Origin of the sequence: Paenibacillus sp. JGP012, assembly GCF_014203995.1 — a bacterium.
Classification (GTDB): Bacteria; Bacillota; Bacilli; order Paenibacillales; family Paenibacillaceae; genus Paenibacillus; species Paenibacillus silvae.
In genome coordinates this window covers 1-57,671 of the sequence record NZ_JACHKG010000023.1, presented here as the reverse complement: position 1 = coordinate 57,671, position 57,671 = coordinate 1, and the positions used below count along the sequence as shown (strand labels likewise).

At 48.1% G+C, this 57,671-nt stretch carries 51 protein-coding genes and 1 tRNA gene; 30 read left to right on the top strand and 22 right to left on the bottom strand.

The annotated features are described in order from the left end of the window. Positions 1-218: 218 nt before the first annotated feature. Positions 219-1,367, bottom strand: a complete 1,149-nt coding sequence (locus HNR77_RS22555) for a DUF418 domain-containing protein (protein ID WP_184189445.1) — start codon at positions 1,365-1,367, stop codon at positions 219-221. 200 nt (positions 1,368-1,567) lie between these two features. Here HNR77_RS22555 and HNR77_RS22550 point away from each other — a divergent pair, with 200 nt between their 5' ends. The 5 genes from HNR77_RS22550 (at position 1,568) to HNR77_RS22530 (ending at position 6,178) form a co-directional block, all read left to right on the top strand. Further along, on the top strand, positions 1,568-2,575 hold the full coding sequence (locus tag HNR77_RS22550; protein WP_184189443.1) for a helveticin J family class III bacteriocin: 1,008 nt from the start codon (positions 1,568-1,570) through the stop codon (positions 2,573-2,575). Between the two features lie 314 nt (positions 2,576-2,889). Further along, positions 2,890-3,885 carry an NUDIX hydrolase gene (locus tag HNR77_RS22545; RefSeq protein ID WP_184189442.1) on the top strand — a complete coding sequence of 332 codons (996 nt, stop codon included), beginning with the start codon at positions 2,890-2,892 and terminating at the stop codon, positions 3,883-3,885. 2 nt (positions 3,886-3,887) lie between these two features. After that, complete coding sequence (locus tag HNR77_RS22540) at positions 3,888-4,364, top strand: riboflavin biosynthesis intermediates N-glycosidase (RefSeq protein ID WP_184189440.1); 477 nt, start codon at positions 3,888-3,890, stop codon at positions 4,362-4,364. Between the two features lies 1 nt (position 4,365). Then, positions 4,366-5,385 carry a TIGR02452 family protein gene (locus tag HNR77_RS22535; RefSeq protein ID WP_184189438.1) on the top strand — a complete coding sequence of 340 codons (1,020 nt, stop codon included), beginning with the start codon at positions 4,366-4,368 and terminating at the stop codon, positions 5,383-5,385. A 370-nt stretch (positions 5,386-5,755) separates the two neighbouring features. Next, positions 5,756-6,178 carry a macro domain-containing protein gene (locus HNR77_RS22530; protein ID WP_184189436.1) on the top strand — a complete coding sequence of 141 codons (423 nt, stop codon included), beginning with the start codon at positions 5,756-5,758 and terminating at the stop codon, positions 6,176-6,178. A gap of 214 nt (positions 6,179-6,392) precedes the next feature. On the opposite strand, the gene HNR77_RS22525 is transcribed toward HNR77_RS22530, so the two are convergent. From HNR77_RS22525 to HNR77_RS22510, 4 genes are all read right to left on the bottom strand, one after another. Next, positions 6,393-7,349: an iron-hydroxamate ABC transporter substrate-binding protein gene (locus HNR77_RS22525; protein WP_184189487.1), complete on the bottom strand. Its 957-nt coding sequence runs from the start codon at positions 7,347-7,349 to the stop codon at positions 6,393-6,395. A 94-nt stretch (positions 7,350-7,443) separates the two neighbouring features. Next, a complete protein-coding gene (locus HNR77_RS22520; protein ID WP_311768664.1) occupies positions 7,444-8,445 on the bottom strand; it encodes a FecCD family ABC transporter permease in 1,002 nt (333 codons plus the stop codon). 65 nt (positions 8,446-8,510) lie between these two features. Continuing rightward, entirely contained in the window at positions 8,511-9,482 is a 972-nt protein-coding gene (locus HNR77_RS22515; protein ID WP_184189483.1) for a FecCD family ABC transporter permease, read from the bottom strand. 201 nt (positions 9,483-9,683) lie between these two features. Further along, positions 9,684-11,435, bottom strand: coding sequence for a helix-turn-helix domain-containing protein (locus HNR77_RS22510; RefSeq protein WP_184189434.1), 1,752 nt, complete (start codon positions 11,433-11,435; stop codon positions 9,684-9,686). A gap of 243 nt (positions 11,436-11,678) precedes the next feature. Here HNR77_RS22510 and HNR77_RS22505 point away from each other — a divergent pair, with 243 nt between their 5' ends. Together HNR77_RS22505 and HNR77_RS22500 are read left to right on the top strand one after the other, a co-directional pair. Further along, entirely contained in the window at positions 11,679-12,671 is a 993-nt protein-coding gene (locus HNR77_RS22505; protein ID WP_184189432.1) for a Gfo/Idh/MocA family protein, read from the top strand. A 353-nt stretch (positions 12,672-13,024) separates the two neighbouring features. Next, complete coding sequence (locus tag HNR77_RS22500) at positions 13,025-13,651, top strand: pyroglutamyl-peptidase I (RefSeq protein WP_184189429.1); 627 nt, start codon at positions 13,025-13,027, stop codon at positions 13,649-13,651. A gap of 1,090 nt (positions 13,652-14,741) precedes the next feature. Here the strand turns inward: HNR77_RS22500 and HNR77_RS22490 are convergent. Further along, positions 14,742-15,584, bottom strand: coding sequence for a 1,4-dihydroxy-6-naphtoate synthase (locus HNR77_RS22490; protein WP_184189426.1), 843 nt, complete (start codon positions 15,582-15,584; stop codon positions 14,742-14,744). Then, positions 15,581-16,399, bottom strand: coding sequence for a futalosine hydrolase (locus tag HNR77_RS22485; RefSeq protein ID WP_184189481.1), 819 nt, complete (start codon positions 16,397-16,399; stop codon positions 15,581-15,583). The genes HNR77_RS22490 and HNR77_RS22485 overlap by 4 nt, the downstream gene beginning before the upstream one ends. 1,355 nt (positions 16,400-17,754) lie before the next feature. On the opposite strand from HNR77_RS22485, the gene HNR77_RS22480 reads away from it, so the two are divergent. From HNR77_RS22480 to HNR77_RS22465, 4 genes are all read left to right on the top strand, one after another. Continuing rightward, on the top strand, positions 17,755-18,144 hold the full coding sequence (locus HNR77_RS22480) for a GntR family transcriptional regulator (RefSeq protein WP_184189424.1): 390 nt from the start codon (positions 17,755-17,757) through the stop codon (positions 18,142-18,144). Next, positions 18,137-19,039 carry an ABC transporter ATP-binding protein gene (locus tag HNR77_RS22475; protein ID WP_184189422.1) on the top strand — a complete coding sequence of 301 codons (903 nt, stop codon included), beginning with the start codon at positions 18,137-18,139 and terminating at the stop codon, positions 19,037-19,039. Before HNR77_RS22480 ends, HNR77_RS22475 begins: the two co-directional genes overlap by 8 nt. Beyond that, complete coding sequence (locus HNR77_RS22470; RefSeq protein ID WP_184189420.1) at positions 19,014-21,053, top strand: hypothetical protein; 2,040 nt, start codon at positions 19,014-19,016, stop codon at positions 21,051-21,053. Before HNR77_RS22475 ends, HNR77_RS22470 begins: the two co-directional genes overlap by 26 nt. A gap of 246 nt (positions 21,054-21,299) precedes the next feature. Then, on the top strand, positions 21,300-22,193 hold the full coding sequence (locus tag HNR77_RS22465; RefSeq protein ID WP_184189418.1) for a hypothetical protein: 894 nt from the start codon (positions 21,300-21,302) through the stop codon (positions 22,191-22,193). Positions 22,194-22,254: 61 nt separating this feature from the next. Here HNR77_RS22465 and HNR77_RS22460 read toward each other — a convergent pair whose 3' ends face one another. Next, complete coding sequence (locus HNR77_RS22460) at positions 22,255-23,433, bottom strand: MalY/PatB family protein (protein WP_184189416.1); 1,179 nt, start codon at positions 23,431-23,433, stop codon at positions 22,255-22,257. Positions 23,434-23,758: 325 nt separating this feature from the next. On the opposite strand from HNR77_RS22460, the gene HNR77_RS22455 reads away from it, so the two are divergent. After that, on the top strand, positions 23,759-24,448 hold the full coding sequence (locus HNR77_RS22455) for a stalk domain-containing protein (protein WP_184189414.1): 690 nt from the start codon (positions 23,759-23,761) through the stop codon (positions 24,446-24,448). A 130-nt stretch (positions 24,449-24,578) separates the two neighbouring features. On the opposite strand, the gene HNR77_RS22450 is transcribed toward HNR77_RS22455, so the two are convergent. Further along, positions 24,579-26,597, bottom strand: coding sequence for a S9 family peptidase (locus HNR77_RS22450; RefSeq protein WP_184189412.1), 2,019 nt, complete (start codon positions 26,595-26,597; stop codon positions 24,579-24,581). 240 nt (positions 26,598-26,837) lie between these two features. On the opposite strand from HNR77_RS22450, the gene HNR77_RS22445 reads away from it, so the two are divergent. The 5 genes from HNR77_RS22445 to HNR77_RS22425 all read left to right on the top strand — a co-directional run bounded on the left by HNR77_RS22445 (position 26,838) and on the right by HNR77_RS22425 (position 29,923). Continuing rightward, entirely contained in the window at positions 26,838-27,374 is a 537-nt protein-coding gene (locus HNR77_RS22445) for an STM3941 family protein (protein ID WP_184189410.1), read from the top strand. Positions 27,375-27,518: 144 nt separating this feature from the next. Further along, a complete protein-coding gene (locus HNR77_RS22440; RefSeq protein WP_184189407.1) occupies positions 27,519-27,914 on the top strand; it encodes a GntR family transcriptional regulator in 396 nt (131 codons plus the stop codon). Next, positions 27,907-28,605, top strand: coding sequence for an ABC transporter ATP-binding protein (locus HNR77_RS22435; RefSeq protein WP_184189404.1), 699 nt, complete (start codon positions 27,907-27,909; stop codon positions 28,603-28,605). Before HNR77_RS22440 ends, HNR77_RS22435 begins: the two co-directional genes overlap by 8 nt. Continuing rightward, positions 28,602-29,339 (top strand): hypothetical protein, encoded by a 738-nt coding sequence (locus HNR77_RS22430; protein WP_184189401.1) that lies wholly within the window; start codon positions 28,602-28,604, stop codon positions 29,337-29,339. Before HNR77_RS22435 ends, HNR77_RS22430 begins: the two co-directional genes overlap by 4 nt. 83 nt (positions 29,340-29,422) lie before the next feature. Next, a complete protein-coding gene (locus HNR77_RS22425; RefSeq protein WP_184189398.1) occupies positions 29,423-29,923 on the top strand; it encodes an LURP-one-related/scramblase family protein in 501 nt (166 codons plus the stop codon). Between the two features lie 34 nt (positions 29,924-29,957). Here HNR77_RS22425 and HNR77_RS22420 read toward each other — a convergent pair whose 3' ends face one another. Further along, positions 29,958-30,800: a WYL domain-containing protein gene (locus tag HNR77_RS22420; protein WP_260410777.1), complete on the bottom strand. Its 843-nt coding sequence runs from the start codon at positions 30,798-30,800 to the stop codon at positions 29,958-29,960. After that, positions 30,766-32,121 carry a helix-turn-helix transcriptional regulator gene (locus HNR77_RS22415; RefSeq protein WP_184189394.1) on the bottom strand — a complete coding sequence of 452 codons (1,356 nt, stop codon included), beginning with the start codon at positions 32,119-32,121 and terminating at the stop codon, positions 30,766-30,768. The genes HNR77_RS22420 and HNR77_RS22415 overlap by 35 nt, the downstream gene beginning before the upstream one ends. A 150-nt stretch (positions 32,122-32,271) precedes the next feature. Here HNR77_RS22415 and HNR77_RS22410 point away from each other — a divergent pair. The 7 genes from HNR77_RS22410 (at position 32,272) to HNR77_RS22380 (ending at position 40,497) form a co-directional block, all read left to right on the top strand. Then, positions 32,272-32,371: transfer RNA gene (locus tag HNR77_RS22410), tRNA-OTHER, on the top strand. A gap of 168 nt (positions 32,372-32,539) precedes the next feature. Then, the gene (locus HNR77_RS22405; protein WP_184189392.1) at positions 32,540-34,033 is read left to right on the top strand and encodes a TROVE domain-containing protein; all 1,494 of its coding nucleotides are present in this window, start codon (positions 32,540-32,542) and stop codon (positions 34,031-34,033) included. A 44-nt stretch (positions 34,034-34,077) separates the two neighbouring features. Next, complete coding sequence (locus tag HNR77_RS22400) at positions 34,078-34,869, top strand: nucleotidyltransferase domain-containing protein (protein ID WP_184189390.1); 792 nt, start codon at positions 34,078-34,080, stop codon at positions 34,867-34,869. Positions 34,870-34,871: 2 nt separating this feature from the next. Beyond that, positions 34,872-36,416, top strand: coding sequence for a methyltransferase domain-containing protein (locus tag HNR77_RS22395; protein WP_184189388.1), 1,545 nt, complete (start codon positions 34,872-34,874; stop codon positions 36,414-36,416). Beyond that, complete coding sequence (locus HNR77_RS22390) at positions 36,413-39,133, top strand: polynucleotide kinase-phosphatase (RefSeq protein WP_184189386.1); 2,721 nt, start codon at positions 36,413-36,415, stop codon at positions 39,131-39,133. The genes HNR77_RS22395 and HNR77_RS22390 overlap by 4 nt, the downstream gene beginning before the upstream one ends. 307 nt (positions 39,134-39,440) lie before the next feature. Further along, positions 39,441-39,995 (top strand): GNAT family N-acetyltransferase, encoded by a 555-nt coding sequence (locus HNR77_RS22385; RefSeq protein ID WP_184189383.1) that lies wholly within the window; start codon positions 39,441-39,443, stop codon positions 39,993-39,995. Between the two features lie 250 nt (positions 39,996-40,245). Continuing rightward, positions 40,246-40,497, top strand: a complete 252-nt coding sequence (locus tag HNR77_RS22380) for an RNA-binding protein (protein WP_184189380.1) — start codon at positions 40,246-40,248, stop codon at positions 40,495-40,497. Positions 40,498-40,573: 76 nt separating this feature from the next. On the opposite strand, the gene HNR77_RS22375 is transcribed toward HNR77_RS22380, so the two are convergent. From HNR77_RS22375 to HNR77_RS22355, 5 genes are all read right to left on the bottom strand, one after another. Further along, complete coding sequence (locus HNR77_RS22375) at positions 40,574-40,918, bottom strand: S-layer homology domain-containing protein (RefSeq protein ID WP_184189377.1); 345 nt, start codon at positions 40,916-40,918, stop codon at positions 40,574-40,576. Between the two features lie 40 nt (positions 40,919-40,958). Further along, positions 40,959-41,798 (bottom strand): hypothetical protein, encoded by an 840-nt coding sequence (locus HNR77_RS22370; RefSeq protein WP_184189374.1) that lies wholly within the window; start codon positions 41,796-41,798, stop codon positions 40,959-40,961. A 78-nt stretch (positions 41,799-41,876) separates the two neighbouring features. Further along, positions 41,877-42,353 carry a DUF5381 family protein gene (locus HNR77_RS22365; protein WP_184189372.1) on the bottom strand — a complete coding sequence of 159 codons (477 nt, stop codon included), beginning with the start codon at positions 42,351-42,353 and terminating at the stop codon, positions 41,877-41,879. 17 nt (positions 42,354-42,370) lie between these two features. Next, a complete protein-coding gene (locus HNR77_RS22360) occupies positions 42,371-43,438 on the bottom strand; it encodes a WXG100 family type VII secretion target (protein ID WP_184189370.1) in 1,068 nt (355 codons plus the stop codon). Between the two features lie 321 nt (positions 43,439-43,759). Beyond that, the gene (locus HNR77_RS22355) at positions 43,760-44,680 is read right to left on the bottom strand and encodes an AEC family transporter (RefSeq protein WP_111271606.1); all 921 of its coding nucleotides are present in this window, start codon (positions 44,678-44,680) and stop codon (positions 43,760-43,762) included. A gap of 120 nt (positions 44,681-44,800) precedes the next feature. On the opposite strand from HNR77_RS22355, the gene HNR77_RS22350 reads away from it, so the two are divergent. From HNR77_RS22350 to HNR77_RS22340, 3 genes are all read left to right on the top strand, one after another. After that, positions 44,801-45,316, top strand: a complete 516-nt coding sequence (locus HNR77_RS22350) for a mismatch-specific DNA-glycosylase (protein WP_184189368.1) — start codon at positions 44,801-44,803, stop codon at positions 45,314-45,316. A 166-nt stretch (positions 45,317-45,482) separates the two neighbouring features. Then, on the top strand, positions 45,483-46,079 hold the full coding sequence (locus HNR77_RS22345) for an RNA polymerase sigma factor (protein ID WP_260410773.1): 597 nt from the start codon (positions 45,483-45,485) through the stop codon (positions 46,077-46,079). Next, positions 46,060-47,694 (top strand): hypothetical protein, encoded by a 1,635-nt coding sequence (locus HNR77_RS22340; protein WP_184189366.1) that lies wholly within the window; start codon positions 46,060-46,062, stop codon positions 47,692-47,694. Before HNR77_RS22345 ends, HNR77_RS22340 begins: the two co-directional genes overlap by 20 nt. A gap of 254 nt (positions 47,695-47,948) precedes the next feature. Here the strand turns inward: HNR77_RS22340 and HNR77_RS22335 are convergent, their stop codons facing one another. Further along, positions 47,949-49,010 (bottom strand): LacI family DNA-binding transcriptional regulator, encoded by a 1,062-nt coding sequence (locus tag HNR77_RS22335; RefSeq protein ID WP_184189364.1) that lies wholly within the window; start codon positions 49,008-49,010, stop codon positions 47,949-47,951. A 203-nt stretch (positions 49,011-49,213) separates the two neighbouring features. On the opposite strand from HNR77_RS22335, the gene HNR77_RS22330 reads away from it, so the two are divergent. Further along, complete coding sequence (locus HNR77_RS22330; protein ID WP_184189362.1) at positions 49,214-50,557, top strand: glycoside hydrolase family 125 protein; 1,344 nt, start codon at positions 49,214-49,216, stop codon at positions 50,555-50,557. A 16-nt stretch (positions 50,558-50,573) separates the two neighbouring features. Here the strand turns inward: HNR77_RS22330 and HNR77_RS22325 are convergent, their stop codons facing one another. Together HNR77_RS22325 and HNR77_RS22320 are read right to left on the bottom strand one after the other, a co-directional pair. Then, the gene (locus HNR77_RS22325) at positions 50,574-51,530 is read right to left on the bottom strand and encodes an IS30 family transposase (RefSeq protein ID WP_184189360.1); all 957 of its coding nucleotides are present in this window, start codon (positions 51,528-51,530) and stop codon (positions 50,574-50,576) included. Positions 51,531-51,735: 205 nt separating this feature from the next. Then, positions 51,736-52,086 carry a MerR family transcriptional regulator gene (locus HNR77_RS22320; protein ID WP_184189357.1) on the bottom strand — a complete coding sequence of 117 codons (351 nt, stop codon included), beginning with the start codon at positions 52,084-52,086 and terminating at the stop codon, positions 51,736-51,738. Positions 52,087-52,219: 133 nt separating this feature from the next. Between HNR77_RS22320 and HNR77_RS22315 the strand changes: the two genes are divergently transcribed. Then, positions 52,220-52,972, top strand: coding sequence for a hypothetical protein (locus tag HNR77_RS22315; RefSeq protein WP_184189354.1), 753 nt, complete (start codon positions 52,220-52,222; stop codon positions 52,970-52,972). 103 nt (positions 52,973-53,075) lie between these two features. Here HNR77_RS22315 and HNR77_RS22310 read toward each other — a convergent pair whose 3' ends face one another. Then, entirely contained in the window at positions 53,076-54,128 is a 1,053-nt protein-coding gene (locus HNR77_RS22310) for a Gfo/Idh/MocA family protein (protein ID WP_184189351.1), read from the bottom strand. 54 nt (positions 54,129-54,182) lie between these two features. Beyond that, a complete protein-coding gene (locus tag HNR77_RS22305) occupies positions 54,183-55,070 on the bottom strand; it encodes a sugar phosphate isomerase/epimerase family protein (protein ID WP_184189348.1) in 888 nt (295 codons plus the stop codon). 129 nt (positions 55,071-55,199) lie between these two features. On the opposite strand from HNR77_RS22305, the gene HNR77_RS22300 reads away from it, so the two are divergent. After that, positions 55,200-56,096, top strand: a complete 897-nt coding sequence (locus HNR77_RS22300) for a helix-turn-helix transcriptional regulator (protein ID WP_184189345.1) — start codon at positions 55,200-55,202, stop codon at positions 56,094-56,096. A gap of 316 nt (positions 56,097-56,412) precedes the next feature. On the opposite strand, the gene HNR77_RS22295 is transcribed toward HNR77_RS22300, so the two are convergent. Then, positions 56,413-57,096: a serine/threonine protein kinase gene (locus tag HNR77_RS22295; RefSeq protein WP_184189343.1), complete on the bottom strand. Its 684-nt coding sequence runs from the start codon at positions 57,094-57,096 to the stop codon at positions 56,413-56,415. Between the last annotated feature and the right edge of the window lie 575 nt (positions 57,097-57,671).

Here is a 57,671-nt window from a genome sequence, read left to right as displayed (position 1 = left end):
CGGGAGAGAGGAAACAAACTCGTGCTTCGGGCTGTACCAGCAGACAGAAAGAGCAAAACGTATATAGTAAATAGTAAAGCCAGCGCACAAAGGAGGGAGTATAGCTTGCTGGGTTCGTTATTCAATTTCAATCAAGCAGGGCTGTCTCACATCCATCGGTCGTTGATCAAGATCAATCATTGATGGTGTGGGACAGCCCTTTTTGGCATGAAGGTTATTTATATTGAGGTTTCCTGTGACTTGCTTCCGGGTGCGGGCGAGATGGACAGCTTGCGCCATAGCCATTCTACCGGCCCTAGCTTATATTTTCGCAGCCAGAAGTGCGAGAACAGCATTAACATCAGACAGATCCCAAGCCACATCAACAAAATGAAGATAGATGACGGCCGTCCGCCAAGTCCGAAGCCCCATCCATAGAAGAGTACAGAGGCAATGATGTTCTGTAAAATGTAACAGCTCAGTGCCATTCTGCCAATCTCCCCGAATCGACGCAGCAGTCCGGGAATTTTCCCCTTTTCCATGATCATAGCAATGATTCCGACATAACCGAGCGTGAGTACGGGGGCACTGATGTAACGTACCCAGATATCCATCATGCCGCCTGGCACAAGCAGCAGAAGATTCAGAGGAATACCCGCTCCAAGCCCGATGATCATCAGTTTATGGCGTTTGAGACGCCCAGGCCCATCGCTGGAGAATACACCTGTCCGCATAAGCAGTGATCCGAGCAGGAATAGAAAGACATTGAGCGGAATGATCGCGATGGACTCGGCACGGAAAAATCCGAAATTGTTCAGCCGGAACATCACTTGCTCCCACCATGTCCCGGTGGCATACAGCCGGGTAATCATATCCATCCCGTTAAAGGTTGAACCGGGCTCAAGTGCCAGCAGGGCTGTGATTCCTATAACGCCGATCACATGGATGCTACCCGCGATTCCCATCATTATCAGCATAAAACGGCGGGAACGATGAATGATCAGAGAAACAATCATACCTGTGACAGCGTAGCTCATCAGCACATCATACTCCATCACGAACAGGTAATGAAGCAGACCATCCAGCAGCAGCAGTGCGCATGACCAGATATAAACTCCAGGCCATTGATATCCGTCACGAGCCGCTTTTTGACGTTTCAATTCCATGCCAGCACCAAATAACAGCGTGAGCATGCCTAGAAATTTTCCGTTCACCAGTATAAGCATGATGGTCTGCAGCAAGCGATCCCCTGAACTCCACCACGGCTCAAGTGCATTGCCAAATACCAGATTCAGATCACCCAGATAAGCAAAAATCCAGATGTTTGTTCCTAATGTTCCAACAATGGCGAAACCTCGAAGAATATCCAGTAAGACAATACGTTTCATGAAGCCCTCCTTAATTAATACAAATGAATTAAAAACAATATAGCACAGTTGTACTATAAAATACAGTGTAAACGATTTGAGAGTTTGGTGTTTATAAATATGGAAAATATGGTATTATCTATTAGGTGTAGTTTGAATTCAGAGGCCGTCGATCAGAGCATATATGTTCAAAAAACATAGGTAACAAAGGAGGCAATGGTATGTCTAATCATCAATCTCGGCGTTTTACGGCCATGCAATGGAAAACATTAATATCTTCTTTTCTTGCATTCATCCTGTTGTTGGTGTCTGTTGCGCCGGCTTTTGCCGCTTCTCCGGGAAAAACGGTCAACGCTTCGGCCAAGCTGGCGTACAATCTTAAAGGACTCAAGTATGATAAAGCTGTGCAAAAGGCATATATCGCCAGTAAATATGTATACGTTACGCAGCGTGTAAATGGGACATGTCATCTCTCTAGGCTGCTGATCAAAGGCAGCAATGCAGAATATGTGGATCATATGACGATTACAAACAGTGGTCATTGCCAGACACTGGATATGTATACGTACAATGGATCGAACTATTTCTATTTTAGCTCCAAAGCAGATCCATCAACGTCTTATTACTGGTCGCTTCAGGTAGCAAGACTTCAATATCAGGCGGGTAAGACGGTTAATTATACCGATCTGCATCGCTTCACTTATATGAACTACGCGAACAAAAAGGGTTCCAAACAAGGAACGACATATCGGGTGGATGGCGGTGGCAACAGCAATTATACCGTATTCCGGATTCAAACGAGGGAGGGTAAAGACTCCAAAACAGATAAGGTGGTATGGTCTGTGTATGATACGGCTGCATTGAACAGGCTGCTTGACCAGAACAAGCAGGTTCGGATGGACAGCTCAGCAGCGATCAAAGCGGCAGTTTCCAGCTTCACGCAGTCGGGCAGTGGCATTATTAGACCGAATGGTTCTTTTCAGGGCGCGGACTTGCTAGGTAAAACACAAATATTTACTTCCGGCGGGGCCGAAGGACAAACACCTCAGATTGCTAAAATCTCAAGCTCAGGCACATATCAGACTCTTGTGAAAATAACGAATGTCGGAAAGCATGAAATTGAGGGTGTGCAGAACAAGAATGGCAATGTCTACTTTACAATTGTCACAGACCCTGGAAACAAAAAGAACGGGCAGAAAATATACTATGTCCCGGACAGCATATTTTAAGGTGAGTCAACCTCTGGCTGGACTCTGAACACTACACTATGAAGTTCTAGGAACTCACTGGGAAGAAAAAAATGCCGTCGTGCTTGCTCTGTATGTTATAGAGCCAGGCGACGGCTTTTTGATGTTTGCGTGGTGCAAGGGCTCTGATGATCATGACCTTGGTTATCAGGCAGGGCGCCGCGTGTCGGAGCTGCGTTTGGTGGTGTGGTGTAAAACGAGCTGCACATGATTTGACCTGCATATATCGAATATGCTACAGTGTTATTAACTTATTGTTAATAACAAAATGATAATAACAGATTGGGGGCATAATCATGTCTCGTGGAGATAGAGAGAATGGAGCCGCAAGTGATACAGGGGCTGAGGCTGAATTACATGCAGAACAGCTTGATCGGAGTAAACCTGTGCTGGGCTCTGTGCAGCAGGAGCTGTCGGCTGTAAGCGAAGAGGAATTTCTCAGAACATATGATGCAGGAGATTATGAACGTCCTTCAGTCACTGTCGATATGCTGGTATTTACGATTCGCAGTGAAGAACAAGAGAATTATCGTAAGCTTGCGGAGCCGGAGCTTGGGTTACTGCTGATTCGCCGGGGAGGTCACCCTTATCTGGGCCAGTGGGCATTGCCCGGGGGATTCGTATCCATGCAGGAATCACTGGAGGATGCTGCGCGGCGAGAATTACAGACAGAGACGGGGCTGGATGACATCTATCTGGAGCAGCTCTACACATGGGGAGATGTGGGCCGTGACCCGCGTACACGCGTAATTAGCTGCTCTTACATGGCATTGGTGGACAGCAGTGAGCTGGAGCTTGAAGCCGGCGATGATGCCAGTGAAGCAAGCTGGTTTCGAGTGGAGCAGAGGCTGATCGAGGAGAAGCGGCATATCCACGAGCATGGGCTTGTGACAGAGCGCAGACTTCAGCTCATGTTGAGCAACGAAACAGAGCAGCTATCGGCCATAGTAGAGACGAAGGAGCAGGTGCAGGGGCGTGTACGCAGCAGCAGTCTGAGTCTACTGCAGGCTCACGGAATTGCTTTTGACCATGCCAAAATCATTCATTATGCGCTGGAGCGGCTGCGCGCCAAGATTGAATATACCGATATTGCGTTTAATCTGATGCCTGAGAAATTCACGCTGACCGCGCTGCAGAAGGTGTATGAGATCATTAGCGGCAAAAAACTGCTGGCTGCTGCCTTTCGGCGCAAAATGGCAGATTGGGTGATCGAGACGGGGGAGTATGCAAGCAGTGCGGGTCATCGGCCATCCCGCTTGTATCGGTTGAATCCCGAGAGGGAGGTGATATGAGGATGGAGAAGTTTACGTTTTTCTGGCACACAGCATCACCATTCTCCCAGTGGCACCCGGCTAATTTTATCGTGAACGGGCTTCAATACACCAGTGCGGAGCAATATATGATGCATCAGAAAGCGCTGCTCTTTGGCGATCTGAAGATCGCAGAGCAAATCATGAGCACGAATTCGGCATCGGTGCAAAAAAAGCTGGGCCGACAGGTCAAAGGTTTTGACCAGACCGTATGGGAAGCCGAATGCCAGCGCATTGTTTATGAAGGCAATCAGGCAAAATTTACACAGAACGAGAAACTGCTGGCGGCTTTGCTGGCTACTCGTGGTACAACACTTGTGGAAGCAAGCCCGGATGACCGGATATGGGGCGTGGGACTTGCCGAGGAAAATCCGCGTATTCGTAATCGCTCGACTTGGCGAGGAACGAACTGGCTCGGAGAGATTCTGACACGTCTGAGAGAAGAGATAGGAGATGCTTGAAATGAGTTATTACGAAAAAAACAATAAACACAACCAGTACAATAGTAAGGCTAATGGAGCTAATGGAGCTAATGGAGCTAATGGAGCTAATAGATCTAATACATCAGCAGACCGTACAGCCGTCAACTCGCGTTCCGGGCGCTCGCGTATTGCCCATCAGACGTTGGAGATTCTGGAAGAAGGTACGTACGTGAATGGATATGACCGTGCCGTTCATATCAAGGAAGATATGCAGCAGGCCATTCAGAACTCCGTGCTCTATCGTCCTTCGGAGCTTTCTCTTTTGAAGGAAAAGCTGCACAAAGGAGAGCAAGCTGACTCATCAGGGAACCAGCAGGAGTCCAAGTCTATTGTCTCTCAAGGAAAAGCGGAGAGAATCGAAGTAACCGGAGAAACGACACTGGCGGCGGCTGCTCGCCTGACGCTGGAGGAAGGAAGAACGGATGTTGTGTGTCTGAATTTTGCATCGGCCAAAAATCCGGGCGGCGGATTCCTCGGCGGAAGTCAGGCTCAGGAGGAAAGCTTGGCACGTGCAACCGGGCTGTATCCGTGTATTGCCCAGATGCACGAGATGTATGAGTATAATCGCAAGCAGCGCTCTTGTCTCTATTCCGATTATATGATCTATTCACCACATGTGCCTGTGATTCGGGATGACGATGATCGATTGCTCGATCAGTACTATACCAGTTCATTCATTACGGCACCAGCAGTCAATGCAGGTGTGGTCAAGGAGCGGAACGAAGCAACGGATGAGCAGATTCATGCGGTGATGAAGCAACGTATTCGATATATTCTGGAGGTTGCGGCTGCCCACGGTCATCGAACGATTGTGCTGGGGGCTTTTGGCTGCGGAGTGTTTCGAAATGAGCCTGCGCAGGTGGCAGCTTATTTTGAAGATATACTGGTTCAGGAGCGGTACCGTGATTATTTTGATCGTATCGTTTTTGCCGTATTTGACCGAAGCGCAGGACAACGAACGCTGGAGACGTTCCGCCGAATGCTATATAAGTTGAACTAAATTTTTTTACACACACCACTCCGATGACAGAATAACCTTCCAATCGCTGTTATCCCCAGATTTTTTCGATACCCTTTTCCAAAGGGGAAAATCCGGTGATAAAGGCGACCGCTCCGCTTTTTCAGGTTTTTTCTGTCCCCTCCGTTAACGTGTAAATGAATAGTTCAACTTATAAAGCAAAGGAAATTTGAGATGGTAATACGAACTTCCATGTACGCGACAGTACGTGCATCAAAGGATGCAACAGAAAGTACATGATTATTACAGTGTCATACATGAAGCGTAGTTCGCTTGGTGTCAGGACGACCAATAGCTTTAGGAAACGGAGTGGTGGAGTATAATCCACATCGCAGGAAAGGATTGATATTACATGCAGTTTGATGAACGGCAGCAGGATTTGTTTGAACTGGAGGAGGAATATTCCCTGGCACACTGTATATCGGCTGACGCACGGATGGGCAAGGGGATCGCTGTGCAGTTTCGGGAGAGGTTTGATCTGAAATCCCTTCAGGAGCAGGCCCGGCAGGAGCCGCTGGAGATTGGCAGATGTTATCCGGTTGGACGGACGCTGAATCTGGTTACCAAAGCTAAATTCTCCAATAAACCGACGTATTTGTCATTAACCCAGGCAGTGGAGTCCATGCGGACAGTCTGTGAAGAGCAGGGAATTACCCGGCTGGCTATGCCTCGAATTGGATGTGGGCTGGACAGGCTGAAGTGGGAAAAGGTTATCCTTATTATTCAGAATACGTTTGCAGATATGGATATAGAGATCGTCGTGTGTACGGTGTGATAGAAATCGTTGTGTGTACGGTGTAATGGGTTATGATAAAAATAAAAAAACCTCAGCCTGATAAGGGAAACGCAAGGCATAGAGAGCTATAACACTAGTTAGTGTTCATCCCTATGCCCATTGAACAGGAGCATCATGCTCACTGTCTTGTTAACGCGGTTCCCTTGCCAAAGCGAGGTTTTTTTGTTGGTTGCAGCGTCAGGCGAAGCTTGATTTACTTTTTAGAAAACATTTCTTTCGCTTCGTCCATTGCCATCTTGTTGCCGATCGAGGAATAATCAAGCCAAGGCTGCGCCCCGATTGGATATACATGCCCGGCTTTGACAGCCTTCAGCCCTTGCCAGATCGGATTGTTTTGCAGCTCCTTGAACATCGTTTGTGCTTCATCATCCGAGTTCACCACAACAAAAATGGCATCAGCATCATAGTCGGGCAGCACTTCACGTGATACGACCTGATACGGCTTGGCGGTATCCATATCCTTGATGCCTTTGGCTGGAGTCAACCCGAGGTCGTCGTACAAAATAGGGCCCATTGGACGGCGTGTGCTGAATACACGCAGCTCCTTGGCCGTGACACGAATCGCCATCACGGTACCATCCCCGATCTGATTATGAATCAGAGATTTCACTTCCTTCGTTTCCGCTTCATAATCCTGAATATACTTCTCGGCCTGCTGCTCGCGGTTCACCAGCTTGCCAATCTCCTTCAGATGATCACGCCAAGTGCCATTGTCGAGGTTGAATACATGCACAGGTGCAATTTTCTCGAATTTGGCGATATCGTCACCGGAAAATTCCTCATCCAGATAGATTACATCAGGTTTAAGGGCAAGCAGTGCCTCCATGTCCGGGTCTTTTACAGAGCCGAGCGGTGTTGTATCCTTCAGGCGGTCAGCGACATGGGACAGGAAACCCTTTGCTTCGCCGCCAATAACGGAGCCGACCGGGGTGATGCCCAGGGAAAGCAAATCATTGGTCAGGTGGATGGACATGGATGCAATTCGAGGTTCACCTGAAGTTGCAGCATTGGTGGCATTGTCCGCCGAACTGCTCGTATTTGTGTTTTTGTCAGTCTTGTCAGAGGCAGATGTGGACGTTTTGGCTGCCCCGCAGGCCGCAAGGACAAGCACCAGACTTATCGTAAGCAAAAGCATTAGTTTTTTCTTCAACATAGTTGTCATTCTCCTTGAACTTCTTTTGGATTCATCTTGTGTGATGTAATTGAATTTGAATAAGGTGTATTGAATGGTTCATCTTCATCTATCATTTGGTTCGTACCAGCAGGTATAAAAAATAAGGTGCGCCAATCGCGGCTACAACTACACCTGCCGGAATGGCGTTTGGTGCAAAAATCGTTCGGCCGATTGTATCGGCAGTCACCAGAATGACCATGCCGATCAGTCCGGCAGCGGGAATCAAATGCCGATGTATCGGCCCGACCAGTCTGCGGGCCAGATGAGGGGCAGCAAGCCCGATAAAGCCGATCCCTCCAGCCATGGATACACTCACTGCGGACAAGGCTACAGCACAGAGCAGCAGCAGAATACGCCTTGAGCGGACAGGTGTTCCAATGCTGGTTGCAGCCGCATCACCCAGATGGAAAGCGTCCAGCGTTTTGGAGCGACTCCAGATATAGGCGATACACAGCACTACCCAGGGAAGCAAAGCCTGCACATGAATCCAGTCGCGGCCCCACACACTGCCTGCAAGCCAGCGCGCAGCAAAGGAATACGTGTCCTCATCCAGACGCAGCGACAGATACAAGGTGAGCGCATGGAATCCGGCGGCCACAGCAATTCCGACCAGAATAAGCTTGATCGGTGACACTCCGCTATGTCTGTCGTAGGACAGCAGCATGATGATGAGGGCGGCAGCGACACTTCCGGCAAAAGCAAAGATCGGAATCAACAGAGCTACAGAGGTATCCATGCTGAACGAAAGGCTGACAAACACGATAAGCCCGAATGCAGCTCCAGCATGCAAACCCAGAATCCCCGGATCAGCAAGGGCGTTGCGTGTAATACCTTGCAGAGCAGCACCTGCGATGCCCAATCCAGCCCCGGCAAGCACCGTTACGAGTATTCGCGGCAGGCGGTAATCAAACAGGATGATCTGATCCTGTTCACTTCCCTGTCCCAGAAAAGTCTGCAGAACAGCTACAGGTGACATTCGCACGGTGCCTGTATTCAGGCTGATGATGATGACCAGTATTGCAAGAAAGAGCAGCACAGCGCTGATGATCACTGCTCTCTTGCCCCGGGAGATTTGATTGAAGGTTTGATTGAACCTGCCGAAAACGCTCGCTGCGGATGCAATTTTCCGTTTCATCACTACAAAGCCCTCCTTTCGTTCCGGGCCAGATAGAGGAAGAACGGTACGCCGACAAAAGCAACCATGATCCCTACAGCCAGCTCTTGAGGCGGATTCACAATACGTGCCCCGAGATCAGCCAGCACCAGCAGGATCGCGCCCAGAAGGGAGGACATCGGTATAATCAGCCGGTAATCTACACCCACCAGTTTGCGGGACATGTGTGGAATAACCAGACCTACAAAGCCAATGGAGCCTACTGCTGATACAGAAACCCCTGCGAGCACAACGACAGCAGCGAGGGCGAGCAGGCGGGTCCAGCGCAGATTGATCCCCAGATTAATGGCGACTTCTTCACCAAGTGACATCAGCGAGACACGCCTCGCGAGCGGCATGGTGAACAGCAGCGTAAGCAGCAGCACCGGAAGAATCAGCCGCAGATGGCGCCATTCGATGCCTCCAAAACCCCCTGCGTACCAGAAGGCCAGATCCTGGCTCAGGTCAAAATAAATGGCGACGCCCGTGCTTAATGAACTGAGCATGGCGGCAATAACGGCTCCGGCAACGGTCAGCCTGATGGAGCTGAGCCCTCCGGGTGCAGCCATCCCGAGCAGGAAGATGAGCAGGGTGCCAAGCACAGCCCCAATGAAGGACAGCAGCATAATCCAGCCATAGGGTAATCCCGGCCAGAATGCAAAGCTTAGCGCTACGACAAAGGTTGCCCCTGCATTAATCCCGAGTATGCCAGTATCGGCCAGAGGATTGCGAGTGATCCCCTGCATTAGCGCTCCTGCGACAGCAAAGGCTGCTCCGATTACAGCAGCAGCCAGTACACGCGGCAGTCGAAGCTCATGAATGATCTGATGAGATGTCATGGAAGGGTTGTAGTTGAATACGGCGGTCCACACCGTTTCAAGCGTTAACCCTTTGGCTCCCAACGAGACGGCAACAAACATACTGATCAGCAGCACGGCGGCGGCGGACAGAAACATCAGGCCAACGGTGATTGCGGATCGTTTAACATTAGTCGGACGCTGGGGCAGTCCCGGATGTTGGATACGGGTCACTCCTTTATAACAAATAACATCTTTCGTTGTTATTGATTATCATTATCAATTAGTGAATATTATAAAATCTTAATCCAGGCCCGTACATGGCATAAATTAAGATTTGGGAAATGGACATTTTTTAGATTACAAAAGTACAGGCCTGCTCGTCAACATCGAGAGCGCTTCCTCGAGCTGGATGTTAATGGAATATGGCGCGTAGACAACCCAGGCGCTCCAATCGACCAGATGCACCCGCCCGCTGCGCACGGCAGGATGGCTGCTCCATAACGGATCATTCTTTAATTTTTGCAGCAATGTTGCTCGATTATGCATGTTGTCTATCGCAAGCACCAGCACATCGGCTTCGAGACCATGCCACTCCCCGGGTGTAAACGGCATCCAGTTATAGCCGACTCCAGGAGCTTTTCCGTGCAGTTCAGCCTGAATACGCGGGGGGGCAGCGAGCTGCAGCGTACGATAGAACACATGCCCGAAGTTGCGATGACTGTACATCCGTGGACCTTTGGCGGTCAACGTGCCTACAGCAACCGTAAGGCTGCCTGCAAGCTCCTTGATTTTTTTGCGTGCACGCTCTGCTTTGCGCTCATGCCCGTCCAGCCAGTCTCTAGCCGCTCGCGTACGATCCACAATGGTAGCAATGCGTTCCAGATGGCCGAAGACGTCCGTTTCGTTCCATGGAATCGTAATGATGGGAGCGATATCACCAATATGCTCCATCGCTTTTGCTGCGGCATTATCCTTGGTCAGAATCAATTCGGGATGCATATCCAGAAAAGCCTGACGCCCCTGCTCCCAAGGCTCATAGGCATGAAAAGGCAGTTGGAGCGAACGGGGCATGTGCGGCAAATGGCCTTGAATCTGAGCTGCACATGGGGTGATGCCAAGGGTCATCAAGTGATCCGTGTACGGGTAGGAAAGGGACACAATGTTGCGATGAACCTGCTTGGCATAGGCAGACGGCGCATATCCGGCATAGTTGCGGAACCGTCTGCTGAAATAAAACTCATCGCGGTAACCGACCTCGCGTGCGATATCCCGAATGCGAAGATCGGAGGTGAGCAGCATCTCCTTGGCCCGGTTCATCCGCAGATGGGTGATGTACTCGATCGGATTTTTCTGCATTCGGCTCTTGAACAGCTGTGAATAGTAGGACGGATGCATTCCGGCCAGTTCAGCAAGTGTATCCAGCTTGATCTCATGCATGTAATGCTGCTGCATGTATTGAAGGGTTGTTTTTAGCCACGCTTCGGGATTGTTTCGATTCTCTTCGACGGCAGCGGACTTGTTATCTACAGGCCAGAGCATATAGAGCAGGTCGGTTAGCAGCAGTTGGGCTTTGATATCACGAGATCCGGCTTCATGATCCGATTGTGCGAGTTCGGTAATCTGTGCCGCAATACGCTGAATGCCGTAAAAAGGCCCTTGAATCGATCCGGTCACAGGTGAATGCAGTTCACGTTCATAGATGCGTCTCGCTTCTGTTTTCTCAATTGCTCGGAACAGATCGTATTCAATAATGTACAGCTCAGCCTCGTGATCGGCTTCAGATACAAGTTCAAGGCTTGTCCCGGGTGTGAACAGGCAGGCCGATTTACGCATGATACGAGACGGCTCACCGTTGACATTCAAGGTGCCAGTGAAGCGGTGCATATATATAAAAGTGTGATGTTTGAGTGCAGCTTGATGCCACTGAAATGGCTGGTGTGTGTTGATATGCTTCGCTTGACGCAGTTCAAGCAAGGCATGCTTCAGAAAATGCTCAAGCTCTTTATGTAAGCTAGGGGTGGAGCGTTTATTATTATCGCCGCATGGGCGTTCAGGCAGCTCGTTGTCTGAAGGTATGCGGATATGGTCGATATTCCTTTTGCTGATCATGGCGTACCTTCCTTTCAGAGTATGAATTCGTTTTGTATTTTCGCGCTCCTATACGGTTCTCAGCTTGTTTCTAACTCATCTTAGCAAATCTGCTGCGCAAAATGAAATATAACGCACATGAGCATCATTTTCTGACGAGAGTGCTTCTTTTTGGTAAAATAAGAGAGATACGATGTTGGACTGGATGAAATGTTCTGAAGTGATGGATCGGCAGCAGCAAATTTCTTTGAGGAGGGTGTATTTATGGAGAAACGGGACAAGGTGCGGTGGGGCATTATGGGGACGGGGTGGATTGCATCCCAGTTTGCCAAAGATCTGGAGCATGCCGGAAATGCGATAAAGGCAGCGGTCGGTTCACGGACGGCAGGCAGCGCGGAGAAGTTTGCAGCCGAGTACGGTTTTGAACACGCTTACGCTTCATATGATGAATTGCTGCGAGATCCTGAGATCGATATCATCTACGTGGCAACCCCGCACCCGGTACATAAGGAAAATGTGATGGCTTGTCTGGAAGCAGGCAAAGCCGTGCTCTGTGAGAAACCGTTTACGATGAATTCTCGTCAGCTGGAGCAGCTGGTGGAAACGGCGAGGGAGCGAAAGCTTTTTCTGATGGAGGGGATGTGGACCCGCTTCCTGCCCCCGATTGCTCAAGCACGTGCATGGATTGCGGAAGGACGAATCGGACAAGTGCGGATGGTACAGGCAGACTTTGGCTTTCGTATCGGCTGGGAGCCGGAAGGACGTCTGCTTAACCCTGATCTGGGCGGTGGCGCGCTGCTGGATGCGGGGGTGTACCCGATTTCCTTTGCATCGATGATCTTTGGCGAACAGCCGCAGCATGTATGGAGCACTGCGCATATCGGGGAGACCGGTGTAGATGAACAGTTCTCTGTATTATTGTCCTACTCCGAAGGGCGTTCCGCCTCGTTGAACGGTGCCATTCGCTTGAATCTGAACAATGAGGCTGTTATTTATGGAACGGAAGGCCGAATTCGTCTACCATTTTTCTTGGCGGGAAAGGAAGCATATCTACATCTGAACAGTCAGGATGAGCCTGAGAAATACGTGGATGATCGGACTTGCATCGGATATGCATTTGAGGCAGAAGAGGCTGGACGCTGCATTCTGCAAGGTCGCACGGAGAGCAATACCATGAAGCTTGATGAATCACTCGAAATTATGAAGCTGATGGACACCGTCCGCCGCCAATGGGGATTACGTTACAAATCAGAGTAAGAAGCGAAGAATCCCCAGCATGGTCAGGGCGTGTCTTGAAACCTGCTAAAGTTCATCTTTAGCTGAAACCCGCTGAAGTGCAATCTTTAGCCGTTTTTTGCTCCTTGCTGCGTGCTTTCCTATGGCGTGTCCTCGGTACGCCTGTGAGAAACTTCCTGGCTTGAAACGAAGATTCGGTAAAAATCTGCTTCCTTCAGCGTTTTCAGACAAACCCTGGATGAATTTCAGGAATGATGGGGAGGACGTGCAGCTCCCAGCACGCGGTGCCCTGCCTCATGACAAGGTGGTGCTATAAGGGGCACTGGGCATTGAGTTTTGTTGTTGTTATTTTACATCAGGAGGGAGTAGGGTGAATGTTAAAGTTTCTGATCTCCGGGTTTGAGCCCTTTGGCGGGGATATCGTGAATCCAACGGAAGCGTTGATGCAGGCATTGGAACATGAAGCAGTGGAGGGGGCTGTATTCAAAACCTTGCTGCTGCCTGTGCATTTTGATGAATGTGCAGATTTGCTGATTGCAGAGATGAAGGCTTTTCAGCCAGACGTCGTTATTGCATGTGGGCTGGCGAAAGGCAGAACAGCGATAACACCAGAACGCATTGCAATTAATGTAAAAGATATTCCGTCCGGCTCTTATGCGGATAATCAGGGTCAGCATCCTGTGGACGAGCCGATTGCGGCGGGAAGTCCGGATGGATTATTTTCCACTCTGCCGATCCGGGCAATGGTCAATGATATGGTGGCTGCAGGTATCCCCGCTACTGTTTCTAATACGGCAGGTACGTATATATGTAATAACACAATGTATCGGGTGCTGGACTACATTCGCATAGAGCAGCTGCCTGTGCAGGCAGGCTTTGTGCACTTCCCGGCTTCAACAGAAATTGCTGCTATGGCGCCGTCTGTCCCGTCATTGCCGCTTTCCATGATGCTTGACGCACTACACTCTATGATTCGAACCTTAATATCTGAGTCGAAGTAAATTGAAGGATGAGTAAAGTAAAGTAAAGGAATGGAGGGGAAGGGAATAGAATGTAAGTTAATTGAATGGAAGAGGAGAGAAGAGAAGGGTATAGAAAGGAAGAGAAGAGACTGGAAAAGAGGTAAGTGAGTGTAAAGTAATACAAAGAGTACTGCAAAGAGCAGTACAAGGAGCAATACAAAGAGCAACACAAGGAACAGTACAACGAGTAAGAGGGAGAGTAAGGAAAATGAGGCAGAAGAGAATGAACAAAGAATAGCTTACTCGTAGAAGTATTGACCTCATAACCATAAAAAAGTGGCAGCCCTGTTGACGTAAAGCCGACGAAAAGGACTGCCCTTTGATATGCAACGGATGAATACATAGTGATGCACAATAAGCGGTGATGCAACTACATAGTGGTGACAATATACAGCACACAGTGGTGCAATATGAAGTGCTAATCAATATAGAGTACACAATGGTGCAATGGGCAGTGCCAATCAGTATACAGAAATCAGTGGTGCAATATGCAGTGCCAATCAATATACAGAAATCAGTGGTGCAATATGCAGTGCCAATCAATATACAGAAATCAGTGGTGCAATATGCAGTGCCGATCAATATACAGAAAACAGTAGTGCAATATGCAGTGCAGATCAATATACAGCACACAAGTGCAATATGCAGCATATGCAGTAAACTAACAAAGCACTGAATAGCTGAAAAGCGTCTCGAGTTCAGGCTGAGAAATTCTAACGATCTCCAGCGACGCTATTTAGCCTGATTTAGCGGTTTTAAAATTCTAACGAATCGTAGGAACGCTATTTCAGTAATTTAGACCAGATCGAGGTCTAAAAGAGTGATTCTCAGGCAAATAAGGTTTCTGGGAATCGTTAGATTTGGCAGACCACAAAAAATGGACAAATAAGCTCTCTCAGAATCGTTAGCGGTAAACAGACACCAAATTGACGTTGGCCCAGACGATGAACCTCGAAAAACTCCACGCAATATGCTTAAGTGATTGAACACATTAGCTCTGCGAAGGATGCAGCTCTTTACTTTTTACCAGCACTTTACATAGTAACTCTCTCCCCGCTCAGTTCAGCAATTAAATCCGTAACAGGTTCAGATCGAACTCGGGAACAAGCTTTTCTTTCATGGCTCGTCCGAGTAGAGCGGTGATTGCAGCGTACCCATCCTCGCCCAGATTTGCGCTGAATTCATTGACATACAGGTCGATATGCTGAGCAGCTACAGCCGGGTCCATTTCTTGTGCATGTTGCATGACATAGGGTCTTGATTCTTCAGGATGTGCCCAAGCGTACTCGACCGAAGCACGTGCCCAGCCAGCCAGGGCTTGAGCATCCAGATCACGGCGAGCAATAATGGCACCAAGTGGAATTGGCAGACCTGTATCACTTTCCCACCAGTTGCCGAGGTCGGTCATTAGTTTGAGATCGTAATTTTGATACGTAAAACGCGCTTCGTGGATAACCAGTCCGGCATCAATCTGATCGTCGCGGACGGCAGGCATGATTTTATCAAAAGGCATAACCACAATTTCGCCTACACCGCCGGGTACATTTTGTGCGGCCCATAGACGGAATAAGAGATAGGCTGTAGAGCGCTCGCTTGGTACAGCAACCCGGCGTCCAGACAGGTATGCAGGATCGGTAGTTCCATTAGCTGTTAGAACGAGAGGGCCACATCCTCTGCCGAGTGCACCCCCAGCGGGCAATAAAGCGTAATTCTCCAGAACATAGGGGAGTGCCGCATAGGAAATTTTCATAACTTCTGGAATATCCGGTCCGAGTGGGCTGGCGGCAAGGCCATTTGTTATATCGATATCCGCGTAGCGAACCTCAAGCTCAGGTGCACCTGGAATCAATCCATGCACCCAGGCGTGAAAGATAAAAGTATCGTTAGGACAAGGGGAAAAAGCAATATTCATGATGTGATAACCTCCCGTAAAATAGAACTTGCTGCCTGGAGCGCATCGAGGGCATCCTTGATGCGCCAAGCGTCGCGGTCGCGTGGACCGACCGCGTTAGATATGCCGCGCAGTTCGAGCACCGGCAGGCCGAACTGCTGCGCGGCTGTTGCTACGCCGAAGCCCTCCATGCCTTCGGCGGCAGCATCCGGCACGCGGCGCAGCAGCTCCGCGGCCGTCTCCGCAGTTCCGGTCGCCGTGGACACGGTGACCGAAGTGCCTCCGCTGACAGCGAGCCCTGCCCGCTGCAGCTCATGGCGAAGGCGCGCGGCAAGCTCCGCGTCCGCCGCCACACGGGACGAGCCAAATCCGAGCTCGTCCACAGAGAGGAAGCCGTCTGGCGTCTGCGAGCCCAGATCGGCTGCAACCATAGCGTCGGCTACCACAAGGGAGCCGACGGGCGCACGGCCGGGGAACCCGCCGCCGATGCCGGCACTGATCACCAGCCTGTAGGCTGGTGACCCGTTGCCAGTCCCGCCTGCGGGCCCCGGCCAGGATGCGGCAGATGCCTGTGCCGCATCCGATTCCTCTGGCGCAGCCGAGCCCTGCGCCAGTTTATGTGCACTTGCCGCTGCTGAAGCAAAAGCCAGGGCAGCGGCAGTTCCGGCAGCGGCCGAGGCAGGGCCAACGCCCGCCGCAATCACATCAAAGTGATCTGCGGCATGGCCGCCCAGACCCCGAAGAATCGCATCCTTTTCAGCATCAACTGCAGTCACAATCAGTACACGAGAAGAACTGTCTGATACGTTCGCAGAAACTCCCTTGCTTGTTTCCATCCCCGCATATGTCTCCAAGCTGATATCTGTACCACCCTCGGCATTTGTGCCTGAAACCGAATCTGTGATTATCAACAATTCAGCATGTGTATCTTTAGCCGTACCTATGTCTGTACCTATGTCTGTATCAATGTCAGTATCAGTAGTAGCAATTGTGCCCTTAACAATATTTGTTGAGACATCCATGTTAACGTTACTCTCTAGGGATTTGCTGCCCTCAACGTGGGGAGTAACGCGGTTGTTGTTACGTTCATCAGGCTGCTGCTCAGTCATATTCGGAATGCTCCTTACCAAGACGTTATTATTTATCAGCTGTAAGCTGTATGATTCGTACATTCTGAAGATTATAAGAGGCTGTGTCCATTGGAAAAGAACAAATGTAGTCTTTTTGTCTTTCAAAGGGTGGACAATGTTTTCAAAAAGGTACTATATCCCTGCCAGTCATCCGATTTCTATATATAGATATAAAATTAATATAATTAATCTATATGTAGATTAGAGGTTGTGGTGTGTTGTTTATACAATAGTGTCCACCTTTTGATAAACAAAATGCTGAAATGTGCGCGAATGGTGGACAGGTTCGGAACGTTGTGAGGCGCGGTTCGAATCTAATTTGAAATCTACTCTCAGAACAACTCTCGGACTGGGCATTCCAATAATCGCTCAAAATTAATTTTGGATCAAACTTAGCGAAGCGTAGCTCAACTCAACCGACCCCACCCCAACACATTCCACCTCAACTTAACCAAACTAGCTCCTTTTATCATAACGAAGGGGTAAGAGAAGGACAAGTGACAGACCACTCACAACATAAGATTACATTAGTTGCCAAACCATACCTTCGCTGAAAAAGTTAACCTCAGCCACATGAACTAGCCTAAATGTATTGCAACTTCTTTAGTTGTCCATACTTCCACACTATTTAAGCCAATCATTCCTTGCTTCCACGATTCTCTCTCTTCCATCGGTTACTTTTACAGCGTACAGCATACTACTTATAAAGCCTGTCCCATAATTACAGAGTACACTCGTCAAGCACCAGGCGTTTGTACGTAACTTTATGTCAATTATATCATATTGATTACCTATGCATATTGTTCCTCAACTTGAAACTAAATCCATCTAACATATTGACAATCTGTATTAACTGTATTATTAATAGTAGTACGGTTGGTACGGTGGTTCAATGCAGACCGAAGTAGTATTCGTGATGGATAACACGCAGGCAGCAGGTGAACCTCACCGAAGGTAATATTCGTGATGGATAATACACAGGCAGCAGGTAAACTTCACTCAAGGTGATTTTCCTGATAACAGCACAGTAATTATCAACATGTTATGAGAGGAGGTGCCGGATGTTCGAATTGGATGTACGCAGCCGTAAGGCGATCTATGAGCAGCTGGTGGATAAAGTCAAGGAAATGATCGTATACGGTGTCCTGAAACCCGATGAGCAGCTTCCATCCGTCCGAGCTTTGTCAACGCAGCTCACCGTGAATCCGAATACGATTCAGAAGGCATACCGTGAATTGGAACGTGAAGGTTATATTTATTCCATACCGGGTAAAGGGAGCTTCGTATCATCATCTGTGGAACATCCGAATGAAGCGATGAAAGATGAGATCAGAGAGTCTATGGTGAAACTTATCGCTGAAGCTTCATATTCCGGTTTAACCAAAGCGGAACTGACTCTTTTATTTGAAGAAGCGATGGCCCGTATAGAGAGGGAGGTGTCTCATGATTGAGCTCAATCAAGTCATCAAAGCTTTTGAACAGGAAAAGGCAGTCGATGGTGTAAGTATGCACATACATAAAGGTTCGATCTACGGCTTGCTTGGTTCCAACGGGGCAGGCAAAACATCGCTGCTCAAAATCATCGCCGGCATATACCGTCAGGACCGCGGCACGGTACACATTGACGGGGCTGAAATTTACGAAAATCTGGACCTGAAGGGTCGTACGATTTTCATGGCAGATGCACCTACCTTTTTCCCGCAATCGTCGATTACCCATATGGCTGCATTCTACCGTTCTGTCTATCCGCGCTGGAGCGATGAGCGTTTCGAGCAGCTGGCTGCTGTCTTCAAACTGGATGTAAAACGCAAGCTTCATCGCATGTCGAAGGGCATGCGCCGTCAGGCTGCGGTATGGCTGGGACTCAGCTGTATGCCTGAGGTACTGCTCATGGATGAACCGATTGATGGTCTCGACCCTGTCATGCGCCAGCAGATCAAAAACCTGCTCTTTCAGGAAGCGGCCGAGCGCCAGGTGACAATCATCATCTCCTCTCACAATTTGCGAGAGATTGAAGACCTCTGTGATCATGTAGCCATCATGCACAAAGGCCAGATTATCGTCCAGAAGGATCTCGATGACCTCAAGGCCGATACGCACAAAATTCAGGTTGCTTTTCGTCACCCGGATCATGCCGGGTTGCTGAAAGAACACATTCACATTTTGCATGAAGAAAAAAGAGGAAGTGTTTCCTTGTACATTGTTAAAGGTCATCGTGAAGATGTTACCTCCCAATTCCGATTGCATGATCCGTATCTGCTGGATGTGCTGCCGCTGACGCTGGAGGAAATCTTTATCTATGAAATGGAGGGTGCAGGGTATGATATTCAACCGATTGTACTTTAACCGCGGCATCCTGTACCAAAATTTCAGGCAGCACGGATGGCTTGGTCTTGTTTATCTGCTTCTCTTATTGTTATCTCTTCCGTTGAACATTGGTACAGCATATAGGGAAAATACACAAGAAATCGCCAGCTTGTTCATGGTAAGAGGGGAATTACTTTGGTTCTTTGCGATAAGCATACCGGTAGTTATGGGGTTATTTCTGTTTCGCTATATCCAGGCTGGTGGACCTTCCGATCTGTATCACAGTCTGCCGCTCAAGCGTAAACATCTGCTTACGATGAACCTGTTAACCGGAGTTGTGATGATTCTGGTCCCAATCTGGATTACGGCTGGAGTTACTGGTTGGGTGTCTGCTGTCGTGAAGGAGCCTGCCTATATTTTTGCTGGTACAGCGGTCTGGACGTGGGGCGTGACGATGAGTATAATCTCGTTGTTCATGTTTACACTGACGGTTGCGGTAGGCATGTGCATTGGTCAGTCCATTTTGCAGGGACTTACGGTGTATGCCATTTGTTTGATTCCGTTGGTCTTCTGGGAAGTTTTTGTAATGCACTTGCAGCGTTATTTGTTAGGATTTCCAGATAGCGCGCTTCGATTCAGCAGTGGAAACATATCTCCGATCGCTCGCATCAGCAGTCTGAGTTATCCGCCAGACTGGGTCGAGCTTGGAATCTATGCTGCGATGACCGTAATTCTGGTTGTTCTGACGTTCTTATTCTACCGTAAGCGTCATGTGGAATCGGCAACACAGGCGATAACGTTCCGCATCGTGAAGCCGATCTTCCGTTTTGGATTTATGTTTACAGTGGTATTGCTCAGCGGAGCCTATTTTACGATGATCGAACCCCGCGGTTCCGAGTTTTGGGGTGTCGCCGGATACGTGGTCGGGGGCGTTGCGGGATACCTGGGAGCCGAGATGATTATTCGCAAAACCTGGCTCATCTGGAGTAACCGCTTGCTCCCCAAATTTGCTGTATACGGGGGAGTTATTGCACTGATTCTATACGTGCCTGTCGCGGACTGGAACGGTTATGCATCGAACGTTCCGACGAGTGAGCGTGTGGAGAAGGTACGAATTGGTGGTGATCATTACATCTATGTGGATAACCAAAATATTAAGATGGATGACGAACAATTTTATTCCACAAATGCAGGATATATTGACGCTGTAGTTACACTTCATCAGAAAATTGTTAATTCCGATCTGCACTTGCGCGAAATGGGGATGAATCGGACTGTACGTGACGAAGAAAATGTCGTGATAGACTATAAGTTGAAAAATGGCAAAACATTATCGCGACAATATTACATTCCAACGTCCGAGTTCCAACAGGAGCTGATGGGCATGAAAAACTGGGAGGATTACAAAACGTCCAGGTACGAGACATACATACTGGACGGTGATGTTCGAAACATCGGCATCCGGTCAGGTTACATCGGAGATCGGACAGTGTTTATTACAAATCCGGAGCTGATTCGTGAATTCAAGGCTTTGTTGAAAACAGAAATTCTGGATCAATCATACGAAGATCAGATGTCATCATGGGAGACATTTGCGACCGCAGAAATTTATATGGATTACCCGGATGCTTCTTCGTCCAAAATGATGTTGGATCGTGCCAATCGTAGCGCAATGTATGCCATTAAACCGAGCTATAGTCGGTTGATCGAGTGGCTGAAAGAAAACAAGCTGTACGATCAGCTGCGGGTATCCGCAGACGAGGTCGCCTCCGCCCTGTTCATCAGACAGGAGATCAACAGTCCGGGCAACGTCAAGATGGTCTATGCTGATCCGCAGTTTATCGACTCCAATCTCCAAGGTAACCAAAAAATCGTGACCAAAAACAAAAAAATTATTAGCGAGCTGCTCCAGCGTCAAAGATCCGGTTATTACACAGACAACGACACGATCTATCAGATCAAACTCAATTTTATCAGAGGTCAGAATTCGTATATGATGTTAAGAGAGGACGACCTGACTGAGGACATGAGAGCCATTTTGCTGGACAAATAGTGATGTATTAGTAATATACAAATTTAGCTTGACCAGAACCATTGCATGGAATATATTAGAAAAAGTAAAGATTCAATTGAGTAGTTATTTCGCTGAATCTCATATGGTATGTTTTGATGGGGAAGCACCCGTAAGAGCAGGCACAAGCCTGACTTACGGGTGCTTTTTGTCGTGACCAGAATGGTTCAGTGTGTGTAGCGACGCTGGTGTATTCACTATTTTTGATGTGATGAAGGGGGAACCAAGATGAATAAACAACTACGGGTATCTGAAACAGACAAACGATTACATGCATTCGGAACACCGAATCAACGGGGCCTGTTTAAGTGCGTTATCTTATTCATGTTTATGTTCGGGGTGGGAATGACCTGGGATGCAGCAACCGCGTATGGGGAGGGTCTGGAACTAAATGTAAATGCACAGAAAGCCTGGGATACCGTATTAAACAAGGCCGATGCATCGGCCAAGCGTTCCCTGCTGCAGGCATATGAAAGTGCGGGGAAATGGAAGACGCAGGAAGGGGTGTGGCAGCAAAAAATCAAGCAGCTTCACAAAGCCAATGCGGATGAACTTGTGCAGCTCCGGAAGGCAATTCGGGAGACGGATGCAGTCAAGCTGACGGCTCTCCAAAAGTCGCTTGAGGACACACAAGTACGTTATGAGCCTTTATTTAACCTCTATCGTTCCCTGAACCAACAAATGTCTGCCGCCAAGGCTGTTCAGAATAAGGAATGGAGAGCAGCCCTTCACGCTCAGGCCGAGACGCTGAAGCCGTTGGTGAAGCTGGCAAGGGAGGATATTCGAACGAGGAAGGCAAGCCTTGCTGAAGCTCGAAAGCAGAAGAATGCTGAAATCAAGCGGCTGAGAACCATGTTAATTGAAACAACTGCTGTAAAAAAGCAGATACAAACAGCCCAGAAGCAAGTCAGCTTGGCCAGAGAACGATACGCCAGTGTATTGCGGAGCTTCAAGCAAATATTAAAAAAGGTGGAGCCCGCACGGACATTAACTGCTCTGAATTCACTTGCAGCTGCGGCTGAGAAATGGGCGAGTGCGAGGCAAAATATCTATACACTGGAGCAGAAGGTATCTGAAATCTACGTTAAGGTAGGTAAGGAGGTCAGGAGCCGTCCTAAGTAACCTACAATAAAGAAGGTGCCCTGTAGTCCGCCATGGCGAGACTCCTGGAGCACCCTTATGTTTACTTGTTAAACAGTACAGATAATCTGCGCATTGCTTCTTCAACCGTAGCACGTGAACAAGCGACGTTAATACGCATAAACCCGGCACTTTCTGCTCCGAACACAGCGCCATCGTTGAAGGCGAGCTTGCCCTCATGCAGCAGTTTGCGGGTTAGTTCGGCATGAGTCATGCCTAATCCACGGAAATCCACCCATAACAAGTAGGTTGCTTCTGGCAGAAGCACGTTGATGCCAGGTATATGCTCTGTAATATACTGCTGCACATACTCCATATTACCGCGAATGTAAGTGAGACACTGGTCAAGCCATTCCTCGCCTCCATCGTATGCAGCCACGGTAGCAGTAGCCCCGAATGTGCTGATGCTGGACAGGCCCATCGTCCGTACACCCAGAGCGAAGCGTTCTCGCAAATCAGCGTTTGCAATAATAATGTTGGATGTACACAAACCAGGAATGTTAAACGTTTTGCTCGGTGCTGTGCAGATGATGCTGTAGTTTGCAATCTCCTCCGAGATCAGACTAAGCGGTGTATGAGCACCGCGCTCATATATAAGATCGGCATGAATCTCATCTGATACGATGAGTACATTGTATTTCAGACACAGCGAGGCGAGTCCTTCCAGTTCCTCCCGGGTCCATCCCCGTCCAACCGGGTTGTGAGGGCTGCAGAGAATCAGCATTTTGACCTTGCCGGTCTGGAAGCTTGCTTCCAGCTGTTCCAGGTCCATCGTATACTTCCCTTGCTTTTCAAACAATGGATTGGTGATCAGTTCCCGGCCTTGACCTCTCACTACATCATAAAAAGGAGGATACACCGGAGTCTGAATAACTACGGCATCACCTGGCGAAGTGAATTGCTGTACGGCTATGCTGAGTGCGGGTACGATGCCTGGTGTAAATACAATCCAGTCTGATTGAATTGTCCAGTTGTGGCGGCGCTCCATCCAGTTGATAACGGCCGCTTGATAAGCATCTGTCTGCAGAGTGTAACCAAAAATACCGTGTCCCACCCGTGTCTGCAAAGCTTCGATAACAGAAGGGGGAGCGGCAAAATCCATATCGGCAACCCACATCGGGAGTGCGTCTGTCACACCAAAGAAGTGCTCCAGCCCGTCCCACTTTTCGGAAGCGGTGGATAAGCGGGGAATAGGTGTATTGAATGTGCTCTGATTTATCATAACTAGAAGTCCTCCTTGAGTTGTGGTTGCATTGTGTTTCTAGAAAATATCTAAAACATCATCCTATATATCATCGGATACATCTTCTATTTTCGCAACTTCCAAACCATTTTTATGTGCCCCAGGTCCTGATTTGGCGAGATAACGTTTACACTGTTTAATCCAGTGCTTATGATAGGGCTAATGTGAAATGCAAGCTAGTTATGCATTCAGCATTTATGGATAAAGTACACTGTTAAATGAATTATTTGAATGCTAAATATGGATTCATGCAATTACAGGGATGAATAGTATCCTTGAATTAAGACTTGGAGGCGATTTGAATATGAAGAACAAAAAGTGGTTGATTGGAGCCAGTGTATTTGGCATGGTGCTGACAGGATCAGCGGGTGTGTATGCAGGAAGCAAACTGGAAACAATCAAGGCTTACCTGAACCATGGGCTTGCAATTGAAGTCAATGGACAAGCCTTCACACCGACAGGTGATCAGGGCAAGAAGCTTGCGCCGATTACATACCAAGGCAGTACCTATCTTCCGGTTCGTTCTATTGCCGAGGCGTTGAAGACCGAAGTGAAATATGATGCCAAAGCGAATAAGGTGAGCATCGGTTCTTCGAGTTCTTCAGGTGGCTCGTCCTCAACGGGTGGTGGTGAATCAACCACTCCTTCGACAGGCACAAACACACAAGCGTCAGGAGTGAAGTCCAAATATTTGCCAGCGGATTTCCCACTGCCAAAGGATGCCAAAGCGACCAGTCTGATCGAGAACATCATGGACGGCAACAAGAAGGTGTCTCTCACCTACACGACCAAAGAAAGTCTGACAACGATCGGCACAGACTACAAAAACTATTATCAGACCAAAAATCTGACCCAGAAGAGTGAGGATATTCAGGCTGACGAATTCAGTTTTATCGGCCGTGAGGAAGGTAAATATGCTATTTCCATTACAGGCAATGTGTCTTCGGAAAATAAGGATTTGAATGAAATTACGGTGATCTGGGGAGAGGAGTAGTCTCGATACTGACAGTCCTTAACCAGTAACCAGTTGATGAAATAGAAAAAGCCGTTTGCCTGTGAGCATGAGCGATTACAGGTAAACGGCTTTTCGTATGATCAGGTTAACCCGTCATTATTGGCTAACCCTACAGGTATTCATTAAACCAGCCCACGATATGCTCTAACCGTCGAACTCTCAGATACGGATGGCCGCCGCGAGATAGCTCATGGTTAGCCCCCGGGAAACGAACGAGCCGTGTCGTCTGCTTGCGTCGTTTCAAGGCAACATATAACTGCTCGGCCTGCTCGATCGGGCAGCGAAGATCCTGTTCTCCATGGAGAATGAGCAGTGGTGTCTGCATGTTGCCAACATATGCGAGCGGCGAATGTTTCCAGAGCTTTTCAGTATCGTCCCATGCATTACCGCCAATCTGATCCTCCGTGAAGAAATACCCGATATCACTGACACCATAGAACGACAGCCAGTTGCAGATGGAACGCTGAGTGACAGCCGCTTTGAAGCGATGGGTATGTCCCACGATCCAGTTGGTCATAAAGCCGCCGTAGCTGCCACCGGTGACACCAAGTCTGGCTGGATCGATAAACGAATATCGGGATACAGCGTAATCTACACTTTCCATCAGGTCGCGGTAATCGCCGCCCCCATAATCTCCGCGACATGCATTCACAAATTGCTGTCCGTACCCCAACCCTCCGCGTGGATTGATATATACAACAGCATAACCTTGTGCGACCAGCAGCTGGAACTCATGCATAAATGTGAAGCCGTACATCATATGTGGTCCGCCATGAATCTCAAGAATGGTCGGGATCTTGACCCCGTCCACCACACCATCAGGTTTCATAATCCATCCTTGCACACGCAGCCCATCCGTGGTATCAAACCAGAAGGTTTCCGGTGTACACAGCCAGATGTCCTGCTCAAGCTGCGGATTACTCAAGGTAAGACGGACCGCCTTGCTTTCAGGATCATTTGGGCTTTCATACAAATACAGATCACCAGGATGCTGCGTGTCGGCTGCAGCGGCTACAATCTGTCCCTGTTCCAGTTCGGCAAACTGGTAGACCTCACACTCATCAGGCGACAGATACTCGGCATGGCCTCCATCTAATGGAAATCTGGCAATGCGTACACTGCCGTGGATACTGGCCAGACAGAGAATAGATGAGCCGTCTCGTGAATACACCGGGCCAGTCGGCACGAGATGGGAGCGCATGTCACCCACAAGGCTGTGGTTCAACTGCACGTCCCAATGTGAACTTAAACATGCAGGCTCTCCACCTGAGATAGGCAGTATGTACAGCTTCGCAAGGGTAGCGTTACCATAAGTGCGATCGCTGGCAAGAAGGGCCAGTGATTGTGCATCAGGTGCAAAACATAGCCGATAGAATGTATACCCTTCAGGGGTTAATTGTTGTATGTCTGATCCGTCGGGTTTGGAGGTATACACATGGTTGGTCAAAGAAAAATCAGTGTGATGTTCGTCTTCCGCGGGTATATGAGTAATCCATGCAATGCGTGTACCATCCGGTGACCAGGCATAATCTCCAATATCATAGTGACCGGATGTTACAGGAATAGCCTCTGCCCTTACGGGGGCAATCACAAAAAGATGAGCCCGTTTGCCATTCCATAACCCGCTCTCATCCGATTTCATGCGAATACGGTCAACGATTAATTCTTGAGGAAGCAGCTTCTCCGCACTGTCGTCCTCTCGGGAATCTGCTGCGCTGATCTGCTGCTTGAGGGAGATGTCCACGGCAGACTTAACAAGCAGACTGCTTCCATCTGGCGACCATAGAAAAGAATTCACCCCATGCTGCAGCTCACTGATCTGTTGAGCCTCTCCGCCATCCGAAGCGATTAGCCATACTTGAGCTTGTCCTTCAGACTTGCGTATAAAAGCAAGCTGTGATCCATCCGGTGACCAGGCCGGGGAATGATCATATTCTCCGAATGTGAAGGGCTTGTCTTTCCGACTGCTGAGGTCAAGCATCCGCAAGTGAGAACGATAACCGTCATGTTTGTCGTTAGTTTGCCGACTAACATAGACCAGCTTCCCACCCTGTGGAGACGGAACCGGATCGTTGACCCATGTAATCTGATACAGATCTTCGGATGTTATGCCGCGTTTTCCGTTCATCATATGTCCTCCTGCTCTTCTTGAGAGATTGGATAATTTCCTAAGCTTTCCATTTATATTAACGGAAAGAAAGGTAGAGGACAACAACGATGCCTGGCTAAACGGAGGAAGGATAATATTTTTCTTCACGCACAAAAAAAGAAAGGAAATGTTTAAGAGCAGCTCGAATGGTTTAATGTACAATGCAATTCCTGTTTTGATCTGCGTATTTATTCAGTCGCAAGAGGGAGGATGTTACGCTTGAATACACCTTATGAACAGCATGTGGAATATCCGAGCAGGAAACGGATGGCTTGGCTTACAGCAGGGGCAGCACTTTTTGTATGCGCAGGTTTTTTTCTGATATTTGACCAATCTTTTAAGCCGGGTGCTTCGATCATTTCTAGTGTGATTGGCTTCGCAGCCATTCTTTTTTTTGGAATATGCTTCTGTTACAGTCTGATCAAGATGATCCGGAAGGAACCCTCCTTTGTCATTCATGAGCAGGGGTTTATTGATTCTTCCTCCTATACTTCGGGCGGAGAAGTTGCCTGGAAGGATATTGAACATATATTTATGTATGAGTTGATGGGGCAAGAGATGATCGGTGTGAAGCTGCGAGACGAAAAAGCATTTCTGGAGCGCCAGAACGGAATGAAGCGCAAGCTGATGACGGCTAACAGCAATATGGTCGATGCAACGATCAGCATAGCTCAGAGCAGTATTAGTCTTCCGCTGGATCAGCTTTATCTTATGATGATGAGTCATTGGCGGCATGCCAGGGACAGCAGGGGATAATTTTAAACGATCGAAACGAAGCAGGTCTTGTGGATCTGCTTTTTTTTGCGTTGTATTGGAATCATATTGAAATGGGCTTTACAGTATTGTATAACTAGTGTACTATGTAACTAACACACCAATACAGAAAGGAGAGAGAACATCATGCCTATCGAATTCGATAACAATTTACCGATCTATCTGCAGATCATGCAGTACATTAAACGTCAGATTGTAACCGGTACGCTCAAGGCGGGAGATAAAATTCCTTCGGTACGTGAGCTGGCTGCCGAATTGCAGATTAATCCGAATACCATACAACGTACATTTCAGGAGCTTGAGCGGGAAGAAGTGGTAGAAACGAAGCGTGGATTGGGCAGATATGTAACAAGTGAGGAGTGGAAGATCATGCAGATCAAGAAAGAAATGGCTGGCGAGCTGCTGGAACGTTTCCTGACCGGAATGCAGGAGCTCGGAATCAAGGAGCAGGATATTGTGTCGATTGTGACAGACGCTTTGGCAGAAGGAAGTCAGGGGAAGGGAGAGCATATACATGAGTAACATACTTGAACTTGATCAGGTGAGCAAGACATATGGACGAAAACAGGCGTTGCACAACGTTTCGCTGACAGTTGCTCCGGGACGAATTGTAGGTTTGCTTGGCAGCAATGGCAGCGGGAAAAGCACATTGATGAAGCTGGTTGCAGGTTTGCTGCATCCTGCGAGCGGAAGCATTCAGGTTACAGGCAAGCCAATCGGTCTGGCGACGAAGTCACTTGTTTCCTTCATGCCAGATCGTCCTTTAACCGAGAAATGGATGAAGGTACGGGATGCGATTGCGTACTATCGCGATTTCTATGATGATTTTGATGAGAGTAAGGCGCAGGAGATGCTGGCTTTTATGAGTCTGGCAGAGAATGATCGTGTGAGTCATCTATCAAAAGGCATGAACGAACGGCTGCAGTTAACACTGGCTATGTCTCGCAAGGCGAAGCTGTATTTGCTGGATGAACCGATCGGCGGAGTAGACCCGGTAGCCAGAGGCAAAATTCTGGATGCCATCGTGAAATTTTACGATGAAGACAGCAGCTTGATCATATCCACACATCTGGTCAAAGATATTGAACGTATTTTTGATGAAGTGATTTTTATTCGCGAGGGTAAGCTGGTCATGCACGAAGAAGTTGAGACGATCCGGCTGCAGCATGGAAAAAGTGTAGACGAGATGTTTAAGGAGGTTTATGCTGAATGATGACAATGTTGAAGTATGATTTTAGGAGAAGCTGGAATACATTGCTGGCAGGGCTGGTTATTTTGATTCTTGTTCAGGTGGGGCAGACCCTATTTCTGTCTAATGTTACCGGCAATGTACTGGGCATCATGGCATATGTTGGCGCAGGGGTAGCCATTTATGTGAGAATGATTAAAACCTATACCGCTAACATCCGCTCGTACAATCGCCGTCTTATTCCTGTAACAGGGCTGTCGCATGTGTTGTCACCTTTAATTTTCGGGGCGCTAAACTTCTTGGGTCTGCTGCTGATTGGATTCATACACTTCTACCTGTATACCAAGCTGAAGCTCGGACTGAGTTTATCGGATATTAATATGACGTATATGAGTGTCGCGGAGGTCATAAGTACATTGTTGTTTGCAGGCTGGATTGTGTTGTTTATGACCGTCATCATCTTTTTCTCCATCAGTGTAGCAGGTACTTTCCGCTGGAAAACAGGCCCATGGATCGGGATTGTTACGTTCCTGATTATGGTTAACCTGCTTAGCTGGCTGGAAAATGCGATTTTTTCCGGGAAGTTCAGTCCGAATGATCTGTTTCAGTTCACCGAAGAAAGCACAGGAATTTCCTTTACCGCGAATGGTGTAATCTGGGCAGAAGGTCGTTGGGGAAGCACGGTGTTTGAAATCGGACTTGCTGCGCTGCTGGTGTGGGGAATCATCTATATGAACAATAAAAAGGTGGAAGTCTGATCACTACGCCAAGTAAAAGAATACGGAACTCATGTAACGGGCAGTCAAGCTGCTCGTATCTTTTTTTGGAAGGAGCAGGAGCTATGCAATTGTACTTCAGAGATAACTTTTTTAATGCCGGATATACCGAAATTATGAATGCGGATCAGGAACGCGCAGGGTACCTGGATTTGAAAAGTATATTTGGGTCATCACTCGATGTCTCGAATGAAACCGGGCTGGTCTGCAGCGGCAAATTCCGCATGTTAACCAATCGGTGGGATGTAACCGCATCGGATGGCACGCATTGGGGTGTACTGAGAGCGAGATTCAGCTTTTTTAGCAAAAAATATGAATACGATGCAGGCTCGCGCGGCATTTATGATGTATCTGCTCCCGCCTTCTCACAGGAATATGATGTGACGGACGGAGCCGGACGTATTGTTGCAAGCTTTCGCCGAACAAGCGGCTGGTTCAGCTCCGGGGCATTTGTACTGGATAACCAGTCGGAAAATCTGGACACCTACGAATTGGTTGCTGTGGTCATGGGAGTACATGCGATTAACAAAAGACGGAATGCTGCGAACAGCAGCAGTTCTACATAACGGCTGGCACCGTCAGCATTCCGCTTTTTTTGGCTTATATCGGTTTGGAATGGTTATCCGCTTGTGCAGCCGCAGTTTCCTCCACAAAGGTAGACTCGGAGCTTGCGTATTGAGCCAGCACTTTGGCGGCTGTTTCGGACATTCGTTCCCGCAGGGCAACGCTGTCTGCGATGCGAACCCGTTTGCCGAGAAAGCGCATTTTGGACAAAACATAATCCACTTCATTTCTCGTCACCGTCAGCACAATTCGGTACATATGATTTTCCTCGTTATATTCGACCTGTCTCTCAAAGCAGGAGAAGGCATACAGAATACGGGATAACTCCGCATTAAACGCTGGCAGCACCTCAACGGTGATGGTCGTCTTGCGTTTCTCTGTTAACAGGGCGATGCTTGCTTTATATCGAGCTGCTGCTTCGGGTTTGATGGACCTGGGCTCCAGCTTTGTGATGCTGTGCAGCTTGGTGGACATTAATCTGGCAAAGTGCGGGGCATACCAGAGTACATACCACTCCTTTTTGACCATGGAATATTCAAGCTTATACGGAAAACCGAATTGCTCCTGGCTGGTACGCCCATGGCGAATACGGCCTGTCATCTGAAAGCCTTGACCTTGCAGTATCATCTGCCGCAGCGGTCTAAGCAGCGGGTGAAATACACTGCGTTCTTCACTTTTGGCCTTCTCGGTCAGCTCCTCCTGTACGTCCAAGTGCTGCTCGTTTTGCAGCATATTGTTCAGCTTTGCCCACGTATTTGGATGCAGCGCCTCCTGTGCAGCCTCATGTTTCATCATCAGGCGCAGCCAGGCCCGTTCCTGTGAAGTCCAGGTGAACAGCCCGGTTTCATTCAGCCTCGTCATCATCTGGTAATTGAACATCTTCTCGAACAGGTTCATAATATGCCGCAATCTCCTTCCATTCCTCAATCATCTCCTCACGCAGCTTGAGCGGAGCCAGAATCTCACAGCTGGAGCCGAAGCTGCGCAGCCAAGGCTTGATTTCCGTAATGCCGTTCACCCGGATTTCATAGAGAAAGGTATAATCCGTCTCCGGCGTAATCGTTCCCCACTGCCCTTGCAGCCGGACTCGATCCAGAATAAAGTTGCGCTCACCCTCCTGTGGGTGGAAAAAACGTGCTCGCACTGTGACCGGGCGGCCTGTATCGACAAGCCAGCTGTAGCGGCTGATCTCGGCCCATTCCTTTTTCAACGCTTGCATATGCTCTTCTTCGATCGGGTGAAGCTCCTCCAGCTGGGTGATGCCCTCCATTCTGAACTTTACAAATCTCCGGCGGTTCTGATAGCCAATCACATACCAGCGTCCATACTGGTGATCATACACCACCTCAATCGGGATGATCCGGTTGGAGCTTCCGCCCGCTTCGCGTTCAAACTTTGGATTCGTGTTTTGCGAGCTGTAGCTGGACGGTTTCTTCGGTGAAAAATATTGAAACTGCACACGTCTGCGCTGACGAATGGCCCCTAGCAGCGGATAGAGATGAGCTTCGTCCAGAATGCGCGAATAATAATGATATTTATAAATATATGGCTCGGTTGCTTCTTCTTGCGGGAAATGAGGTGTAATGATTTTTTTCAGACTATCCCGCAGTAAATATCCCTGTACGGACGGAACCTGTGTGTTCGCCATGATATCAACAAAATCGTACAACTCCAGCTGCTCCTCCGGAGTTAGCTGTGTCAGCACATCCTGCTGCAAGGCATAGCGATAGGGGCGCCCGCCGGGCTCTTTGCGAATGACACCGACATCCTCCAGGTATTTCAGATCAGCGCGTATGGTCTTCTCATCTGGCAGGGCCAATTCCTCGGGCAGGTCTGCGCAGCAGGCATCCAGCAATTCCATCGCGGTCAGCGCAGCGTCCTGAAGGGTATGTAAAATGACGGACAAGCGTTCGATCTCGGTTTCCTTCATCGATTTGGCGCGAAAAAGAAAGAGCAGCAGCGGCTCGGCAGACTCGCCATACTGAAAGCGTACAAGGTCGGACAGTTCCGACCCGACATTCGGGGCTGCTGGCTGATCCGTCAGGCTCTGATGAATATCTCTGAGCTTGCGCTGGGTTTTATCAAAGGTATGTACGGATATGCCAAGCCGCTTGGCATACTGCTTGCGATTATATGCGCCGCTGGTCAGAGACAGCATACGCAGGAACTGAATTTCTTTATCAAAGCTTTCTTTAGCCATGGATTTCACTCCCGGTTGGACTGTGATTCTTTAATTGTATCAGGATAAACGCAAGCTTTCATAGCAAAGTTGCACCAATGCATCGCAAGTCGCCATACTTTCACCATGTTCGTGTATGACGGTGTGAAGCATAATAAGGATGTGAAGCGGGGCGGTCAAGAAGCCCGGCTGATCCGAATTCCGAGGCGCCCGGGAGGGTTACTTCGACTGTTAATCGGCCAGGTCATTGGTTCGAATCCAATCGCCGCCGTTCATGGCGGTGTAGCTCAGCGGTAGAGCAGGTATAACCTTCCCCCCTTTTTCCTCGGAATCTTTGCATTAAATCTAACCCATTGACGATAGCGCTTGAAGCATATCGAACTGAAATATTGAAAGAGATAAGACTGGAGAGAAGTCTCATACAGGGAGGTGTTGTGTGGTGAGCAGAGCAAAATCATTATTTGATTCTAAAAAGCGAGCCGTATCCAATCATGACGGATATGATGCCTATGCGCGGCTGATCGAGGAACAATACATTCAGATGCTGATGACAAACACGATGAATAATACTTTTTATGCCGATGAACAGCTGCTGATGCAGGAAGCGGCAAGCAGTCATCAGGAGATGGCAGAGCTGGATACAGATTTTATGGCGCGGGCGCTGGTGTATGCCCGGAACGAAGGATTCATGCGTTTGCAGCCGCTGTATGGCTTGGCGGTATTGTCCAAGATCGCTGCAGAGCCGTTCGCGCAGGTGTTCTCGCTTGTGGTGAAGACACCTGCCGATCTGGCGGACTTTCTGACGATTCTGAGAGGAAGCGGGCGCGGGCAGGGAGGGCGTGCAGTGAAGCGGCAGGTCAGTCATTTTCTGAATGAAATCAGTGAATACTGGGTGATCAAGTATAATGGACGGGGGCGCGGGTACAGTCTGGGTGATATGGTCGCCACCGCACATCCCAAACCAAAGGACGAGAAGCGACAAGCCTTGTTCCGTTATCTGCGCGGACATGAGACGGACCTGACAAAACTGCCTCAACTACAGGCACTGCACAAGCTGAAAAAGACACGTAACCCGGCCAGTCAGCTGCATCAGATTGAGAAAGGCAAGCTGCCGTATTCCGTTGTGACTTCTATCCTTCAGCCGACACGTTCTGTATGGGAAGCGTTGATGCTCCAGATGCCAATGTTTGCGCTGCTGCGCCATTTGAATGCCATGGATCGTGCGGGTGTTTTTGAAAAAAAGAAAAATGTCGATTACGTCACACAGCGTTTAACCGATATTGAAGCACTGCGTCAATCGCGTATTTTACCTTTTCGCTTTGTCAAAGCTTACGAGATGGTACAGCGTGCAGGACTGCGGGAAGCCTTGCAGCAGGCAGTGGAGCTGTCGATTCACAATCTGCCGCCGCTTCCGGGCAGAACAGCCATTTTCCTCGATCGCTCGGGCTCCATGCAGGGAGACTATTTACGTATCGGTTCGGTGCTCGCGCTGGCGCTTTACAAACAAACCAAGGGCAAATCGCTGTTCTGGTTATTTGATCATCAGGTTGAGGATGCCCATCCCAAGCTGGATGAGGGCATCCTGGCTCAGGCGTACCGGATTCAGGCGAAAGGCGGAACCGACACCGGGCGACCTGTACGAGAGCTGCGTGAGGCTGAAGAAAGGGTAGACCGCATCATTATGATTACAGATGAGCAGCAGAATGAAGGAAGTCCATACTACGCAGAGCTTGAACGTTATCGACGCCTGATGAATCCGGATCTCCAGGCATTTATTGTAGATATTAGCCCTTACCGGCAAGCCTTGGTTCCGCCGCGGGATGGTCAGACCTTTTATATCTACGGCTGGAGTGAAACCGTGTTGACCTATATTGCGGAGACCGTAACTGGATATGAGACCATTGCGAAGCGAGTACGGGAAATGCCGTTATAAAATAGAGAGTTTGGGATATGGGAAAGAGAAGGAGGAGAGCAGGCATGACGGGTGTTGATCAAAAGATGAGAGAAATCATTGCGAAACAGCTCACGCAGATTGAACAGGAGGAGCAGGTTCGCATTGTATACGCTTGTGAGTCAGGCAGCCGGGCGTGGGGATTTCCTTCACAGGATAGTGACTACGATGTGCGTTTTATATATGTCAGGCCCCTTGAATGGTACCTGTCGATTGAAGATCAGCGGGATGTCATTGAACGACCAATCAGTGACCAGCTGGATATCAACGGATGGGATTTACGCAAGGCGCTGAAGCTGTTCCGCAAGTCCAACCCGCCGCTGCTGGAGTGGTTGCAGTCTCCGATTCAATATGATGAGCGATATAACGTGGCAGAACAGATTCGGGCGTTGTCTCCGCTGACATTCTCACCGAAGTCGTGTATGTATCATTATCTGAACATGGCCAAGGGAAATTATCGGGATTACTTGCAGGGCGAACAGGTGAAGATCAAGAAATACTTTTATGTGCTCCGTCCTTTGCTGGCTTGCGGCTGGATTGAACGGTATGAGAGTATGCCTCCGATGGCGTTTGAGGAGCTGGTACAGGCTCTGATCCCGGCGGACACATCTCTGCATGCTGAGATTCATGAGCTGTTAAGAAGGAAAAAGGCCGGAGATGAGATGGACCTGGAACCGCAGCTTCCAGCCATTCAAGCATATGTGACAGCTCAGATTGCACATGTAGAAGAGCTTGCTGTGGAAATGTCAGGTCAGGATTCGGTAGAAGTTGAAGCATTGAATTTCATTTTTCGCAAGGCTATACAGGAGGTTTGGTAGACATGCATCTGATCATAAAAGCGAGCGGGGAGGGCGCAGGCCAAGTATCCCATCTGCTCGCCAAAAATCCGAATAACTTGTATGACCGAACAGACAAGGGTGTACGTGTACGCATGGTATACACCAAGGCTGGGGAGCAAGAGACAGAGGTATTGATTCACGCCGAGCCCGACCCGGTTGATCTGGTCAGAGGTACGCCGGATGGATACGACATTACGCAGTATATTAATGACCGGGAATTTGTGACCAGCAGCCTGTTTTGCTCCTACATCCGTTCGGCTCTGGGAACCGCTTTGAATGGCAAGCCGAAGGAAGACTATACGCAGTGGGTGGAGCATGTGTTTGAACTGGAGTTGACATTTGGCCCGGTAGCTTCTGATCTGCCCGACCGTGTGGTGGAGGAGCTGTTCTCGGCTCTGGGGTATGACGTTACGATGGAGCGTGGAGAGTCGGCGTATTCTTTTGACCTGAAAAACAGAAGCACGGTTCGTCACATCACACTGCGTGGTAAACAAACGATACAACAGGCTCTGCGTCAGCTGTTTCTGCTGATTCCGGTACTGGATAATTACAAGCATTATTTCATCAGTGAGGATGAGATTGATAAAATTATGCGTTATGGCGAAGGTTGGTTAGACATGCATCCGCTCAAGGAGCTTATCGTTAGACGCACACTTCATTTTGCCGAATTGATTCGCACATATGAGCGTAAGCATGGGACGTCGACTGTTGAAGACGCAGGAACTGCACAGGCGGGAATGACGAATGGGAACAGGGAGAGACCATTAAATTCGGAATCTGAAATGCTTGGGCATGATGGTGCAGGTGAAGACAGGGCGGCAGAGACGAAAGAAGAAACAGATACAGACACAGACACAGACACAGACACAGACACAGATACAGAAGCTCTTTCATCCGACAAAGCGCCTGTACGGTTAAATGAGCTCCGTTACCGAGCCATTACGTATATTGTAGCCTCCCTACCGAACAAACGCCGCATTGTTGATATGGGGGCTGGGGAAGGCAAGCTTTCTGCACGACTTGCTTACATTCCAGGCGTAGAAATGATTGCTGCGGTTGAGCCTTCAGGCCAATCACGTCTGCGGGCCAAGGAACGGTTTTCCAGGCTGCAGGATCGGGCCGGAGTCAAGGCTGTGCCAGAGGCGATGCTCGGTTCCCTGTTTTATTTTGATGAGCAGATGCAGCGTATGGATGTCATGATTCTGTGCGAAGTGATTGAGCACGTTGAGGAATATCGTCTGGACCGCATTATGGATACAATCCTGAAGGAATATCGACCTGAGGTGCTGCTGGTTACTACGCCAAACAAGGAATATAACGAAGTATATGAGATGGAGCAGAAGCAGCTGCGCCACCAGGATCACCGCTTTGAATGGACACGTGAGCAGTTCAGCATGCGCTGTGCACAGTGGGCGGAGAAGGGCGATTATGCTTATGAGATCAGTGGAATAGGTGAGCATAAGGAAGGCTTCGGTCAACCGACACAGCTCGTAAAATTCTCACGAAGAAAGGAGGAGCAAGCATGAGACGAGACGAACAAACGGGTGCAAACAATGACGTGCATTCAAACGCCACATCAGAACAAAGGAAGCAGCATTCAGAGAGCAGGACAGTGGAAAGGCAGCAGAACAGTGACCAGGGCAGACATCGGGAGATTCATCTGCCTTATGCAGGCATTGTTGTGCTGGTCGGTCCGTCCAACAGCGGCAAAAGCACTATGCTGGAAAGGCTCGTAGCTGAAGAGGTCATACGCTCAACAGAGATTGTCTCATCCGATCAGTTTCGCATGCTGGTAGGTGACGACGAATATATAGAATGGAAGCATCGTGCCCGCAGTGAAGCGGATGTGATATATGCGGAGTATCAGCAGGTATCAGCGAAAGCATTTGAAGCGATGGAAGCCATAATTGCAACTCGCTGTCGCCTGAACAAGCTCACCTGGGTGGATGCAACACATCTGTATCCAGAGGATCGGGAGCGGTTGATTCAACTCGCACGCAAGGCCCATGTGCCAGTCATTGCGGTTGTATTGAATGTGCCGGAACAGGTGCTGCTTGAGCGCGACGATAAGCGTAAACATCCGAGAGGACGTCAGCGGGTAAAACAGCAGGTGCAGCAGTTCAGACGTACGCTTCGTTCCATTCGTGATGAAGGCTTTGATGCAAGCTACATTCTGAAGCACCCCTACCCGGTATCCTTTGTCCGTACAGCAAATCCGTTAATGATCGATATGGGCACAGGCATTGATATTATTGGTGATATCCACGGCTGTTATGATGAGATGATGGAGCTCATCCATCGTCTGGGGTACGTGGATGAGCAAGGAAATGGCATGTTTCGCCATCCCGAGGGTCGAAGGCTCGTTTCTGTCGGAGATGTAAGCAGTCGCGGGCCGGAATCCTTGAAGTGTTTGCTTTTCTGGCAGCAGCATTGTGCCGCTGGTCTGGCTTATATGGTTGACAGCAATCACGGCTGGAAGATTGCGCGTTATCTGGACGGGCGTGACGTCACATTAAGTCATGGCGATGAACGAGTCGAGGCTGAATTGCTTCAGCTTGAACAAGTACAAGGCAGCGCTGCAGCCAAGCAAGCAAGGGAGTCATTAAAGCATTTTCTGCTGGAAGCGCCGTCGCATCTGGTGTTTACACGGAATGGCGTAAGACAGGTTGTCGTCGCTCATGCCGGGATTCGGGATCATTTTATCGGGAAGCAGTCCAGGCGTATTCAGGATTACTGCCGGTATGGGGATGTAGAAGGTACGGATGAGAAGGGGCGGCCGGTGCGTAAGGATTGGTACGTAGATCACAACTCTGGTGAATGCATCGTCTGGGGCCATGATCCAAGGCCATATCCTATGATCGTGAATGATACAGTCAATATAGATCAGGGTGTTGTATTTGGCGGTATGCTGACGGCTTGGAGAATGCCTGAACGTGAATCGGTTAGCGTAACGGCGAAGCAGGATTATGCCAAGGATGCAGACAGTCCATTGAAACGCTGGGAGCAGCAGCGCTTCGCACCGCCAAACATTCGCAAATTCAAGGATGGATTTACCGTTCAGACGGAATCACGGCTGAACGTAACTGTACAGGGAGAGCTCGCGCAGACAGCGCTGGATACATTTTCACATTATACGGTGCCCCTGGAGGAACTGGTCTATATCCCGCCAACGATGAGCCCGCCGCCAGGTGAATGTTCTGTAGAAGGGTACATGGAGCATCCGCAGGATGCATTCCGCTATTATCGTTCACAGGGCGTGACCCGGATGGTTGCGGAGAAAAAACATATGGGCAGCCGGGCTGTGCTCCTCCTGTTCCGCGACGAGCAGGCTGCGATTCAGCGTGTGGGCCGCCCGCTGCTGGGCAGCATCGTGACTCGTACAGGCCGGGCATTTTTTGATCCCGCAACGGAACAAGAGGTGCTCGCCAGATTACATGCAGATTTGACGGCAGGCGGGTATTTTGACAGACATCAGACAGAGTTTGTTTTGCTGGATGCTGAGATTGTACCCTGGAACCTGAAAGCACGGGAGCTTATTGCCTCTCAATATGCCCATGTCGCTGAAGCTGCACTAATGGATCGCAGCGTTGTGAAGGACAAAATACGTGAGGCAGCGAACGCAGGCCGCAATGTTGCAGACTGGTTGCAGGAAACGGAGGTTAAGCTGGCGAATGCCCGGACATTCCGGGATGTGTTTGAATATTACTGCTGGGATGTGAACGATATTGGTGACATTAGCATTGCTCCCTTCCACACACTGGCACATAGCACAGCAACGTTCTGGGAGAAGACACATGAGTGGCATATGGAACAGAACCGTGAGCTGGCTCAAATGTGTGCGCTCATCATAGAAACAGAATACCGTGTCATTGCGGATGAAGCAGATGATGAAGAGATTATTCGCTGGTGGGAGGACATTACAGCTGAGGGGCATGAGGGCATTGTGATCAAACCTGAGACGTTCCGCAGCTGGAACGGTGGCAGAATGATACAGCCTGCTCTGAAAGTTAGAGGTCGTGCATATTTGCATATTATCTACGGCATGGATTATTTGGCTCCTGAGCATATATCTCGACTTCGCAAACGCAAAACGTCCAAAAAGGAGAGACATGCACTGCTTGAAAGTGCTCTTGGCATGGAAGGAGTCGAACGTTTTGTACGTGGTGAATCCATCGAGCGGATTCATGAATGTGTACTCGCTGCACTTTCCCTTGAATCGGAACGTGTCGATCCCCGGTTGTAAGCCATGTTATGGGTGCAGGATGACTGGGGGAATGAACGTAGAAATACGATTGGGTGCGTATCTTTATAAATATAGGGAGGCCTGAACGGGGATATCTTATGGATGATGATTCATTCATGCGATATCCTCTTTTTTGCTGTGTGCTTTAAAACAATCAAATAAACAAACAAATAAACGCTTTTATTATCGCTTTTTTTCCTTGTTTATTGCAGTTAAAGTCGGTATTTTCTTCTAAATCTCAGCTTTTGTATGCACCCACACATTGGCGGGATTTCAATATAACCGACTTGGAAAGGAAGCGAAGCGAATGTTTAAAAGTGTGGAAAATGAATTGGAGTATGCGATGTTTAATGGAATCTGGACAACAGTCTGGACCGAAAAGGGATTTGAACTTGAGTTTTCAGAGAAGTTTCTGGAAAGATACGTGGTGATTACAGAGGAAGGTCATTATGTCGGCTCGATTGAGATCAAACCGTATACCCCTGAAAGTCTCATTAACGAAATTGGTCCATTTCGGGAGCATCCCTTGATTAAGGAGGACGTGGGCAGCGTTGCAGAGATTGATAAACTGGCTATTTTGTCCACCTATCGGGGGCGATATGTTGCAGATTTATTGTCGGCAATCGTGCACTACGCGGAGATGAAGCAGATCAATTATTACGTCATGCTGCTGGAGCCTGTACTGATGCGAGCCTTGCGTATTTCCTATCATGTACCTATTGAGAAGGTAGCGGGCAGAGTATTTTATAAGGGGGAGGATGTGATTCCTTCCATTGTGAACGCCAGAGAAGTATATACGCATAAGGAACGGTTTCCCTGGCTTGTAGATTTGGGAAAAAATTCAACAAAATCATTAGATTGACTTCTTATATCAACGAATTAATAACAATTATAAACATCTGTCGGCTGCTGTTGTTGAACGAGAGCAGAGGGTGGGATTACAGCCGCCATGATGAAAATGGGGCCTAAAGGGCCCCATCCCTTCATGAGAAAGTTGGGATGTTTGGATTAGGCTAATGAACCAAAGGCCTATATCCAATCCTGGTATTGTGGGTAATAATTATAAAGGGAAGCATTGGAATCTCACAAAGTAACGATAGGGGGTAACCTGTATGGCGTCAATGATTTTGCTGGTAAAACAGACGGAAGACGAGGAAAAGGTTATTTATCGATTCGGACCGGATGAGCGGAAGATGGGCCTTATTGAGATGAACAAGATCAAGGAAAGTGTAAAGGAATTGGAGCCTGTTCAGGTGGACGGAGTTAGTCCAAGTTTCTTTTTTAATCGTGCGGCTCAGTGGCTGGTGCGATGTTTATTCAGAGAAGGCGGCAAGTTTCCGGAACGAACCACAGTGGAGACGTAGTCTATACAAATACGCTCGTTCATTAAAATACTCTGTACCCAAAACATGTCATCAGGGTACAGAGTATTTTGTATACTTATTTGCTCGAATATCTTTTTAATTCGCCATCTGCTTCCAAAACGAGATAAAGCCTGTGGAGGATGGTAGCAGCCTCGGCTCTGGTAATGTTTTGTTTAGGGTTGAACATGTCATTAGCATTTGTGGTTATAATCCCGTACTTTTGCAGGCCTGCCAGCCTTGCTCCAACTAAAGCCGAGTGATCATCGCTTAATTCCAAGCCTTCAAAAAGCAAAGGGAACACCTTGTTGGTTCCATCAATCTCTTCGTTGTACCGTCCATCATCCAACAATTCGTCTTTGTATTCGCGTTTGGGGATATCTTTCATTGCATAGAAAACATAGAAGAAGTCCAAGCGCAGCATTGAATCATTGCACTCGGACTTCCTCGTGTTAGATATATGTTTAAGGGTTAGAGACAGGGGTTGCGAAGCGATCAATCCAAGCCCGCAATTGTTTACGAAGGGATGCTGCGGAATGCTGAGTAATCTCGATGCTGGCATTTTCGCTGTTAGCGTTATCACTGGAAATGCTCCAGAAGCCTTGATCGGTACGAAGCATGAGCAGTGTTTGATCTGGCAAAGGTACTTCTGCTTGGTCGCTGGTATAACGGATAATACTTAGGTTGTCTACTTGACGACCAGAAATTTCGAAGGACTCATGCCAACGTGATAGTAACTCTTGTGATTCTGAGGGAATTTCCCAATCACTCAAGAAGGTCTCTAATGAAGTGTGGTTATTCTCGTCTGTAAGCACATTCCATTGTTTTTCCGTTATTGTAAATTGAGTTGTCTGATCAATGAATGCCCCCTGTTGTCCTGTGTAAAACTGGAACAACTCTTCCTCCCATTCCTTCGGTTCTGTCCAGGTGAACAGGTGCACATGGTGATCCACGGCCAAGTGATACAAGTATGGATCGTTGTTATCTGTACCTTGGTGAATGGTTAATACCTTTTCTTGTCCATGGCTGTCCGAATAGGCACGAAGCATGCTGCGGCTTTGGGCAAAATGCATTAACATCTTCAGAAACTCTGGCTCAATCTCAACCTCCATGTCTTCCATACGTGCGATGAGCCCTTTAGATAACAGGCTGTGAGAGGCCGCTCTCAGAATAAGCTCCCAGTGTTGTTCAGATAACTCACCATACATTGGTTTTAGAAGGCCTGCGGCAATGTCTTCTGCGCCAATGGTAGCAAGTGCAAATCCGAATTCTTCAATGGATAAGGTAACTAGAGTTTTGGTCATCAGTGTAATCCTCTTCTTTCAATTCGATGATTGGGTCGGTACAACAGACAACAGATTAGAACATACACGTGTATTATTTCATTGGTTTTTAGACGGAGACTTACGTTCATTCCAGGTTTTACGGAGTAGTTTAAGAATGTCGTTCTCCTGATGTTTCAGTAGACTGTACGTATAAAGTTTATGGTGCTGTCCATCATACATTTTCAAGTCATAGTGGGACGGAGTAGGTTGAATCCATTTGTTTATTCCCGGTGCAGCCAATTGAATGGTTTGAATCTCCTTCCAGGGCAGATGCTCACCAGATTTGGTTATCAAGCCAGATTCGTCGAAGCCAAACAATACATTGGAGCCAAAGACCCTCCTGATGTTCCATACGAACAGACGTCCAACAAACCAAAAGCTTAAGAAGGCAGCGCTGCTAAAATAAAAAATGAATAGAGGACTGTTCTCACCAAAGATCACGTCACCAATCAAGACAAATCCAGCAATGATAAATAGAGCACAAATGAGTGTGTGACGTATAGCAAACTTGCGTTGGTATGTAACGTACTGCAAATGGATACCCCCTGATACTATTTGAAGAGTTTACTTACCCACCTGATTCCTTTTTCAGCCGCTGAAGCGATATGCTGTCCTGCGTAACTACCAATAGCTCCACCTACATATGCCCCAACGGCTGTTCCAGCAGGTCCTGCGAAGGATAACAGGGTTCCGCCAACAATTGCCCCGGCTCCAGCAGAAGCAGACTTAATTACAACATTTGATGCGGAGACGGCAAGATCCGTTTTGGTTAAGGTACCGTCCTTATATTTGGAAACCGTTTTGACCCCTTCATCCCACACATTCAGTCCAACGTTTATTGGAAACAGTTTTTTGCTGATCATTTTAGGAATTTGGGAAGTCTTCATGCCATATTGACCTTTATTCACGCCAGCAATAACATTCCGGGTCCATTGAGCAAAGCTGTTGGCTTTGTTGAATCCAAGTCCGATATCGCCAACCTTTAATTTGCCTGCCAGTTTATCAAAACCCTTCAGTCCCCTCATGACCAGACCAGGGTTGCGGAATTGCTTATCTAGTTTACGTGCCATGTTACTTAGAAAGGAATCACCCTTACCCTTCACCCACGGAGCATTATGAATTTTGGTACGGGAGGAGTTGCGGGGATCTACCTTGAAATGAACCGTTTTGGAAAGCACCATAGACGTAGCCAAAGCAGAATATATACCCGTGCCAATCATTCCTACGTTCCCATGAATCCCGCTGATCTTATCCCAAGACTTGCTTCCTTGATCATACAAATCTGATAGCGTGTCTTTAACCGCTTTGTTAGAGGAAGATTGACCTCCATTCGTTTGCACTCCTTGGCCTTGAGACTGGTCTGCCTTGGCGAAACGCGAGGCAATCGTATTCAGTTCTACACCAATGGAAGATACCGAAGTGGAGAAGTTCGCCATTTGCCGGTGTGCCACCTGAAAGTTCTGAAAGAAACGCTCCTGCGTGATGCCGGACCATTGACTTTGTAATGAACTAATTTGTCTGCTCAGGTTGCTAATCATGTTTCGGCTTTGTTCCGAAGCCTGGGCAAATTGGTTAGAAATTTCCTGAAGCTTCTCAGGTGGTACAACAATTCTTGTCACAACATTCACCTCGTGGAAATGATAATGAAGATATGTAGATAAATTGCGATATAGGTTTCGCAGGACTATTCTGTCATCGAAGTAGCAAGCATAATATTTTTCATTGCATAACAAATAAACAAACTTCCATGAAGGATTACCCAATTATTTTAAGGTGCGAAACGTATTTTCGCAACGGATAATAGGCTTTTGACGCGCGAAACAGTTCTATGGTCGGGTTATATAAGAGCTTGCCGTAAGACTTTATGCCTGTACCCGAGAAGAATGAAGCCGAATGAGAAAAGCCCACAAAATCCTAATTAGGAATGCGGGCTTATGTTTTCAGAACGTTTTGGCATATGAGATCAGAGCCGTAATAGTTATAATGTTAAGCAAAGTCGAGATCAGTACAGTCTGTGCTGCAAAATCAGGCTCGTTATCATATTCCTCTGCAAGAATCGAGGAGTTGACCCCGGTAGGCATGCCGGAGGCGATAATGAGCGCCTGAGCCGCTACGCCTTGTAGGCCAAGCAGCAGCACGATGCTGATTCCGATCGCCGGACCAACCAGCAGACGCAGTAATGTGCTAATATACACATCAAGACGGTATAAGCGGATGGGATATTTCACAATCTGCGCTCCAAGTGTCAGCAGAGCGACAGCGACCATACTTTGCTGTGCATAGGTAAGCGGCATGGACAGAAACGTAGGCAAGGGCAGCTTCCAGGCTTGAAACAAAATGCCGAGCAGCAGCGCATACGGTACAGGCATTTTCAGAAAGCCGATAATTACCGCGCGATAGTTTCCTTTGAGCTTCGCCCCCTGGATAGACAATACCCCGTAGGTGAAGGTAAGTAAAGACTGCAGGGACATGACCAATGCCTGAATGGAGGAGGCCAGCGGGTCACCCCGAAATACCAGTGCATTGATCGGCAGACCATAGTTTCCTGCGTTATCCAGCATAATGCTATTATTAAAAGCGGCCTTCATGCCTTTGTTCATACGGAATGAGCGGGTAACGACAGAGCCTATAATATAGAGAATGAGTACATAGATTGCGTAAAATAGAGTGACTGTACCTAACAGCTCGCCTGACATATTGGAGTGATACATGCTCATAAAGACGGCTGCGGGGGTAATACAATAGAAATTGATTTTGGCGAGAGTGTACAAGTCCAGCTTGAACACCTTTTGCATCCAGGACCCGACAGCGATCAGGAGAAAGACGGGCAGGACGACTTCTAACATGATGTCTGCAATCATCGGTTCAACTTCCTTTTTCATGAAAATTTCAGATCTTTGCGAAAAACACTTCACCCATTATATCATTTTATACACAACAGCAAGAGAATTTGGTCAAAAAAGTTCAGGAGGTGCTGCATCATGATCCCGGATCATCTGGATAAAGGTTTATCTATTCTGTTTATTGGCTTTAATCCAAGCATTACCTCAGGAGAGACAGGCCACCATTATGCGTATAAAGGCAATCGCTTCTGGCGTATTCTGGAGCGTTCGGGGCTAACGCCACGTCTATATGATGCAACGGAGGATGGAGAATTACTAAAGCTGGGGTACGGTTTTACCAACATTGTGGCTCGTCCAACCAAAGGGATTGAGGATATTACGAAGGAAGAGTATGCAGAAGGGCGCCAAATTTTGCGAAAAAAGCTGGAGACGTACCGACCGGATATCGCTTGTTTTGTAGGTAAGGGCGTGTACACCCAGTACAGCAAACGAACTAAAGTGCAATGGGGCTTCCAGGATGACCCGATCGTGAAGGAAATTCAGGAGTTTGTTGCACCTTCCTCCAGCGGACTTGTACGTATGTCAATGGAGGAAATTGTGGATATTTATGCCGAGCTTGCGGATTTTGTGGCGGAGAAGAACGGCGGACAATGAGAGGGTTCTCTGTAGTGACTGGAAATAGCATTGTATATGTGAGTTCGACCGTTCTGTGATTATGTGAGTTCACCCGTTCAGCGATGGCTGGAGAGGGTGGATTCTTTTTTTAGATCAAGTGAGAAGTTTCGGAGACGGCTTCCGTCTATATAGTACAGAACCATGCATGGATGCTGTAGAGAAGGAGGATTACATGACACATCTGGTACCCGAGGAGGAACTGATTCAGCGCATTATAGATGGGGACAAACAGCTATTCAGTGTGCTCGTGGATCGATATAAAAATAAAGTCTACGGCATTATGCGCGGAATGGGCGCAAGTCACCCGGATGCCCAGGATCTCGCGCAAGATACATTTATTCGAATCTATCGCTATCTGCCGACCAGGAGAGAGGGAAGCAGCTTCGCGGCTTGGGTGTATACGATTGCGGTGAATATTATGAGGGATCATATGCGAAAAAAGAAACCTGTAATGTCTGCCGATCATGAGATCGAACCTGTCAGTGAAGAAACGCCGGAGAAACGATTGCTGCATAAGGAGATGCAGCGCGAAATCCATCGTCAGCTTGCACAGCTGCCGCAAACGTACCGTCTGGTATTGCTCCTGAAATATACCAATGAGCTGACCTATGAAGAGATGGCGGCAATTACAGATATGAGTGAAGCGCAAGTACGTAATGCGCTGTATCGTGGAAAGAAAACGTTAAGGAAGCAGATGGAACGTAAAGGAGGGATATCAACCTATGAAGCCTATTTCAAGTGAGCAGGAGAAGCAAGATCGCAAGTGGGAAGAGGAGTTGTTTCGCGAGGAACCCGATGTGGATTTCACATGGAAAGTGATGCAAAAGCTGGATTATGTGTCTATGGAAGAACCTCATGCAAAGGTGCCATGGGAAGCGGCCAAAGCACCGCAGAGCAAATGGATTTATCAAACAGGGATCGCCGCCGCGGCTGCAGTGCTTATTGCAGGAGGGGCTTGGGCTGCTTGGGATCGAACAACGGAAGAGCCAGCTCAGTCTCCTGTCAACGCAGTGAACATTCCCCCCTTGCCAGATATTCCTGTGCCTGAGATTCTGAGATATGCCAATCTGGCGGATGACTACAAACGCCTTCAGCCGCTTGGACTTGTATTGAACCCTAATATTAATATTGATGATCAGGGATACAAACTGAAAATCGAGAATGTGCTTGTAGACGGTTCCCAAATTATACTCATGCTGCAGCAAACTGCACCTGACGGCTTGGGAATATATGCATTGAATTCCAGAGTAGATGACATTCATATTATGGATATAAACGGCAAAGACGTTGCAACGCTTGCACATGATACTAGGCCAGATAGTGGCTCTCTAGATAAGCTGGTGTTCCAATTGCACCGGGACATTCCGGATGAGGTGATTGTGCGTGGAGAATTCGGACATTTAAATGTAGGTAATGGCTATGGCTATGATGTGAATACCAAAACCTATACGGACAAAAAGGTCTCCGTAGACTGGAGCTTCCAGTTCAAACTGGATATGACCAAAGCCAAAGCCATGTCCGTAGAAACGCTGATGAATACGCCGTATACAACACCGGAAGGGCTGGAACTGGATATGAAGCAATTGGTGCAGACACCAAACGGAACCCGGGTTGATCTGGAAGTGAATCTGAACGATCAGCTTCGCGCCAAAGCAGGAAAGGATTGGGAAAAGAGTATGGACATTTTGTATCATATCGAGATTCCGGGAACGAATGAGTACCGGATTTTCAACGGCAGCAGACCCAATGCACGCTATGCCAAATTCCGTTATCGGGATTGGAGTCAAGTGAGTGCGGGAGGACCACTTAAGATGTCGGAGACATGGGACCCGTCGATCGTGACACTTAATGCCGAGAATATGCGCTTTGTACTGGACGGTTATACGATGCCAGTTAAAGAAGAACAGACGTTGGATGTGGACTTGGATAAGAGCAAGGAGGACGTTAACTTCTATACCTTTGCCTCCTTTAAACATCTTGGTGATCAAATTGATCTATATGGACTCGGTTATCAGAATGTGCAGTCATCCAATCACCAGACACAGGGTGGATCAAAGGAAAAAGCCTCTCTTGTTCTAGAAGGAGAAGGTGTCTTCCAGAATGAATTTTATGGTGACCAGTGGGTTGCAACAGACCCTGAAGGCAGAGAATACGCCGTTGAAGTAATGGGCATTCGAGAAGCGCCGAATAACAAAGAAGAGTACGTTGTCAAAGACCTTAAATTCATTGTTCATGGCTTTAATAAGGACAGTGGCACAAAATTGACATTAAAACGAACGATTGTCCATCGGGATTTTCGTGATGTAGATTGGAGTATAAAACTGGCGAATTATCCGACCATGCCTTGGGATAAATAATGAAGCAGTGTGTGACCATTCCATAACGGCCAGTACGCTGTTCTTATTGGTTCGGACGGCTTGGCGAATCATTTGGTGAATGACAAGGACTAAATATGCGAAGAGCCCTGCATATTGGATTGCGGGGCTCTTTCTAATGTGGGAATGGATAGACGCAGGCACAGTATATGAAAGAAAGTCCTTAATCTCAGGTGATGCTAATACGATGTGTTCGAGATGTATGCTTATCGTCCTGATCTTTATCCGATCTGCACCTACGCCGATTCCCTTGGGATCAGTGTGGTCGATAACATGACGGTTTCCTTCGGAGTGCCAGGCCGCTCGATGCGACGTTGCAAGGCTTCGACGGCACGTTGTCCAAGCTCCTCTTTGCACAGATGTACTGTTGTCAGAGGGGGAGAGGAGGTGGCTGCTGTGTACACATTATCAATCCCGATCACGAGACAATGCCCAGGTACGGAGATGCCCATCTGTTGCAGTCTGTGCATCCATTGCAGAGCAATGTCGTCATTGGCGCCAATCCACGCATCAGGGCGCTCTTCGACGGGGAGTCGCTCGATAACAGCGGCAAGCTTGTCTAGCCATCTCCCGTTTTCATAGGCAACATTCCAGGCTTGAAAGCGGACTTCTTCCTTTGCTTCGGTATGAAAATGATTCAAAGCCAGCGCAATCCCGATCTTGCGCTGCGCGAAACTGGCGGCACGTCCGTCATCGGTAATCAAGCCGATGCGTCTGCACTGCTTCGACATGAGATATCTGGCTGCTGTAATGCCTGCTTCCAGATTATCATGACTGATCGTATCACAGTTCAGCAGGGGCTCCTGATGATCGACCAGAATCATTGGACGCCCGGTCTGTACCAGCGTTTGCAGCACGGTATGCGGGAAAGCACCCATAACGATAATTCCGGCACAGCGTGTCCAGTCGAGATGAGGTGCGATCGCTTTTTCAGGTGTGATGTCTTTGCCGGGCATGTCCAGCGAAGGGGACACAATCACGTGATGCCAGCCTTGCTCGTTACAGCCTGAGATGATGCCTGAAAGGACACGCTGCCAATAGTGCGGCTCGCCCCGGTTAAGCTGATTCATACAGATGAGAACGAATGGGGGCTCAGCAGCATTAGCCGGATTCGGGCCTGCGGAATGACTTGCCGAACCAGGTATATTTTGACGATAACCAAGCGCGCGGGCAAGCTCGAGCACACGTGCACGTGTCGATTCACTAACACCCGTTTTGCCGCTAAGTGCGCGGGATACGGCGTATTTGGACAGTCCAAGCTGGTCAGCCAGCGTTTGGATAGATACTTTTCGAGACATAGTGTTACTCCTTTTATAGGGCATATAATGACTTGTTTTTTCGAACAGCTGAAAGAAATGTGAATTGACGTACATACATAGAACAAGTACACTTACAGATAATAACGTTATTATAAATTATAATAACAAAAATAACAATATTGTTTTTTTAAAATCGAAACAGGTTGATTATCCGGTTTGCACAGAAACGGAGAGGAGCTTCCATGGAACAATTCAGATTACCGAAAATCCCGATGCCTGAGCTTGAACTGCCTCAAGCTGTCTGTGATATCTTAGCTGAAGCGGATGAGCAATTACAGCACAGGCCAAGACTGCTGGCACAGTTTCGCAATTGTTTTCCGAACACATTGGAGACAACCACCAAGCTGTTAGAGGATGGCACAACGTTTGTCATTACGGGAGATATCCCGGCCATGTGGCTGCGCGATTCAGTAGAGCAGGTCATGCATTATGTGCCGCTTGCGAAGCAAGACACGCAGCTGCAGCGTATTATCGGAGGGTTGATTAAACGACATACTTTTTATGCAGATGTGGATGTGTATGCGAACGCATTTAATGAAACAGCTAATGGCTGGCACTGGGATGCCAATGATGAGACAGATATGTCGCCTTGGGTGTGGGAGCGGAAGTTCGAGCTGGATTCCCTATGTTTTTCCATGAAGCTCGCATATACATATTGGCGTGAGACGGAGCTTACGGATATTTTTGATGAACGTTTTAAAAGGGTCATGAAACAGATTGTGCAGCTGTGGGAAATGGAGCAGCGACATACAGAGCAATCTCCGTATCGTTTCATGCGGCGTAACTGTCCGGCTCACGATACACTGCGCAATGAAGGGCTTGGGATGCCAGTAAACTATACGGGCATGATCTGGTCCGGCTTTCGCCCAAGTGATGATGCCTGTGATTTTCACTATAACATCCCGTCGAATATGTTTGCCGCAGTTACACTCAGCCAGATGGGGGAGATGGCGAGATGGGTGTTCCGGGACGAACAGCTGGTGAGCCGTATGGCGAAGCTGGAGGAAGAAATCCGGCACGGCATCGCTTTATACGGCACATATCGTCATCCGTTGCATGGACTCATCTATGCCTATGAAACGGACGGTTATGGCAATGTCTGTCTTATGGATGATGCGGGCACACCGGGCCTGATGTCGGTCCCGTATATTGGATATGTTTCTGCGCAGGATGAGGTGTATCAGAACACACGGCGGTTTATTTTGAGTAAAGAAAATCCGTATTACTATGAAGGTACAGCTGCCAAAGGCATCGGTAGTCCACACACACCTCCGGGGTACATCTGGCACATGGCGCTGTCCATGCAAGGGTTAACAGCAGACAATGATGCGGAGATGCTGGCGATGATTGAGCTGCTGGAGAAGACGGATGCGGGCACAGGTTACATGCATGAAGGCTTCCACGCTGATGATCCTGACATGTTTACACGACCTTGGTTTGCGTGGTCGAACAGCTTGTTTGCACAGCTGGTGTATCAGGCGATGAAGAAAGGAATTTTAAAAGTTGTGATTCCAACAATAAATTAATATAAAAGACGGATTGTCAAGCCAAGTGCGACAGTTCCTCTGAAAAGGATTCGTGAGCGGTTCTCCAACTCAGACATTTACGTGGTCTGTTATTGATCAAGTCCAGAGCGCTTTCCAGAGCTTCATCCGTGATCTGGGCAAAATCCGTCCCTTTGGGGAAGAACTCTCGCAGGAGTCCATTGGCATTTTCATTCGAGCCGTGTTGCCAGGAGGAATAGGGATCTGCAAAATACACCTGCACGCCATGAACGGCTTCCAGGCTGGTGTAACAGGCGAATTCCTTGCCACGGTCTGCGGTAGCGGTTTGAAATGCACGGACAGGGTACTGCGAAGCCGCTACCCCAAAGGCAATCTCCATGGACAATGCCGTACGATCCGGCATGCGAATCGCTGTGTACAAGCGGGTTTTCCGTTCGATGAACGTCGCTACACAGCCCTTGCTTTTCCCACGGCCCGAGACCACCGTATCCAGTTCCCAGTGGCCAAAGGTTTCCCGGTTGCGAACCTCTTTCGGACGCTGCGAGATCGGCTTGCCCACAGCAAACCGCCCGCGTGTTTCTACCGGTTTCCGACGCTTCCCTTTGTGTCTGAGGACGGCAAGCACGCCTTTCACCAAGCGGCCTGTATACAGCCAACGATAGACGGTTTTAAAACCTACCATCGCTTGACCTTCCTGACGCAAACGCTCTACGATCTGTTCCGGAGACCAGGTCGCCCGAAGCTTTTCTTCGATGCGATTCGCCAGTTCTGGATTCCACTTCCCTGCGGAAACAGAGGCCTTACGACGCTGGACATAGTCCTCTTGAGCGTTCTCCGCGCCGTAGGGGGATTCTGCTGCTTTTCGGCGGAGTTCCCGGCCAATCGTGGCATGATGTCTGCCGAGTTCTTTGGCAATTGCTCGGGTACTTTTTCCCTGCTTGTGGAGGATTTCTAGCTTGCTGCGTTCGACTATGCTAAGATGTGTGTAGCTCATGGTGGATTCTCCTTGTGTGAATGGTTGTGTGAGAACTTTCATTCTACACGAATCCGGCCATGGGCCATTTTTTATTTATTTCCAGCAGGTGTCGCACTTCATATTACAATCCGTCAAAACATAAAACATAAAACCCAACTGCAGAGAATTACGGCAGTTTGGGTTTTATTAATATAGAAAGCCTATAGGTAGCATTAGAATGTGCCTATTCTTTTTTTCCTGTGTTGTAATCAATCCATTTATCTAAATTTGTTTTAGTAAAAATAAGTTTTCCATTTAAATTAGCATACGGAATGAACTGATATGTATCAAAAATTGCCATGTTTTGTTTTCGATCAATGTCTTTGTTGATGATATCATCTAATTCTGAAATAGAAATCTGTAAATATTTAGCAGCTTCTTCCTTGGTTAGAAGAGTTGAGTTTTCTTGTGTTTGCATTGTTTGAGGATTGTCAAATTTTTGTTTAGACTCAAAATAGCCGTTTATTAAGCTGGATAAAATCAATGAAACCCCAATAATTATTGAAGGAATAATTAACTTTGTATCTTTAAACATATGTATCACTCCTTAGTAGTTATAAAATTATTATACATATTATTCTTCTTATTGTAAAAATAAAGAAGGAAAAAGGAATAAAATGTCGTATATAGTATATTGTACTTAATAATTCAGAAGGAAGGTTGGAATTTTGAAGAAAATAACATCAGTATTATTGTCTTTATCTACAGCTTTATCAATCCTTGCTCCAATGGCTACAGCAGAAAGTGGGATAGATGGTGAAATCCATTTAAATCCTATTCCAATTATTGATTTAACTACTCCCGCTACAGATTTCATTGTTAGTCAAGATTTAGAAGGTGCAAAAAAGTATGAAACAGTTGGCAATCCTAATGCTACATATGAATTTGTTGATCCTAAACTTGCTAGAAAAAATAATAGTGAAGTTACACCGCAGGCAGGTGATCGTCGAGTTTATGTGAAGTCTGCTTACGTAGTTAGCAAATCGGTTATTACTGGATATTCTGTAGGTCCTATGGAGCAACAAACACTCTTAATAAGTGTCCCTAAGGGAAAAACATCATCCAAGACATCACAATCGTCCGTAAGTGGAACGGTTAAAATTACTGCAAAGGCGGATGTAGGGATTAAATATGTCGTTAATCAGAGTTTAACAGGCGAAGTTAGTGGTACCATATCTAAAAGCTGGGGAACTACAGAAGTTTATTCTGGTCCACCTGAGAGCTCTGCATTTAACACAAGAAATTACTACGCAGCTATAAATTATGATCAGTATAACATTGTAGTAGTAAAATACGATTATTATGATGAGTATGTTGGCTCAGTATTTCAGGAAAGAGTAGCTGTTAATGCTGGATATACCTATTTAGATGGTACGAAAAAACCTATTATTATTGAATATCCAGTAGATGTAAAGTATTAATCAAATATTCAATAAGAGAAAAAAATTCACTTATCAGCACTTGCTGATAAGTGAATTTTATTGTTGTTTTAGACTTTTAATTGAATCTTTGAAATAACAATATTCAAATCTTCAACAGATCAGCGATCAGCACCTTTTTTCCGGTACGTGCGCTTTCGAGGGACGCGAGAACCATAGCCATGCTGTACTGGTTGTCGCTGCAATCCGTCTCAGGCAGACGTCCTTCTTCGAGAGCAGTAAACATTTCCTCCAGACAGCCGTGGTGTCCGGTTTGGTCCATCACTGGCAGCTCGGCTTCCATTCGTTCACTATGCTGGAGGAAGGATAACTTGCCATCGTTCTCCAGCGTAGGTGTGTTTACGACTTCAGCATAGATGTTGTCGTGTCCATCCCAGATGGCGGTTCCTTTTTCCCCCGTCACACGCCAGTTTGCTTCCCAGGATGTAGGAACACCCTCTGCACACCAGGACCCGCGATAATCGAAGACAGACCCGTCAGACATCTCGAAAATGCACAGCGCCATCGCATTTCCTTTATACCACGACCCCGGGGGATTGAATTCATGGCAGTAGACCGAAACCGGATTCGCGCCAAGGATATAACGTGCCTGGTCAAAGGTATGTATCGCCATATCCAGCAAGAGCGGACTCTCCATGAGGTCACGGAAGCCGCCAAAGTGCGGTCCGAGGAAGAAATCCGCCCCTGCATATCCGGGCTGACCAATCGTTCCACTGGAGATTAGCTGCCGATAGGCGCGAATGCGCGGATCAAATCTGCGGTTCTGCATCACGGCCTGAATGCGTCCTGTACTGCGGGCGGTTTGCACAATGTCTGCGCAGTCCGAGAACGATTCTGCCAGCGGTTTTTCGCCAAAGACGTGACAGCCCGCTTGAAGTGCGGTTATGGCTACATCATGATGGCTGGAAGGAATGGTTACATCAAAGACGATGTTGGCATCTGTGGCTTGAAGTGCATCACGTATATTGGTGAACGCAGGACATTCCAGATCATGACGCTGGGCAAACGTCACTGCGGTTTGTTCATAGAGGTCAACGAGTCCTACGATTGCGGTATCTGGTCGTGCTTTAGCGTAGTCGGCCCAGGTGTTTGCCATAGCTCCGCAGCCTGCGATGATAACCCGATAAGTGTTGGTCATGTGTTCAACTCCTCGCGTAGATGTTCATGTTCATGTGGTGAATAGTTTATGTCTCTACACCGGGTTTGGGACAAAGCTGCCGCCGCGGCAGTGTTTCAAATAGTTGAGCGCGTGCACCTGCCCGGTCATCTCAAGCTCGTCGCGGTAAACCGGATCATGCCAGCCTTCAATATCAATGGTGCCCTGATATCCGTGCTGGCGCAAAATGGTGATAATATCAGCCCAGTTGCTGTCTCCGAAGCCTGGCGTGCGATGCCATACAAATTCATGCGGACCATGCACACCATGCTGCTTCACAATATCCCAGGCGATGGTTGCATCCTTGCCGTGTACGTGGAATACTTTTGGAGCCCATTTGCGGAGCTGCGGAATCGGGTCGATCAAGCTCACCATCTGATGGCAAGGCTCCCACTCCAGCCCGACATTTTCATCAGGCACAGCATTAAACATCATCTCCCAGGCGGTCGGATTATGCGCAATATTCCAGTCGCCCGTCTGCCACGTTCCACCCATATCACAATTTTCAAAAGCAATTCGTACACCCCGGTCTGCCGCCCGCCGTGCCAGTTCACCAAATACTTCCTTGAAACGAGGGATGGATTCGTCAATTGGCTGGTTGGTCAAACGTCCCGTGAAGCCGGAGACGATATCTGCGCCGAAGAGCTGCGCGTGGTCAATGACCCGCTCCCAGCTTGCCAGAGTATCGACATTATCCCCCGTCCCGGTGAGTGGATTACCGAACACACTGACAGCGGAGATGACGATGCCTTGTTCGTCAACGATGTCGCGCACACGTTTAGCCGTCTCGGCGAGATCAAGGTCGCCCGTCGTTTGCCAGAACGTCAGGTTAAAGGATTCAAAACCGTGCTGCATAATTTGCGGAATCACTCGAACGGCATCCTGGCCGCCGACAAGGGTTCCAACGCGTATCAATGAATTCATAGTTGTATTTCACTCCAATATTGGCTTATAGTCTTCGTGACACACTCATTATAGCCGTGCAGCTACGGGATGGCTCTAAACAATTTTGTGCTTTATTAGTCGGATTTTGTGTTGAGGGGGAAGAACGTCGTGCTGGACTTGAAAGCGCTTCATGAAGATACGCGAATTGATCATAAATCCCATCCGTTTCAGCTCTTCCAGAATCGTTGTTCCGGGAAAAAAATCGAGGAATGCATTCTGTACCTGCATTGGCATGAGCATTTTGAATGGATCATCATGCGTGAAGGAAGAGCAGTGTTCCATATTGACAGTCGGCCTTATGAAGCTGAGGCAGGAGAGGTCATTATCATTCCGGGGGGAGCTCTCCATGTCGGTTATGCATTGAATGAAGGAGAGGTGCATTATGATTCCATTGTGGTGAATCGTGCGCTGTTTCAGGATTTTGCCAATGACCCTGTGCATGAGCAGTATGTTGCGCCGTATCTGGAGGGCAGTGTGAGGTTTCCGGTGAAGCCAGCCGCAGAGAATGCGGCCTGTGCGGCCTATTATTCTTTATTAAATGAAGCAGTAGATGAGATGGCAACGCAGCCTCCCGCATATCAACTTGTCGTGAAATCCAAGCTGCATGCGCTGTTTACTTTGATGGCCCGGACGTTTATGCCGCATCAGCTGCGGGACAGGTCGGGCGGAGCATATTTTCCCAACCGCGAGCGGTTCAAGCAGTTAATTGCCCGGATCGAGGCTGATCCCCAGAAGAAATTGACGGTTAGTGAGGCAGCAAGCCAAGTGGGGCTGAATGTGTATCATTTCTGCAAAATGTTCAAAAAGCTGACCGGACGTACCCTCGTGGAATACGTGAACGGATGCAGAATGAGTGAAGCCGAGCGTCTGCTGCAGGGCAGTAGCCTTACCGTTACCGAAATTGCTGCCCAAGTCGGGTGCGATAATGCAAACTATTTTACCAAGCTGTTCAAGCAGTACAAGGGCATGACCCCGTCACAGGCACGGGGAATGAAACAAGCGTAAGCGGTGGGGCAGAAGAAAGGCGAGCAAGGAAAACTCGATTAAGGAAAAACCCGAGTCTAGCTCTCTTTAGGAGGCGAAACCCGGGTTGGTTGGCATGATGGATAGCAGTTGTTGATTAAAGTATAGACGTAGAAGTGGGCAAAAGAACAAAGTGAAGACCGAGTAGAATGCCTGCCAACTCTATTAAGAACACAACACGTATGAGGCACGAAGAACGCAAGGAACGCAAGGAACGTAGAGACCGCGAAGAACCAAAGGCTTACAACGATTACGAAGCTTACAAGGTCCCTTGGGTGGTCCTCAGCAATCCGCCAGCTTATTTCAAAAATCTGGAGAGCAACCGGTTTGCCTTTTTCGAAAGGTCCTCCATTTTGAGATTGGCTTGATCCAGCTGGTTATACGTCCATTTGATTGTTTGCAACATTCGAGGGGATATGGGTGTGCCTTTGATTCGTGGATAGATGTTGTGATAGGCCCACACCAGATGCTCCCAGCGGTGATCGTTGCCCTCCTTAATATACTCCGATACGTCGAGCACTTTGCCGCGTCCGTGCTGGAGCAGGACGTTTTTGAGGTGAATGTCGCGTGGATTCAAGCCACGCTGACGCACGGCTTCTCGTGCTGCGTCCACATCGAGCATAACCTGCTCGGGGACGGGGATTCCTTTTTCCAAACATTCCAGCAGGGTGTCTCCAGGTTCGTAACTGATAACCAGCATGTTCCGGCCACTGCCGTAATACGTGGGGAAATAAGGCAGGCCCTGGAGCTGCGTGTAAACGTGTTTTTCATTATTTAATTTATCTAAAGCATGATCCGAGTACACTTTGAAGGCATACTGCGGCAAGTCATCATACGTAAAAACAGCCGCATCCGTACCTACACCAATGCAGTGAATTCCTGCTGCCTCACCGATGATATGTACCAGCTCATTGCGATCGCTTCCGATGACTTGAATCTGTTGTAATGCTGCTTCCGCCTGGAACCAATCCGGCTGCTTCATGGGTGGCGCCTCCTTTGGGATATGCCTGTACATTAATTAATGGAATACTGCTGTGTGAAAATGTCGTGATTTGCACCAAATAGGTGAGTAAGCCGAGTAACTGGGCGTATGAGCACCATGTAGGTGAGTAACCCGAGTAACTGGGAGCATGAGCACCATGTAGGTGAGTAACCCGAGTAACTGGGCGTATGAGCACCATGTAGGTAAGTAACCCGAGTAACTGGGCATATAAGCACCATGTAGGTGGGTAAGCCGAGTGACTGGTGTATGAGCACCATGCAGGTGAGCAAGCCCGAGTAACTGGGTAGATGAGCACCATGTAGGTGAGTAACCCGAGCAACTGGGCATATGATCACTATGTAGGTGAGTAACCCCGAGTGACTGGGTGTATGAGCACCATGTAGGTGAGTAACCCGAGCAACTGGGCGTATGATCACCATGTAGGTGGACAACCCGAGTAACTTAGACCATCGCACCACGCTAGCTATGATGAACATAAACCAAGGATAGCCCTCCATATTGCTGCACTCGTAGGTTAAAATGGAAAGTGACAAAACCACCATTTCAGAGCTACA

What these genes read in the sequence shown, in the direction of transcription:
- HNR77_RS22555 (WP_184189445.1), bottom strand. Translation starts at nt 1,367, where the DNA reads ATGAAACGTATTGTCTTACTGGATATTCTTCGAGGTTTCGCCATTGTT.
- HNR77_RS22550 (WP_184189443.1), top strand. Translation starts at nt 1,568, where the DNA reads ATGTCTAATCATCAATCTCGGCGTTTTACGGCCATGCAATGGAAAACA.
- HNR77_RS22545 (WP_184189442.1), top strand. Translation starts at nt 2,890, where the DNA reads ATGTCTCGTGGAGATAGAGAGAATGGAGCCGCAAGTGATACAGGGGCT.
- HNR77_RS22540 (WP_184189440.1), top strand. Translation starts at nt 3,888, where the DNA reads ATGGAGAAGTTTACGTTTTTCTGGCACACAGCATCACCATTCTCCCAG.
- HNR77_RS22535 (WP_184189438.1), top strand. Translation starts at nt 4,366, where the DNA reads ATGAGTTATTACGAAAAAAACAATAAACACAACCAGTACAATAGTAAG.
- HNR77_RS22530 (WP_184189436.1), top strand. Translation starts at nt 5,756, where the DNA reads ATGCAGTTTGATGAACGGCAGCAGGATTTGTTTGAACTGGAGGAGGAA.
- HNR77_RS22515 (WP_184189483.1), bottom strand. Translation starts at nt 9,482, where the DNA reads ATGTTTCTGTCCGCCGCCGCCGTGCTGCTGATCAGTATGTTTGTTGCC.
- HNR77_RS22510 (WP_184189434.1), bottom strand. Translation starts at nt 11,435, where the DNA reads ATGATCAGCAAAAGGAATATCGACCATATCCGCATACCTTCAGACAAC.
- HNR77_RS22505 (WP_184189432.1), top strand. Translation starts at nt 11,679, where the DNA reads ATGGAGAAACGGGACAAGGTGCGGTGGGGCATTATGGGGACGGGGTGG.
- HNR77_RS22500 (WP_184189429.1), top strand. Translation starts at nt 13,025, where the DNA reads ATGTTAAAGTTTCTGATCTCCGGGTTTGAGCCCTTTGGCGGGGATATC.
- HNR77_RS22490 (WP_184189426.1), bottom strand. Translation starts at nt 15,584, where the DNA reads ATGAATATTGCTTTTTCCCCTTGTCCTAACGATACTTTTATCTTTCAC.
- HNR77_RS22485 (WP_184189481.1), bottom strand. Translation starts at nt 16,399, where the DNA reads ATGGAAACAAGCAAGGGAGTTTCTGCGAACGTATCAGACAGTTCTTCT.
- HNR77_RS22480 (WP_184189424.1), top strand. Translation starts at nt 17,755, where the DNA reads ATGTTCGAATTGGATGTACGCAGCCGTAAGGCGATCTATGAGCAGCTG.
- HNR77_RS22475 (WP_184189422.1), top strand. Translation starts at nt 18,137, where the DNA reads ATGATTGAGCTCAATCAAGTCATCAAAGCTTTTGAACAGGAAAAGGCA.
- HNR77_RS22470 (WP_184189420.1), top strand. Translation starts at nt 19,014, where the DNA reads ATGATATTCAACCGATTGTACTTTAACCGCGGCATCCTGTACCAAAAT.
- HNR77_RS22465 (WP_184189418.1), top strand. Translation starts at nt 21,300, where the DNA reads ATGAATAAACAACTACGGGTATCTGAAACAGACAAACGATTACATGCA.
- HNR77_RS22460 (WP_184189416.1), bottom strand. Translation starts at nt 23,433, where the DNA reads ATGATAAATCAGAGCACATTCAATACACCTATTCCCCGCTTATCCACC.
- HNR77_RS22455 (WP_184189414.1), top strand. Translation starts at nt 23,759, where the DNA reads ATGAAGAACAAAAAGTGGTTGATTGGAGCCAGTGTATTTGGCATGGTG.
- HNR77_RS22450 (WP_184189412.1), bottom strand. Translation starts at nt 26,597, where the DNA reads ATGAACGGAAAACGCGGCATAACATCCGAAGATCTGTATCAGATTACA.
- HNR77_RS22440 (WP_184189407.1), top strand. Translation starts at nt 27,519, where the DNA reads ATGCCTATCGAATTCGATAACAATTTACCGATCTATCTGCAGATCATG.
- HNR77_RS22435 (WP_184189404.1), top strand. Translation starts at nt 27,907, where the DNA reads ATGAGTAACATACTTGAACTTGATCAGGTGAGCAAGACATATGGACGA.
- HNR77_RS22430 (WP_184189401.1), top strand. Translation starts at nt 28,602, where the DNA reads ATGATGACAATGTTGAAGTATGATTTTAGGAGAAGCTGGAATACATTG.
- HNR77_RS22425 (WP_184189398.1), top strand. Translation starts at nt 29,423, where the DNA reads ATGCAATTGTACTTCAGAGATAACTTTTTTAATGCCGGATATACCGAA.
- HNR77_RS22420 (WP_260410777.1), bottom strand. Translation starts at nt 30,800, where the DNA reads ATGTTCAATTACCAGATGATGACGAGGCTGAATGAAACCGGGCTGTTC.
- HNR77_RS22415 (WP_184189394.1), bottom strand. Translation starts at nt 32,121, where the DNA reads ATGGCTAAAGAAAGCTTTGATAAAGAAATTCAGTTCCTGCGTATGCTG.
- HNR77_RS22400 (WP_184189390.1), top strand. Translation starts at nt 34,078, where the DNA reads ATGACGGGTGTTGATCAAAAGATGAGAGAAATCATTGCGAAACAGCTC.
- HNR77_RS22395 (WP_184189388.1), top strand. Translation starts at nt 34,872, where the DNA reads ATGCATCTGATCATAAAAGCGAGCGGGGAGGGCGCAGGCCAAGTATCC.
- HNR77_RS22390 (WP_184189386.1), top strand. Translation starts at nt 36,413, where the DNA reads ATGAGACGAGACGAACAAACGGGTGCAAACAATGACGTGCATTCAAAC.
- HNR77_RS22385 (WP_184189383.1), top strand. Translation starts at nt 39,441, where the DNA reads ATGTTTAAAAGTGTGGAAAATGAATTGGAGTATGCGATGTTTAATGGA.
- HNR77_RS22380 (WP_184189380.1), top strand. Translation starts at nt 40,246, where the DNA reads ATGGCGTCAATGATTTTGCTGGTAAAACAGACGGAAGACGAGGAAAAG.
- HNR77_RS22375 (WP_184189377.1), bottom strand. Translation starts at nt 40,918, where the DNA reads ATGCTGCGCTTGGACTTCTTCTATGTTTTCTATGCAATGAAAGATATC.
- HNR77_RS22370 (WP_184189374.1), bottom strand. Translation starts at nt 41,798, where the DNA reads ATGACCAAAACTCTAGTTACCTTATCCATTGAAGAATTCGGATTTGCA.
- HNR77_RS22355 (WP_111271606.1), bottom strand. Translation starts at nt 44,680, where the DNA reads ATGATTGCAGACATCATGTTAGAAGTCGTCCTGCCCGTCTTTCTCCTG.
- HNR77_RS22350 (WP_184189368.1), top strand. Translation starts at nt 44,801, where the DNA reads ATGATCCCGGATCATCTGGATAAAGGTTTATCTATTCTGTTTATTGGC.
- HNR77_RS22345 (WP_260410773.1), top strand. Translation starts at nt 45,483, where the DNA reads ATGGATGCTGTAGAGAAGGAGGATTACATGACACATCTGGTACCCGAG.
- HNR77_RS22340 (WP_184189366.1), top strand. Translation starts at nt 46,060, where the DNA reads ATGAAGCCTATTTCAAGTGAGCAGGAGAAGCAAGATCGCAAGTGGGAA.
- HNR77_RS22335 (WP_184189364.1), bottom strand. Translation starts at nt 49,010, where the DNA reads ATGTCTCGAAAAGTATCTATCCAAACGCTGGCTGACCAGCTTGGACTG.
- HNR77_RS22330 (WP_184189362.1), top strand. Translation starts at nt 49,214, where the DNA reads ATGGAACAATTCAGATTACCGAAAATCCCGATGCCTGAGCTTGAACTG.
- HNR77_RS22325 (WP_184189360.1), bottom strand. Translation starts at nt 51,530, where the DNA reads ATGAGCTACACACATCTTAGCATAGTCGAACGCAGCAAGCTAGAAATC.
- HNR77_RS22320 (WP_184189357.1), bottom strand. Translation starts at nt 52,086, where the DNA reads ATGTTTAAAGATACAAAGTTAATTATTCCTTCAATAATTATTGGGGTT.
- HNR77_RS22310 (WP_184189351.1), bottom strand. Translation starts at nt 54,128, where the DNA reads ATGACCAACACTTATCGGGTTATCATCGCAGGCTGCGGAGCTATGGCA.
- HNR77_RS22305 (WP_184189348.1), bottom strand. Translation starts at nt 55,070, where the DNA reads ATGAATTCATTGATACGCGTTGGAACCCTTGTCGGCGGCCAGGATGCC.
- HNR77_RS22295 (WP_184189343.1), bottom strand. Translation starts at nt 57,096, where the DNA reads ATGAAGCAGCCGGATTGGTTCCAGGCGGAAGCAGCATTACAACAGATT.